Origin of the sequence: Bifidobacterium sp. SKU, from assembly GCF_026016405.1 — a bacterium.
GTDB lineage: Bacteria > Actinomycetota > Actinomycetes > Actinomycetales > Bifidobacteriaceae > Bifidobacterium > Bifidobacterium bifidum.
The window spans coordinates 57,672-115,342 of sequence record NZ_CP092890.1 but is presented as its reverse complement, the minus strand read 5'-3'; the positions used below and the strand labels follow the sequence as shown (position 1 = coordinate 115,342).

Genomic DNA, 57,671 nt, shown 5'->3' with positions numbered 1-57,671 from the left:
ACGCCGCGCAGCCAATCCTCCGCATCGCCGTTGATCACATCCATGTGCGGGAGCCCCAGCGCCCGGAAATTATGAGCCGCGAGCTCGCACAGGTGAGGCTGGCGCTCCACATAGACCGCCCGGCTGAATCCACGCGCGATATACGAGCAATCGACGCCGAATCCGCCGGTCAGATCGACCATCGCACCGCCGGCGCCCGCTACGCGCCTTGCGATGCCGGCCTTGTACTGCGCGGCGAACTGGGAAGAGCACTGTTCCATGGAGATGTGCGGCGGATAGACGATGCCGTCGGTCTCGGCCCATTGCGGCAGCTTGCGGCACGCAGTCTGCCAGCCGGCGATCTGGTCGAGCGCGAATGGCAGGTCAAGCCCGTCCACGCGTTTGGCGCTGAGCGCCAGGTCGCGCACATCCTGATTGCGGTGCGCCGCAATGAACCGACTGGTCTGAGACGAAATATCCATAGTGTCATGGTATCCCGGCAGCGTCATCGCGCCCCGGCTTCGAGATCCGTAACGGATGCTCCGCAAATCAAGTTGTGCACTGTCTATCCACCGGTTTTCCCCATGTTATCCACATTATTCACATACTTATACACAATTGTGGATAACTCTTATTCGCATTGTGCACATTGTCCACAATGTGTCAAAACCCAGTATTTCCAACATTGTTAGAGCTCACACGGACTTATTCACCATAGTTATCCACGAGTTATACCCAACTTATACCCAAGTTGTCCACAAAGTTCTCCACATCATGTGGAAAACTACACGCATGTAATTCACATTGGTGCGACGCTTCCACCCCGAGCCATTCTCCAGTGCCCCGCCACCCCACAAAAGTCCCATCACAAGCTCGGGGGTGGTGACGTTTTGTTGGACTTCGTTGTCTGTATGGTTGTCTGGCAGGTTATCACATGTGTTCAGCCGACGAGCCCCAGCTTGATGCGCCTGTCCATGATGCTCATCCCGTACTCGGTCTTGATGCGTTCGTCGCGCTACCATGTCATGTACTCGTCGAGCATCGTCGGCGAACCCGTCGACCGTGACGCCCGTGAAGTCGCGCTTGTGGAAGAACTCCTGCTTGAGACGGCCGAAGAACCCCTCCGCGGACGCGTTGTCCGGGCTGCAGCCCTTCGCGCTCATCGAGCGGATCAGCCCGTGGCCCTTGCAGATGCGTATCCATTCCGGCCACTGGTAGTGGCAGCCGCGGTCCGAGTGGGTGACAGGCGCCTCGCCGATCTCACCCCTGTACGAGGAGTAGCGCCTCGCGCTCCTGGACACGGGCACGAGCCCGTGCCGGGTCATCAGGCGCATGACCCGTTTGGCGGGCACGACGACGCCCGCGCCCCTCAATTCCAGGTGGACGCGCCTGTACCCGTAACGGCGCCTGCTGTTCTCGAACACGTCGCGCCAGGTGGGACTTTCACCGGGTAAGAGGCCAATCACATGATGTACGTCAGAGCCGGATTGCTCAGATTACAGACCAGCACGCCTGCGACGATCAGCGCCAACACCACCGCCCCGTACACCATCGTCCGGAACGTCAGGCTCTTGCCGCGCAACGCGTGCACGCCGGAAATCAGCAGCCACGTGAACACGCCGCCGACGATGAATCCGCCTACATGAGCCTGCCATGCGATGCCGCCCACCAGGAACGGCATCAGGAAGTTGACCGCCATCCAGACCAGCATCGAACGGATATCCTCTCCGATGCGCCGGTACACAACCAGCATCGCCGCGAACAGGCCGAACAACGCGCCGGACGCGCCATAGGCACCACAAAGCCACCCGGTGCCACCCGGCCACAGCGCGGCCCAGGACATCAGCCCAAGACCGCCGCCCAAACCGGAAAGCACGTACAGCGCGAGAAACGGCCAATGCCCCATCATCTTCTCCAGCACCGGCCCCACGCTCCACAACGCCAGCATGTTGAACAGGATATGCAGCACCGACTTCGGCGAATGCAGAAACATCGACGTGAGGAACATCCACGGTTGTGCGACCGCCGTCAGCGGGTCGAACCGGCCGTAATAGATCATGGTTGCGAGTCCAAGAGGCCAGAACAGGCTGAACACCATCTCGACAACCCACACGGCGACGCACGCGATGATGATCGCGCTGGTGAACACAGGGCCGTTCGACCGCCACTGATATTGAATCGCCCGCTTGGAGAACAGGTTGTGCGCCGACGGCGCACCGGGAAACAAACTGAATCGGCCATTACTCATGTCATCTACTGTAGCGGAATCGCATCTCCTCGCCGGACGGTGAAACAACACGCTCCCGGCTCGTCGTGCGCACCGCCGGCAAAGCAAAAGCATTCCCGCACGCAATCGCCACATTTTTGGAATTAAGATGGAACCCAGAGTTGGTTTTGAACGGGCAAGCCAACCAGGATTGGGAAAGGAGCCGTCATGGAGAACAAGTCTTCAAACGGTTGGAAGTTCTTTGCGTTGTTCTTTGGTGCGCTGCTGGCCGCCGTGGTTGGTCTGTACATCTACAAGCAGCAGAACCCGGATTATGATCCGTGGGAGGAGCCTTGGGAGAACAGCTCGTCCCCGGTCGACCTTGGCCTGACCAAAGACGCCGACAAGGGCGACGCCGATGAGGCCGAAGCAGCCCCGGAAGCCGCCTGAGTTCATTTAACAGTCAATCGTTGTAGGCACACATGTGTCCGCGAAAAGAGCCTGCCTGCATTTCGCAGACAGGCTCTTTTCGCATGTTGTGCCGCATTGGGGCTCTCAAAACTCGCAGTTATAGACCATTTTCAGCAAGTATTGCGGTGTATCTGCGAGTTTTGAGAGCCCCAATGCGGCAGACAAGGGTTCTGGATGGCTCACTGCATGGCGATTCCAACTTTGCCCCTCTTCGTCGAGACATGCCCCACCGCCGCCACGATCGAAAAACGGCAGCAACGTATGCGGTGCCGGCAAGCTCGAAGCGTCGTATTCGCAAGGCAAGACGCCGGTTTCGAACCTATGCGATGGCAATACCGACACCGCGTGGGGCGACTGGCAGTCCAAGGGCAGTGTGAAGCCCGAGCCTTGGGTGAGCTGGACGTTCGATGAGGCGAAGACGTTGGATTACGATCTTTCCGGATCGTTGAACATCGAGACTCAGGCGTATCCGCGTCGTTCGCGGTCGCGATCGCGTCGAATGGTGACCAGCAGCCGACCACGCCGAGCAAGCCCGGTGATGGCGATGCTTGCAAGCGGCTTCCTGCTGCTAATCGCCGCAGTCGCCGTGTTCGCCATTCGCCGCGCTGCGCAGTGATGTAAAACAAAATTCGCCCCCGCCAGCGGGGGCGAATCACGTTACACGCCGTCAGTCGGCAAGCGGGCGCAGCCCGTTGGACTGATTACGCGCGCGTCCTCTAGGTGCACCGAAGGAAACGGTACAAAGGTACCGCGACTGAGGAGCAACGACGAGGACGCTCCGCAATCAGGCCAACGGGGAGGTGTGCCAGATGTTGTCGAGATAATCCTGGATCGACCTGTCGGAGCTGAAGTAGCCCGAGTTCGCGACGTTGAGGACGGCCTTGCGGTTCCACTCGAGGGGGTCGCGGTAGAGGGCTTCGATCTCACTTTGGATGCTGGAGTAGGCGGTGAAGTCCGCGAGGGTCATGAACCAGTCCTTGGTGAGCCAGTCGGCGACGAGGGGGGCGTAGGTGTTGCGGTCACCGTTGGAGAAGGTACCGTCGGAGACCATGTCGATGGCGGCCTTCAGGCGGGGGTCGGCCTCGTAGTACTTGGCCGGCGAGTAGCCATCTTCGTAGAGCTTGTCGACCTCGTCGACGGTCATGCCGAAGAGGAAGAAGTTCTCGGCGCCGACACGCTCACGGATTTCGACGTTCGCACCGTCCAACGTACCGACGGTGAGGGCGCCGTTGAGGGCGAACTTCATGTTGCCGGTGCCGGACGCCTCCTTGCCGGCCTGGGAGATTTGCTCGTCGAGGTCGGTGGCTGGGATGAGGTGCTGGGCGAGGCGGACGTTGTAGTTCCAGGGGAAGAAGACGTGCAGCTTGCCCTTGACGTCGGGGTCGTTGTTGACGACGCGGGCGACGTTGTTGATGAGCTGGATGGTCATCTTGGCGAGGTAGTAGCCCGGGGCGGACTTGGCGCCGAAGATGACGGTGCGGGGAAGCACGTCGTCGGCGGAGACGCGGCCGGACTTGATGTCGGCGTACTTGGCGATCAGCGCGAGGATCTTGAGGGACTGGCGCTTGTACTCGTGCAGGCGCTTGACCATGGTGTTGAACATGGTGTTGGGGTCGAGGTCGAAGCCGTATTCGCGCTTGGCGTAGGCGGTGAAGTCCTCCTTGTTGGCCTGCTTGACGGCGGCGAACTTCTTGACGAATTCGTCGTCCTTGGCGAGGGGTTCGAGGCCCTTGAGCAGTTCGAGGTCGCTCAGCCACTTGTCGGTGCCGAGGCCTTCGGTGATGAGGGCGGACAGGCGCGGGTTGGCGAGGCGGATGAAGCGACGGGGGGTGACGCCGTTGGTGACGTTGGTGAACTTGTCGCCGTAGAGGTCGGAGAAGTCACGAAGGGTGACGTCCTTGAGCAGTTCGGAGTGCAGTTCGGCGACGCCGTTGACGTGGGAGCCACCGGCGGTGGCGAGGTATGCCATGCGGACCTTGGGGTTCTCCTCGTCGGTGACGATGCGCATGCGCTCGATCTTGGCCTTGTCACGGGTCTTGGTCTTGAGTTCGGCGAGGAAGTGCTCGTTGATCTCGTTGATGATTTCCATGTGGCGGGGCAGCAGTTCGGAGATCAGCTTGGCCGGCCAGACTTCCAGCGCCTCGGGCAGCAGGGTGTGGCAGGTGTAGTTGAAGGTCTTGGTGGTGATGGACCAGGCGGTGTCCCAGTCGTAGCCGTACTCGTCGATGAGGATGCGCATGAGCTCGGGGATGCCGATGACGGGGTGGGTGTCGTTGAGCTGGAAGGTGATCTTGCTCGGGAAGGTGGTCAGGTCGGGCTTGCTCTGGCCGGGGTAGAACACGCGGATGGCGTCGTGCAGGGACGCGGCCACGAAGAAGTACTGCTGTTCGAGACGCAGCGCCTTGCCCTGCGGGGTGGAATCCTCCGGGTAGAGAATCTTGGAGATGTTCTCGGCCTTGACCTGCGGCTTGACGGCGTCGAGGTATTCGGACTTGTTGAAGGTGAGCAGGTCGAATTCGTCGTAGCTCTTGGCGCTCCACAGGCGCAGCGTGTTGACGCGGCCGGATGCGTAGCCGGGGACCATGTAGTCGACGGGCACGGCGCGCACGGACCAGGCCGGCTTCCAGACCTTCTTGCCGTTCTCTTCGACGACTTCGCCGCCGAAGGAGACCTTCTGGGAACGGTTGTAGTCGATGTGGCCCCAGGGCTCTTCGTTGGTCAGCCAGTAGTCAGGCTTCTCGATCTGCTTGCCGTCCTTGTCGAAGGCCTGCTCGAAGATGCCGTACTTGTACTGGATGCCGTAGCCGAACGCGGGCACGCCGAGGGACGCGAGCGAGTCGATGAAGCAGGCGGCGAGACGGCCGAGGCCGCCGTTGCCGAGGCCCGGCTCGCGTTCGACGTCGATGACGTCCTGCGGCTCGAAGCCCAGGTCCTTGACGGCTTCGTCGAACTGGTCGATCATGCCGGCGTTGAGCAGTGCGTTACGCAGCTGCTTGCCCATGAGGAACTCGGCGGACAGGTATCCGACGGCCTTGGTGTTGCCATTGACCATGTCCTGCTGGGTCTTGAACCATGCGTCCTGCAGGTAGCGGCGGACCACCAGCGAGGAGGCGACGTACACGTCGGCGGGGGTGGCCTGCTCGACGGTGACGCCTTGGCTGTACTTCAGCTGTTCGCGGATGCCGTCCGCGAACTCGGCGGTCGTGACAGGTGACTTGGGTGCAGTGATTTCAGTCATGTCTGACTCTCTTTCCGGATTATGCTTCCTGTGTTATTATGCGACGGCTTGGTGACCACGCCAATAAGTTCCGGTGACGCTGCGTAACGTTATGCAATCGTTTGCAGAAACATGAAATATCATACAGGATTTGCCATAAATACGCCAAATCGGCTATATATCAACTACATTTTGAGACGACAGAAAACGTTGCCACGTTGGAAAACAACGTATTGCAACACCTGATGCAAGCCCGATGAAACACTTTTGCAAAGATGCAAAGCATCCGAAACCGCACCGAGAACCGCCGGCCGATGCGAAAAGGCAATCGTCACCCCTAGAGGCACAATGGAGTCATGGCCGCAATTCGAGAACGAGACATACCCGCGGGCGAGCGCGCGTGGCAGCAGTGGAACGACGCAGCGCAGCGACTGCGCGAGGACGGGGCGGACTCGGAGTCCCTGATGCCGGCGTTGCCCCGACCGACATGGGCGATGGCGGTGCGATACACCTTATATCTGCTGGAGCGCAAGGCGCCCGGCCCCGGCGTGGAAGTGCGAGTCGCACCCTGGGGAGCCGTGAAGATCCTGGATGGCCCGGCGTCCGACCCGCACAATCTCACACCGCCCGATGTCATCGAGCTCGACCCCGAGGTGTGGCTCCGTCTCGCCGCCGGCATCACCACATGGTCCCAAGAGAAGGACGCGGGGCGCATCACCGCCGTCGGCGAGCGCGACGACCTGAGCGACCTGCTGCCGCTCTGACCGGCCGCGGGCGCCCGTACTTACCGGCCTTCCGGCATGGGCGGCACCGTCGGGCTGCCGCCCATGCCGACGCACGACAATGCATCCGCCACCCGCGGCGCCTACTCCTTGACGTAATACTGCGCCTGCGCATGCCACAACTCGTAGTACTTGCCGTTTTCGTCGGCCACGAGCTGGTCGCGCGTGCCATACTGGACGATCGCGCCATGGTCGGACACGGCGATGTCGTCGCAGAACTTGCACGACGACAACCGGTGGCTGATATACGCGGCCGTCTTGTCGCCGACATGCCGCGGGTGGATTGCCCGAAGTGCGGGGTCGTGGTCGCGATGGTGTCGTGGGCCGAGCCGGGCAGCCGGTTCACGCGCGACTTCGAGTCGGAGTGCGCGTGGCCGGTGAGCGTCGCGAACCAGAAGACGGTCGGCGGTTTCCCGCATATCGTATGGAGGACCGCGGGAGACATCGCCCGCCGGGTCGCCGAACGGCTCGGAACGGCGATGCCCTCGCCGTTCGACGGCCTCGCCGCGATCGGCGTGGCTACAATGTGTTAGACAGTCCGATGAGGGACGAATGACATGAGATTGGAGGCCGACGATGGCCGACCCGAAACATCCCCCGCCACTACGACGAGGCGTTCAAACGGCAGATCGTGCAGTCGTGCGAGAGCGGCAAGCCATCCCGGGAGATCAGAGCCGAGTACGACATCGCGCGATCGACCCCGCGGTGCTGGTATTCGCACGAAGGCAGGCATGATACGGGCCAACTCCGCCCGCTACCCGATATCAGCGCGATGCAGGATGCCGGGCGTTCCCCGCTCCACCTACTACTGGATGACCGGGCATCCCGGGACGGAGCGTGCGGATTGTGTTTCTGCAAGTTGGTGTCCACAGTATGGGCACTTTTTCAGCGGCGTAGGCGGCTGGTTTCCAACAGAAACCGCGCCGTCGGAACCCGCCGCCCTTTTCTTCCCGGCTATCTGGTCATGAGGGCGTGCTCGCTGCGGTAGGAGCCTCCCCCCGAATCCGGTGAGCCTTCCGTGGCGCACGGTGCGGTCGATCGGCATGTAGCCGAACTCGTCGATGACCGGGAGCCTCGCCCTGGCGATCTGCCGGAGCTCCGCGTCGAGCCGCCCCCGTTTCGCGCGGCGCAGCCGCATGAGCAGCCCGGTCGCGGTGAAGAACCCGACCGGTATCGCGCGCATGCACGCGAGCCTGCCCGACGCGACCGCGAGATGCGTCTTGCCGGTGCCGACGGGCCCGTAGAGCACGAGATTGAATTGACACGCCATTCTGGACTACTTCAATTTGGCAAAACACACATCAGCACGGTGTACACCACCCAGGTCAGGGAACACGGCATGCTTCCCTCGACCGGCACGGTCGGCGACTCGTACGACAACGCCATGGCCGAAAGCGTCAACGGCGCGTACAAGACCGAGCTGGTGTGGCGGCGCAAGCCATTCGCAGACCTGGCCGAGCCAGAATTGGCGACGTTCCGGTGGGTCTCGTGGTGGAACTCGAAGCGTCTCCACCAGTCGCTGGGCTGCAGGACACCGGAACAGATCGAAACCGAGTATCATGCAAACCAAGCGGCACAAGCTGTCTCACAATAAAAGGGGAACAGAAATCAGGCCACTTCAGGCAGCCTCATCGCGCTCGTCATGCTCCGCTGCGGCGGACTCGACATACACCTACCACAACCAAGAACCTAACCCACGAAAACAGCAGAAGCCCCTCAACTCTTCAATTCCACCACAAAGGTCACATCACGGCATACGCACGCCGACGCGCGTATGCGTGCACGACTCCAGCAACGAGCCGTACCCGCCGTTAGATGGCAGGCTTCAGTATCGTGACGCCATGCGTTAGCGTCACCATGCAACGATAGGAACACACTATTCAATAGTGCATCATGAAAGCGTGACGTTGCCCTTGCGCAGGTGCCGTAAGACTCCACGGACAAAGCAATGAGGCTTCCCCCCCCCCGTGAGAAGGGAAGCCTCATATTCCATTCATTCTATTCAGCGATGATGACGCCGAATCACCGATCATCCTTTGGGAACAGCGCGTCGAAGGCATGTTCCATCACGGACTTACGGCGGATCACACCGACGAGTCTGCCATCACCATCCACCACCGGCAGTTTCTTGAACTGCTTCTTGGCGAGGATTCGGGCCACCTCTCCAACATGCTGGTCGGGCGTGGCGGCAACGACCTTACGCGTGGCGATGTCCATCACCTTCTTGCCGGAGAGCGCCTGCACCTTGGAGGCCACGGTTTCGTCGTCGAACACCACCATCGTCGAACCGGTGCCGGTGGGAACCGTACGGGATTCATAGGTGGCAATCGATTTCATGACATCGCCGTCGCTGACGAAGCCGACGAGCCTGCCATCGCCGTTCACCACGGGAAGGCTGGAGACGTTGAGGCGGATGAACTCGCGCACCACATGCGTGATGTCATCGCTGTCCAGGCAGCTGTAGGGCTGATCGTCCATGATCCCGCCGATGGACTGTTCCTGGGCCTGCTTGAACAGGGAGGCAGCGGGGGCCACGTATGCGCCGGCGTAGTGATGCTCGGCGGGCTGGCCTTCAGTGGTTTCGGCTGCGACTTCGGCGGAGGCTTGCGCCTCGTAGGCCTTGGCGTTGCGTGCGGCCTTCTCCTTGGCACGGCTGGTGACGGTGAAGATGCAGATGATCAGGGCGGCCAGCGAGATGGCGGCGCACAGCAGGTAGGAGAACGCAATGCCGCTGGCCGTGGCGGACTTCACACCCTGGGACATGTGCGAGGCGGTCACGGATGTTTCTGCGGTGACCAGAAGCGAAGTCGCAATGGCTGCCGCGATCTGGCGGCCGGTGTTGGCGATGGCGTTGCCATGGGCGATCATGTCGTTCGGCAAAGCGTTGACGCCCCAAGTGTTGATCGGCATGTTGGCGATAGCCTGACCAGATGCCTGCAATGCGCAGAACACGGCGACAAACAGCACTGGTGTCTTGGTGTTGATGGTGCCGAGAAGACCAAGAGAGATGGTCATGAGCGCAAGGCCGCCGATGCCCACGCCGCGCGGGCCGAATTTGTCGAATGCGGCACCGGCGACCGGACTCAGGATGATGCCGACCGCCGCGGCGGGCAGCATGACCATGCCGGTGACGGTGGCGGATTGGCCGAGCACATTCTGGATGAAGATAGGCAACGTCACGTTGGTTGCGGCGACTGCGGCGTTGATCAGAGTGACCAGAATCGCGGAGTTGCGGAAGTTGCGGGTGGCAAGGGTGTCAACGCGCAACAATGGCTCATCGAGCTTGACTTGCTTGTATACGAATGCGACGAAGGCCACAAGACCAACGACGATTGAGGTAATGACGACCGGACTGGCCCATCCCATCGTGGAAGCGGACGAGAAGCCATAGAGCAGGCCACCGAACGCGATGGTCGAAAGGATCACGGACAGGACGTTGAGCTTTGGGTTCTTCAACTCGCTGACGTTCTTGAGCATCATCGTGCCTCCGACAAGGATGACCAGTGCCACGACTGCAATGCCAATGAACATCAGGCGCCATCCGAAACTGTCAATCACCAGACCACCGACAACCGGGCCGATAGCCGGGCCGGCGGCCATGACGATACCGGCCATGCCCATGGCGGTGCCGCGCTTATCCGGCGGATAGACGAGCATCGGCACTACGGCGACCAATGGCAACAGCACGCCGGAGCCGGCGGATTGCAATACGCGTCCGATGAGCAACAGCACGAAATTCGGCGCAACGGCACACAGCAGTGTGCCGACCATGAAAGTGGCAAGGGCTCCGGCGAAGAGCTTTCGGGTGGAGAATTTATCAATCAGATAGCCTGAAATCGGCACCATGATGCCCGAGACCAGCATGTAGACGCTGGTCACCCACTGCACGGTGCCGGTGGTGATATTGAAATCACGCATCAGTGCCGGCAAGGCCGGTGACATGACGGTCTGGTTGAGCAGCGCGATGAACGAGCCGACGACGATCACGCCCACGACGATGAATCGGGCGTGCGAATCAATAGGCTTTACGGAACTGGCGGCGGACCCGGATTCCGCGGTTTTCTGTGAGGTCACAGCATTTCCTTCTGTTGGTAACGGCATGTGTGGGCGATCCGGCCCCATACTTGTGTCAAGACGCAGGGACACCGATGAGTCCGGGGTAAAGGAAAAGCCGCCATCCGTTCCGCATTCATATACGGCAAACGATTCGCGGCTTTGCGTAAGTTGATGGCTATGGTGAGCGATTCATGCGACGTCGACTGCGGATGGGCCATCGGTACATCCCGGCATAAGGCGTGTCCCCGCTACACCAGCATCGAGAATAGGGCCATTTGTGGATTGGCAAACAGAACATTGCCGACGAACGACCCACGGCAGGCGTGTGCGATGAACATCGCGTAGCGATACAGGTTCATGGCATCTCCTTGATGGGTCTTCGTACGGCAGACATCGAGAAGCCTATCATCATTCAGATCGACGGTGAAACCCACGCATGCCCGACAATACACAAAATCTTTACAAAAGGATTGGGCTTACCGCATACGCTCCGCCTGAATAGCGGTCCGAGGATGAATCAGGGGCGAGCCAAGGGTTGCGTCTCGTGTTTCCGTCATGATGTCTGGCGAAGACTCATAATAGAACACACATTATGCTGCTGCAGCAGCCAGTCCTTGCAGAACAATGTCATGACAAAGGCCTGAGAAGACGACTTCTCAGGCCTTATCCGTACCGCTCCCCCAGTCGCTTGTAGCGACAGCTCCCCTCAAAGAGGGGAGCCAGAGAAACACTTACTTCGAGATGTTGAACTTGAACTCCACGATGAAAACGAAAACCCAATGATTCCAACGGTTCACGGACGCCGCGAACGGCCCGGGCACTCTAAGGGCACTCTATACTGTTGTCGCGAATCATCATACAGCACCCCGGAAACGCGAAAAGCGCCCCGCTCCCCCGCGGCGCAGGCGGGTGGAGCGGGGCGCTGTGATGCGATGATGCAGGCTATTCCTGCGTCATGCGTCGGGCTTTAATCGTGCTGGCGCCGATGAGTGCGCCGACGAGGGTGCCCAGTGCGGTCAGGATGGTGACGGTCAGGTCGGTGCCAGTCCATCCCGCGGCGGTGCCGATGGTCTGCACGCACACGGCCAACGCCGGCAGCGCGATAAGGCCCACCCATTTCAGCACGTCGTACACGCGGTCGGGAATGAGATAGCCCGCGGTCTCTTCGTCGTCCATGAATTGCTCTCCTTACGAATATGGGGCCCACACCCGTGGCGGATGCGGGCCATGATGGGCTAGTAGTAGAGGACCTCGCCCGGATAGATGAGCGACGGGTTGCCGGAACGGTATCCGGTGAGCTGTGTCCAGCTGATGCCGAGCCGCGCGGCGATGCCGGACAGGGTGTCGCCCGAGCGCACGGTGTAGGCGCGCCCGCCGGCGGACTGGTACTGGTAGGAGCCTGCGTAGGTCACGACCTGACCGGGGTAGATCAGGTTCAGGTTCCCGCTGGGCACGCTCCACGAGGACAGCGGCCACGCGTCGTATCGCGCGGCGATGCCGCTCATGGTGTCGCCGCTTTGCACAGTGACCTGCAGCGACCCCGTGCCGGACGGACGCTGGCCGCCCGTGGCGGTCTGCTGCGTGGCGCCGCGGCAGACGGTCTCGCCGGCGTAGATCAGTCCGGGGTCGCCGGACGCGTAGCCGGTCCACTCGCCCCATGTGCCGCCGTATCGGGCCGCGATCGCGCTGAGCGAGTCGCCCGGCTGTACCACGACGCACTGGCGTCCGGTGTTCGCGGTCTGCTGGCCCGTGGCGCCGGCCGTGGTTTCCGGCAGCGGAGTGGACGGGCGTTTCGCGCCGTCGCCCTGCGCGTATGCGTCCCACTGCCAGCGTTCGCCGCGGAACACGTTCAGGTCGAGATTCCCCGAATATCCAGGGAGTCGGCCGGTGGACGAATACTGTCGCATGGCCTCGCCGTAGGCTCCGTAGTTCCACGGGTTCGACTGGTAGCCGGTCGGCAGCATGTTCGCGTACTGGGCGACCCACAGGCCGCACTTGTCCCACACCTGCTGCGGGATCTGCCCGATGGCGGACGCCTGCACGTACACGAGCGGCCACACGCGGGTGCGGTCGTGGATGCGCTGCACGAACTGCAGCACTCAACCGCCGTTGCCCCACGCGCTGTTCTGGTTCGACTCCCAGTCGAGCACGAGCACCGCCCGGCCCACGTAATCGCCGATCTGCGCGAGGAACCAGTCGGCCTCCCTGGTGGCGTTGTATCCGCCGGCGTAATGGTACAGGCCCAGCGCCTTGCCGGTGTCCACCGCGCCCTGCGCCTGCGCACGCCACGACGGGTTGACGTAGCCGGTGGCCTGCGTGACCTTGACCACGGCCAGATCCGCGTCCACCAGCCTGGTGATGTTCGACGGCTGCCAGCTCGACACATCAATGCCCTGCATATCCGCCACGGCGGTCGCCGGTGATACGCCGAGCAGTACGGCGATGACGACCGCGAGGACCCGCGTCACCAGGTTCGGCTTGCTTTTGTTCTTGATGCTCATCCCTCTCCTTTACTGTCGGTTGATATGGAAAAGCCCCATCCGATCCGGATGGGGCAAACCTTGAAGACGGTCACCGGTGCCGTCGGAGCTCCCTGATGTCCTCGCGCAGCTGCAGATGCTCGCGTTCAGCGTTGGAGACCCTTTCGTTGACGGTCTTGAACTCGCCGTTCATGTCGTCGCGCAGCGCGTCGATCGCGGCCATGACCCTCTCGTGCTTCTCGTCCATGTCCGCGCGAAGCGGCGCGGTATGGTCGTTGGTGATCTCCCACTTGGTCGCGGTCTGCTGGTCGCGCAGTCCTCGAATCTGCCTGGACTGGATGACCGCCACGACGATCGTGGCCAGGCTCGGCACGATTGCGATGAGGATGACCGCCCACAACGGGGTACCGGCCGGAGGGGTCATAAATCGTTCCTTTCGGCGTATGCTCTGAGGTATGAGTGATGACGTGTTGACGCCGGGTGGTCAGGTGAAGGCCATCGGCGAAGGTGTGGAATCGGCCGGCAAGGGTGTGGAGCGTGCGACGACGGGCATTTCGAAACTGGTCACGTCGATCAGCGAGGCTGTTCGGTCCGGGGACGGAACGCGCGGCAAGCGGGCGATATTCCGCAAGTCCGTCGGGGACACGCGCCGCTTGTTCGGCGACGATGTGCTGTCCGATGAGGAGGAGCACGCGCTGGCCTGGGAGTACTTGCGCACGGTCAACGGTTTCGAGAACCTGAACACGGTGGGACGCATGGCCGAGGACGCGTGCCGCGCCGGGAACGTGGACACGTCCGAGGTCGACCGGCTCCAGCCGGACTGGTGGGACGCGTTCGAGGACGGCGCCTCGCACGCGTACGACGACGAGGTGCGGGCCATATGGGCCCAGCTGCTGGCCGGTGAGATCAACCGTCCTGGAACGTTCTCGAAACGGACATTGACGACGTTGAACAACATGTCACCGCTTGAGGCCCAGCGTTTCCGGGAACTGTGCTCCTGGTGCTTCGACGTGTGCTGCGAAGGCGAACCTCCCTATGCCGTGCCCCTGCTGGCTCAGGTCGACGGCAAAGGAAGGACTTATGGCGGATTCCCGTTGCCGCGCGGGACGGTCCTTGAGGACGCGGGGCTCGTCACCCAGTCGACCGGGCGGAAAATCGTGTTCCGACCTGGCCCAAACGCCATCATCGTCAACGGCGACGTACGACAGGTATGGAACAGCGAGAGGCACACCGTCTGCTTCATGTCCGGATACTCATTGACCTCGACGGGACGCGAGTTGGCGTTGCTGTGCGCCCACGGGACCGCGGAAGATGATATCCCGCGCCTCATCAGCGAACGGTTCGAGAACGATATGCCCACGATAGGACCATGGATTGCGCTGAACCCACCGTCCGGATCGTCCGAAGTCGTCCCATCAGCCGTCCGTGAAGCGGAACGGGCTCACCTGTATCGGTGAGGCCCGGAACATCCAGTCGAATCAGGGATCGGCCTGTCGGCCGGCGGGTTGGCGATCTCGCCGGCCGCGGCGCTGAAGTAACGGACGCCGCGTGACGGGACGTGCACGCCCGTCGTCCTGGTTCGTCGTCAGACGGGTGTTCCGTGCTACGGTCAGGCGAGCACCGTGTCCATGGAGATGTAGATGTCGAGTTTCATCCCGGTCTCCATCTGTCTTGCTCCGCTGGCCTGTCGGATGACCATGCTGGCGGAGCCGTTGCCGATCGACCAGTAGTGCTGGTTCAGCGTGTTGTATTCGCCGTCGAAGCCGATGACGGCTCCGGTCCGGTATCCGGGGAGCTCGAGCCAGTTCGGCATCCGGCACATGACGAATCCGACGCCGCCCAAGGATTCGTCGAAGTCGGCGTCCGTGAGGATGTGCCACAGGTGCAGGTACAGTCCGCACGGACCGGCCCGTCACGTGGAGCCTGGCGTCCAGAGTGTCCTGGTCGGCCGTCTTCGAGATCTGGCCCGACGCGTCGGTCACGGCCGTCGGGCCGGCGAGCCCGGCGAGGATGCCGGACAGGTGCGCGCCGATGATTCGGTGGCCGGAAGCGTTCGGGTGCAGGCCGTCGGCCAGGAGCGCGTCGTCCGTCCCGACCCAGGTGAAGGCGTCCGGCGCGATCATGGCGCCGCGGGCCATGGCCTCGGAGACGAGGGCGTCGTAATAGCCGACGTTCCTGCGGTCGAGCCTCCCGTAGACCGGGTCGAACGCGCCTCCCAATCCGGAGGCAAGCAGGATCGTCGCGTTCGGATACTCGCCGCGGATCGCCTCCATCACGCGGCGCACGCCGTCGCGCCCCCTCGTGACGTCGCGGTCGACGTCGTTCACGCCGCCGCACACCACGGCCAGCCTGACGCGGGAGTGGTCGTACGCGTCGTCGGACTTGCTGTTGGCGACCTCGTGGGCGATGTCGCCGCCGGACTGGCCGGCACGGTAGAACCCCTCGCCGCCGGCCGCGTAGTTGTGGTCCTCGAACCCGAACGTGGACGACAGGACATCCCTGAACGTCACGCCGCCGGACAGGTAACCCGCGGTGATGCTGTCGCCGAAGAACGGCACATGGCTCCCCCACCGCCCCTTCAAACCGGCCAACGCCTGCTGGGTGGCCGAATCACCCAAAACGTACGCGGCCACGGCCTCGTCAGCCGGCACCGCGTCCACACCCGGCAGACCCTGCGGACCCTGCGGCCCCATCAATCCGCGAGGTCCCGGCATCACCGCCTCGATCAGGTCGACGATCTGCTCGCTCACCTCGCGCCTCCCCTCGGGAGGATGCGGATGATGCTAGGGAGGATTACCCCCCCCCGGTTGGTTCCCGTGATGGGCGCGTTCCAGTGATCGTTGCAACATCTGATCGACCGGTAGGAGGATCGGATGGGCAGGTGGGCGTTCGAGGGTGTGGAGTACGCGACGCGTGGTGAGATGTGCGCGGCGAGGCGGCGCCGCTACGCCGAGCTGCTGGAGGCGGGCGTGAACTTCACGCAGGCCGCCCGCGCGGTGGGCGTGTCCAAACGCACCGGCAAGGTGTGGCGCAACGGAAGGACACGATCGAACGGCAGGAACGAGAAACCGTCGGTGGACCGGTATCGTTCCACCGTGGACATTCCTCAGAAGATCAGTTCGAGGTATCTGGACCAGGACGAGTGCATCAGCATCGCCGACTGGCGGAAGGCCGGCATGAGCGTGCGCGGGATCGCGCGCAGGCTCAATCGTCCCGCGTCGACCGTCAGCCGCGAGCTGGCGCGCAACGCGAATCCCGCGACCGGCATGTACGAGCCGTACCGGGCCCAGCAGATGAGCGCGGACCGGCTCAAACGGCCCAAGCCCGCGAAGATCCATACGGTGCCCGGCCTGCTCGCATACATTCGCGCAGGACTGCGGGCGCATTGGAGTCCCGAGCAGATCGCGGGGCGCCTGCGCGCCGATTTCCCGGATAATGATGCTATGCATGTGTGCGCGGAGACGATCTACCAGGCCATCTACGTCCAGGCCAAAGGCGAACTGAAAAAGGACGTCATCAAGGCCCTGAGGAGCGGGCGCGCCCAACGCCGGCCGCACGGGCAGACGGACTCGCGCAAGCCCCGTTTCCGCGAACCCATGATCATGATCAGCGAGCGGCCCGCCGAAGTCGAGGACCGGGCAATACCCGGTCATTGAGAAGGCGACCTGATCTGCGGCGCGGCCAACAAAAGCGCGATCGGCACGCTCGTGGAACGCTCGACACGGTTCACGATCCTCCTGCACCTGCCCGACGGGCACGACGCCGAACACGTCCAGCAGGCCGTCATCCGGAAAATGCAATACCTGCCCAAGCTCCTGAGGAACTCGCTGACCTGGGACCAGGGAAGCGAGCTCGCCCTGCACAAACGCATCTCGACCACGTTGGACATGCAGGTGTATTTCTGCGACCCGCATTCACCCTGGCAGCGCGGCACCAACGAGAACACCAACGGGCTCCTGCGCCAATACTTCCCCAAGGGCACCGACCTGAGCGCATACCCCGAGGACTACCTCGACGCGGTCGCCGAGGAACTCAACGACCGGCCCCGCAAAACACTCGGCTACAGGAAACCATCCGAGAAAATACTCGAACTCATCAACACAGCATGATGCAATCGCACCAATCCAAGACCGCCATCAAGAGCGGCAAAACACACAGGTGTTGCAACCACCACTAAAATCCGCCCGACACGATACGCATGTGAAAACGCCACGGCCTCTCCCGCGAGCGCCAGGGCGTGTGTGGCGTATCATCCGTCCGTTGCTTCGCTGGTTCTGTTCCATGGGCAGAATCCGCCGGCGTAATGCACGTTTTTCTGGAACAGTGCGACCGCGTCCGGTGACAGCGATTCCAGATAGTTGTAGTTGACTATCCTGGCGACGCAGTATATCGATACTTGCTCGGCTCCGGCGGTTTTCAGGCATGCGGCGACCGATTGGACGTTCGCCCCGGTCACCCATGAGTCGTCGAGGAGCAGGACGTTCCCATTCAAGTCGGGTGCGGATTCGATGTGGAACCTCTCCGGGTCGAAGCGTCTTTTCTCACCTTCCGACGCGGTGATTTCCACCTCGGGCAGACCTCCCATGACCGATGTGGCTATCTCATGGAACGGGTGCGGTTTCCCGTATCGCGGTGATTGCCTGGTCGATGGTACCATCGCCCAGGCAACTGGCGATCCTCCGGCGACCGCGTTCAGGCAATCCCCGTGTCCGACTATGCCCAATGCCAGAATCGCCCTGACGAGCGTGCGGTAGTCGGGTGACGCCGGATGCTCGTCCTTGTACCCGTACATCATCTTCAACGACTGGCTTCTTGGTTCCGGGGCGTAGACGCCGAATGCGAGCCGGTCGGCGAGGAGATGCCCGGCACCAATGGCGGATGCACTGCCGTGGATGAGTGAGCAGCCGCGGCACATCCAATAACCGGCGCCTTTGAACCCTCCGCATTCGGGGCACAGGTATCCGTGGACCGACTTGTACCTCACGGTTTTCAGGTAGCTGCCGGCCATGCTGTCTATGGCGCGGTCAAGCGCTAATCCGTATCTACTGATCATTCGACCTCGATGCGCCTGCCGACAACAGCATGTCCACGGATTCCTCGAGCGCACGTCCCATTCCCAGAAGGTCATGTAATCTCGCCTTTACGTCGTCGACAGTGGACGCCACACACACGCCCGGCCTGGACGCCAGCTTCCTTCCCCATTCAGTCCCGTCGGCGACGGTGTCCCTGAGTATCACGGGACGACCATGCTGCTGGGCCTGACGGGCCTGGATCCTGGTCCCGGAATGCTCGGACGCCTGCACGACGACGGTGGCCACACCGTATCCGCTCATCGACGCGTTCCGCATCGGGAACGTGTACTTGGTCGGCCCCTGGTCCGGCCAGAACTGCGAAAGCACAAGCCCGTCGCGTCTGATGCGGTCCTGCAGCGTTCCGTTCTCTCTGGGATACCGTTTGGTGATCCCGGTGCCGATGAACGCGACCGTGCGCCCGCCTTCCTCCAAAGCCCTGACATGAGCCGCAGTGTCTATGCCGGAGGCGAGTCCGGCGATGACGGCGAACCCACATGACACCAGCATGGAAGCCGTGTCCTGCGCGAATTTCAGCGATTCGGCGTCGGCCTTCCGGGAACCGACCACACTGACGCCAAGCTCGTCCTGTACCATGCGGCCTTCCGCGAAAAGGAACGGTGGCATGTCCACGACCTGGCGGAGCCTGTTCGGATACCGGTCATCGAGGACGGAAACGAAGTCGAGACCACGACGCTCCCACGAGTCCACTTCGTCCAGCGCCGCGTCGAAGGCGGACTCAAGTTCCGCAGCCCTTGCCCGCGAAACAGGTATGTCCCGGTCATCGAACAGGGTCGGCTCCCCGTTCTCGAAATCATCCGGATCCTCGTCGTCATATAACGGGTTGTTACGCGGGTCGATCTCGTGCATGAGCACCTTCAGGGCGCTTCCGTTGCGCTCGACGGTCTCGGCTACGGACGACCACGAATCGCGCTTCCGGTCGATCGTGTTAAGCAACGCCACCAGTGCGGCGTTCTCCCGCATCAAACCCTCATCGTCAGACATCTGCCACGCTCCCATGCATCTCACCGGTCTCCCCATTCTAATATCGGAACGTTACATCCCGCGTCATGAGGCATCCGTCCGCGAACACGGCTGTCTTCTATCCGCGTGCCGGCGTCGCGTCGATGATCTCGATCCCGTCGTGCAGGTCGGGTATCGCGGCGGCCATCAGCCGCCCCAACGATGCGGCGTCCCTGTGGGTGTAGTGCATGGTCATCTGCAGGCTGACGTGGCCCATGATGCTGACGCGCGCGTCCTCGGGCATGCCGGCGCGCGCGGTCATCGACGCCATCCAGTGCCGGGCGGAGTGGATCCGCACCTGCGGCAGGCCCGCGGCCTCCAACGCCTTCAGCCAATGGTGTCGTTCCGTGGCCTCGCGGACCGGATGGCCCAGCTGGTTCGTGAACACGAGCTCACGCGGGCCGACATGCAGGCGTCGGATGCGCGCCCACAGCCGGTCCCACAATCCCTGCGGGATGGGCACGAACCGCGTGGCGGCGCGTGTCTTGGGCGTGGTCAGCCACAGAATCCCGTACAGGTGCTCCGCGTCGAGCCATTTGGGGATCACCGCATCGCCGGGACGACCGTACTCCTGGATCTGCTGCTGCACGAATATGCCGGGCATGCCGTCGCGCAGTTCCAGCTCGTATGGCATGAGCGCGTACCGTTCGCCGGCGCGCATGCCGGACGTGAACGCCAGTTCGAACAGGAGCGCCCACACCTCCACGCTGTCGTCCATGTCCACCGGCCCGCGCCTTGATTCCGGCATCGACCCGACGGCGGCTATCATCCTTTTCGGCTGGTCGGGCGCGAGGATCCGCACCGGTGTCGGCTCCACGCGCGGCGGCCGCACCTTCCTGCACGGGTCCACCGGTATCAGCTCCTCCAGTTCGGCGTCGTCCAGCACCATCTTCAGGCTGACGAAATGATCCTTCAGCGTGGAGGGGGCGAGCCGCTTCCCCAGCACGCGCATGCACCGGCGGACATGCTCCGGAGCCAGATCCGCGAGGCGCACGTGGCCGATGACCTGACAGCAGGCGCGCAGGCGGCCGGCCCGCGTCCGATAGGTGGTGGGCTTGACGCGAAGCCGGTAGTCCTCCAGCCAGCGTTCCACGTAATCGTTGAGGTACGGGGATTTGGCGCCGGGCATGAGGCCGGCGCGTTCGAGCTCGGCGATTTTGGCGTCGAACCGTTCTCTGGCCTCGGCCTTGGTGCGTCCCTTGGCTTCGACGTAGCGGCGTTTGCCGGTGGCGGGGTCGGCCCCGAGGTCCTTGCGGAACCTCCATGTGCCGTCCTTGCCGTGGATGATGCTGCCGGCTCCCTTGGTGCGGCGTTTCCGTGTGGCCATGATGGTCTCCCTTTCCGTGTGTTTATGTTCAATGGTTTTAAGACCGGTTGAGCGTTTGGTTTTTAGTCCGAAAGAGCGGTAGGAATTAGTCCATTTCATCGTTGATGGAAAACAAGTGACACCGGTCTGTCGTTATCGATTAGTTTCCCGAGTTGAAAAAACAACCATTGACGGTTCTCGGGAAAGGAAAGGAATGACCATACCGGTGTCGGTTCAACAACGTATCAGGCTCCTTGACCAGCAGGGAACGCCATGGCGAGCCATCGCCCGTGATTTGAACGTGTCCAGGGACACGGTCAGGAAATACGCCTTGATGGAGGATTGCTCGCCCAAACCCAAACCATCGACCACGCGGCCGAGGAAACTCGACGGGTTCACGCCCGTGATCGACGAGTGGTTGCAAGCGGACCGGTTCATGCCCCGCAAGCAGCGCCATACCGCCAAACGCGTGTACGACAGACTCGTCACGGAGAAAGGGTTCACCGGCTCGTATTCCGCGGTGCAGCGTTACGTGAAGCAATGGCGTCAAGAACATCGTCCCGCCTGTGACGGGTTCATGGAGCTGGAATGGCGGCCCGGGGTCATGCAGGTCGATTTCGGCGAGGCCGTGGTGGTGCTGGCGGGCGTGAAAACCAAGGTGCATTGCCTGGTGGCGTCGTTTCCGTATTCGAACAAGCGTTACGTGGTCGCGTTGCCTGGCGAGAACGCGCAATGCGTGTGCGAGGGATTGGTCGAGATCTTCGAGCATATCGGCCTGGTTCCGATGGTGTTGGTGATGGATAACGCCACAGGGGCCGCGCACCGGACCGCTTGGGACAAGATCACGATCGTCGGGCTCTTCCAGTTGTTCCTGGAGCATTACCGGATCGAGGCCAGGTTCTGCAATCCCAGGAGCGGTTGGGAGAAAGGCAGCGTGGAGAACGCGGTCGGGTTCCTGCGCCGCAACCTCATGGTCCCGTTGTTGAACGTCGAGTCCTATGCGCAGTTAAGCAAGCATCTGCTGTCGCGGTGTGACGAACTCGGCAACGACAAGCATTACCGGGCTGATGAAAGCGTGAACGACTTGTTCGAAGAGGACCGGGCGGGCATGCGGCCATTGCCGCGCGTGCGCTTCGACGCGGTCGATTGGCAGGAACGGCGCGCCGACAAGGAAGGTGTCATACAGGTCGGTTCGTATCGTTACCTCGCGGGCCCGGCCTGGCGTAGCTGGCCGCTATTGGTGGGATTGCGCGCGTTCGACGTGGAGATCCGTACCCGCGACGGCCGCAAGGTGGCCTCGCTGCCCAGGGCTTATGGCGAGCAGGCCGGTACGGTGCGTAGCCCGTCGTCGCTGCTGCCGGCATTGGCGCGCAAGCCACGCGCGTGGGGCGAATCACCCGTGCGCGGTGATTTTCCCGAGGGCCTGAGAACCCTGATCGACGCGCAGGACTCCGCCCGGCGCAAGGCCACGTTCCGCTTGTTGGAGCGCGTGGGTGCCGCTTGCGGTTTCGACGTGGCCTGCAAAGCCGCGGAACACATCATCGGCCAGGGCAGACCGATCGACGAGGCAGCCCTGAGCATCATGGCCAGACGGATAGCGTCCGGCGAGGCGCCGGCCGATGTTCCCGCGCCCGACCTGAGCGTGTACGACGACTTCATGAAAACAGGCGATGGCGATACGCTCAAGGAGCGGGAAGGAGGGAAGGACCGATGAGCCGGATCCAGAACCCCGCGCCGGACGCCACCCGACGCCGCGCGTCCACGAACAGGAAAATGGAAACGATCATGCGATTGGCGCGCCGACTGCCGTTGACCAGGCAAGTGCTCGCCGACCAGCTCGAAACCGCGACCCCGTCGCAAATGGAGTTCATGGACCAATGGATGAACGCGGAGATCGAGTCCAGGGAACGATCGAAACGATCCCGGCTGCTCAAGCAGGCCGGTTTCCCGGCCGTCAAGACATTGGACGGCTATGACTGGGAGAACATTCGTTTTCCGGTGGATTGGGGCAGGCGGTCGCTTGAATCATTGGAGTTCGCGAGCCGTCCGGAGGATGTGGTCATGTTCGGACCTCCCGGCACGGGCAAAACCCATCTGGCGATGGCGTTGGGAAGGAAGGCCTGCCTGGAAGGCATGACGGTACGGTTCTTCACCGCCGCTGGCCTGGTCATGCGCTTGTTGCACGCCAGCACGGAAGGCAAACTCGACAGGGAAATCGCGTCCATCGGCAAGGCCCGCCTGTTGATCATCGACGAGTTGGGCTACGTGCCGATCGACGAGGAAGGCAGCCGGTTGTTGTTCCAGGTCATCACCAACGCGTACGAGATGCAATCCATCGTTTACACCACGAACATCGAGTTCAGCGGGTGGGGCCGGGTGTTCGGGGATCCGAACATGGCCGCGGCGATCATCGACCGGACCGTGCATCACGGCAGGATGCTCAGGTTCGAGGGCGAGTCCTATCGCAGGACTCATGCTCTTATGCAATGAAACAATAAAACACGAGCAATGACAGGCCAGTTCCGAACTGGACTAAAACCTACCGCTTTTTCGGAAGGAAAACTCACGCCACACTGGCCTATAACAACTTGACAAAACACATCCGTGTTCGGGAGAGCACCCTAAGCGTGTCCACGCGTGGTCTCGGAGCCGTTGTGATCGTTGCCCTCCGAGGTCTCCCAAAGGGCACACTATCCGCACACTATCGGTGTCACAAACGGCCCGATACGTGGCAGAAACCGCCATTTTCTCCGCATTCAAAAACGGCGCGATTCCAACGTTCCGCATCCGGAAACCGTTGGAATCACGCCGTTTTCGCCATGCTCAACAAGCTCAGTGGCTTATATTGAACTTGAACTCGGCGTCTTACCGGCCTTCTTCGTCCTGCCTTGCCGCGGATATTCAATCGCATCGCAGGGGTGTCTTCCTCGATTATTTGACAGACCGACCGACGGTCTGTATGCTTGACGGGGACATGAACGAAAGGCAGGCCATCCGCATGGCGCACGATATGCATTCCGGAGACACCGAACGACGAATCCTCGATTCCGCCCGCAGGCTCTTCGCTGAAAAGGGCTACGAGAAGACGTCCATCCAGGACATCCTGAACGACCTGGGACTGTCCAAGGGCGGGCTCTACCACCACTTCAAATCGAAGGAGGCGATTCTCGACCGGCTGAACGCCGACGAGTGGGCCGCAACCGCGCGTCTTCTCGACAAACTCATCGAGCGCAAGGACATGAGTGCGCTTGAGAAGCTGCGCGCGCTCATCGTTTCCGCTGTGGACACCCCCGATCATCTGGACCTGGTCCGTTCCCAGCTGGCGCTGCTCAAGGATCCTGCGTTCTTTACGGCGAACATGCGCGTCTGGTCGACGAGACTGCCGGAGTCCTTCCGCTCGCTCATCGATATGGGCGTGCAGGACGGCTCCATTCCCACGGCATACCCCGAGGAGGCGGCGCAACTGCTCTCGCTCCTCGGCAACTACTGGCTCATGCCCTGCTTCTACCCCGCCGATCGTGCCGGCATGGAACACCGCATCCGCTGCCTCGCCACGATGCTCGACGCCATCGGCGTGCCAGTGTTCGACGAGACGCTCATCCTGCGGATGACCGAAGGGCTCACGGCCCTGACGCCGGAAGAGGATACAGCGTCCGCATAGGAGACGCACCCGGGTGCGCCGCATCTTGCACATCCTGACGTCACAGATGTCGAAGCGCTTCCGCGCCTTTTCCCTTGGGCGTATTGTTATCACCATAACAGACCGACGGTCGGTTTGTATAAATGGCCGTGGCCAATCACAAGAAAGGAATCCACGATGACGAACGCATACGAATGCACGACCCAACCACAAAGAAGCCAAGCCGCTGCTCCTCTTCGCACACGCGACTTCCGCCTGCTCGTCGCGGGTCTCGGCATATCGCTCTTCGCCAACCTTATGCTGCGGTTTGCCATGTCCATGTGGGTGCTTGACGAGACCGGCTCGGCGGCGGCGTTCGCCTCCATTCTTACTGCAAGCATCCTGCCCACGATTCTGCTCTCGCCCCTTGGCGGCGTGATGGCGGATCGTACGAACCGTCGGACCGTCATGGTGGCGCTTGACGCGCTTTCCGCCGTGACGGTGCTCGTCTGCGCGGCGATCTTTTCGGCCGCCGGTTTCAATCTGGCGGCGATAGCCGTGATGCAGGTGGTGCTCGCCGTGCTTGACGCGATGGAGACGCCTACGGTGCAGGCGGCGCTGCCGCAGATGTTCCGCTCCCATGGCGAGGATGTGATGCGTCGCGCGATGGCCGTGGTGAACGTAGTGAACCAGACGAGCACGCTCGTTCCCGCCGTGCTCGGCGGCGTGCTGTACGCGGCGGTTGGTGCGATGCCCATGATGGGAATCACGATCGTGGGGTTCGGTGCGGCCGCCGTCGTGGAGTGTTTCATCCGGCTCGGCGCTCCCGACCGCGGCGACGCCGGCCGCGTCACCGCGGTCGACGACCTGCGCGCGGCCGGACGTTTCCTCACCCGCGAACATCCTCATGTGCTGCATCTGGTGTTGATCTGCGCCGCGCTCAACTTCCTGGTGACGGGGTATGCGGAGGTCGGCTTCCCTTACATGGTGCGGACCGTACTGGGGTTCGGCTCCACGGCGTACGGCCTTGCATATGGTCTCGTGGGAGCATCCGGACTGCTCGGCGCGCTCGTCGGTGGGCGGGTCGCGAGGTCGCTGTCCATGCGGCGATTCCCGATGGCGATCGCCGCCTTCTCGCTCACCATCCTGCCCCAAGCGCTCGCCATGACGATTCCCGCAGGTGGAGTGATGCGACTCGCGGTGCTCACGGCGAGCACCTGCGGAGCCATGATCGTCATCACCCTCGCGAACCTCATCGCCGTGCCGGCGATCCAGATGGGCTGCCCCGAGAACATGACCGGCAAGGTAATGTCGCTCACGCTCTCCGCGAGCATGTGCGCCCAGCCCCTCGGACAGATCGCATACGGCTGGGCGTACAGCGTCTACCCGGCGGGCGCGGTCCTGGCGGTGACGTTCGTCCTGGCCACCGCGATGCTGCCGCCAGCCGCGCACGTAACGCGGCGGTTCTAGGACGGGATTCCATCACCTTCGCTCTGGACAGCTGAGACATCAAAGCCATGTGTGGATATGCAAACGGCCGCCATCAATCATGGTGATGTTGGCCGTTCACGTCACCCCGTTAAATATACTTTCGCACCGTATTTGGCTTATATACGGCAGATTCGGGAAACTTGGATTCACAGCTGGGTCATTAGGCCAGAACGTACATCCGGCTCTCGCAGCCATTTCCTGACGAAGCCGACTACTTGCAGCACGCTATTTCCCAATCGCCACTTACCGAACCTAATTGCCAGGCTGCGCCGCATCCACCATGACGCACCATCGCAAACACTCCCGTCCGACGCGCTTTACTGGCCTTGTGCACGGTAGCGGGCTTCGGTGGCGGCTTTGGCGGGCTCCCACCAGGCGCGGTTGGCAGCATACCAAGCGATGGTCGCTTGCAAACCGGCTTCGAAATCGGTGTGCACAGGCTTCCAGCCGAGTTCGGTACGCAGCTTGCTGGAGTCGATCGCATAGCGTCGATCATGTCCGGGACGGTCACGCACCCAGTCGAACGCATCCTCGGCACACCCCATAAGTCGCAGAATCATACGCATCACGGCAATATTGCTCATTTCGCCATCTGCGCCGATCAGATATGTTTCACCGATCCGCCCGCGCGTAAGAATCTCCCACACCGCAGAAGAGTGGTCTTCCGTATGGATCCAGTCACGCACGTTCTCGCCTGTGCCATATAGTTTCGGTCGCACGCCCTCCATGATGGAAGTGATCTGCCGCGGAATAAATTTTTCCACATGCTGGTACGGCCCGTAATTGTTGGAACAGTTGGAGATCGTGGCACGAAGCCCGTACGTGCGAACCCATGCGCGCACCAGCTGGTCGGACGCCGCTTTCGACGCACTGTATGGGCTTGACGGCTTATACGGCGTACTTTCGGTGAATTTGCATGGATCGTCGAGCGCGAGGTCGCCGTACACTTCGTCGGTGCTGATGTGGTGGAATCGCACGTCATACTTGCGGGCGGCTTCAAGCAGATGGAACGTGCCTTCCACGTTTGTTGTGATGAAGGGTTCAGGATTGGCGATGGAATTGTCGTTGTGCGATTCGGCTGCGAAATGCACGATCGCGTCATGACCAGGCACGATACGTTCCAGTAATGCAACATCGCAAATATCGCCTTGCACGAGTTCGACTTGCGATTGCGGAAGACCGGCGATATTCTGCGGATTTCCGGCATAGGTCAGTTTGTCGAGCACGGTTATGCGCACGTCAGGATGGTTACGTGCCACATAGCGCACGAGATTGGCTCCGATAAACCCACATCCGCCGGTCACGATGATGTTGCGCGGCTTGAAAATATCACTACTCACGATTTCAGGGTACCGGCAGGGTTGCATAGTTAAACAGCATTATGATTACGCACCGATATTCTTCCGTGTTCGTTCACTGATTCGAACGCCGAAGGCACTCATCTACCAAACACGTCGGTACAATCGAAATTGTGAGCTTTTTATCTCAGAAAGAACCAGTCATCATGGACCAGCGCCCTTATGCCACCATGGTGACGAACTTCGATTCAACGGAACAGAAACGCAGCTGGGAACGGCTTCTCCAGAAAGCCCAAAGCCAGGAAGATGAACAGTCATCAGCTCAAAACATCTCCAGTGCCACGCTTCCATCTATCGAAGAGCTATGGCTCAAGAACAGCAATACACGAACCTGTGAAAGCCTACTTAACGCCCACACTTCGTTCGCCACGTATTTCGCCGGCATAATTCGCACCGCATATCTGTATTGCCCGCAGATCATGCTGTCTGACGCAGAGGTTTGCGACGGCCTCTTCTTCCTCTCTCTCGGTCCCAATACCGTCAATTCGCTGCTTGGAAAATCATATAAAGATGGCCCGTCCATCATTATCTCTGGCCGATGTGATTCGTTTGAGGAATGCCTGTTCAATTTCACGCTCAGCACAGTTGGGGCTGTTCAAGCGAAGGCTCAGAAGGCGGCAAAACGAGACGATTATTTACATAATGCAATTGAAAGATGTCCCGCAATGCCTGACCAATACACTATTCGTCCGTTGGAGTATTGCGCGCTAGGTTGCACAATCAGTTATACTGACGCGCTTTCGCAGCCCGCGGAGTTTTACCAAAAACTTACCGAGAAAATCAACCTTTGGAAGCAACAACAAATCGGAAACTTACCTGAAATTATCTCTTTTGCTTTTTCTTCTTTTTTCGAAAAGCCCGAAGATACTTACGCTTATCTTGCCCAACGGTGGCGGGACTGGCTGAATGCGGTTGCCTGTGGATTGGTGTTATACGAGAATCAGAATGCTGAAGACGTGCGTAACCGTATCAACAAGGGACGTGAAGAACAGATTAAAAACATGGACTTCGATAAGCTGTTTGCGAGATACTCTCGTCAGAACAACCTGATTTTGGAAACGCACCTGAAAACCAAGAAACCTTTTGGGACAAAAACATCAGATGCGCTCGAAACACTTCATCAAGTTGCTGAGATGCCGCAACGTTCAGAAGCTTTTGCCTATATCGATAAGAAATATCCAGACAAGTTAGGCATAGTCGAAGCTCACACAGGAAAAACACCAACTGAAAAGATTCCCGACGGCACGGACGGTACGGATAGTACGCCGAATCAGTTGCTGAAATCTTGGTATCAGTTCGTTTATCAGCGGACTCTTGCCACTCATCTTGGTGCATGTCTTATCGCTGTCGCAGCCACGCCAAATGCATATGAGCAGATTGCCGGTAGGAGTATGGCAGATTTCATTGAAGAGGAAGCTGGTATATTCCGCAAAATGGTACGTTCTTTCAAACATCTCACCACTGCAAATCCTTCATCTTCCCTCACTTTGTCTGGATCCATAACGAAAATTCTGGGTGGCATGCCATATCATGTTTTCTCTTGCTTCTGCTACGAGGCGCGCACGACCATTGATAATTGGAGGAACTGTTCTCCTACAACTCCGCTAAGAACGCAGAAGCTGCACACCAGGAACACCGCTTATCTTATTCAGAAGGCAAGCGAGGAAGTCAGCCTTCTTGACGACGCCAAGGGTATGCGGAACAAGACAGCACTTACATTTGTGCTTGCTCTTATTTCGGTGTTTTGCGATCAAATTTGGTTTAACGATGGCACAGTCCCACTTTGGCTGGTTGTTATTGTTACTTGGTTTGTTTCTGTGGTGCCCGATTTTGGAGAGTTGTTCGCCTGGATCAGAGGTGTGCATTCGAGCGCCAAGACTGTTGTGTTTATGGGGGATTGATACATGGCTACTGATTCGATCCAACACGTTGTTCCTGTAGAAGATGGAATTCCTCCACTTGATATTCAGTCTGAAACTGAAGTGTTCCGCGAGCAGGGTGGGGCAGGTTTCACTGTAACTAAAAATATTGCGATTGTACGTTCAACTGGAGAGCACCTGCAATTTCATGTCGCTTCGGTTCGAGACGGTAAGACGGGTGCTGTTTGCGTTGCAGAGCAGATTTTGCCAGATGGAACATCCGCTTTCCTTCTTGCACGCCACTGGAGGGTGTCTACCAGACAATGGGCTTGGGAGTTTCCACGAGGCATGGGTGCTGATGATGAGGATTCTCGAGATACTGCTATCCGTGAGTTATCTGAGGAAGCAGGAATCACGGTTTCACGGGATCAGGTTAAGATTCTGCAGCATATTCATGCCGACACAGGCGTTCTTCGTGATGATATTGCCGTTGCGAGGGTCTTGCTTTCGGAAGAAGATTCGCAAGCTTGCAATCCTACCGACTGGGAACTTTCGAATTCACGCTATATTCCTGCCAGCACCGTGTGCCAGATGATTGCAGGTGGAGAAATCACTGATGGAATTACACTTGCTGCCTGGTCCGTGTACTGCGCTCATTTTCTGTTTGGCACAAACGCATGAAGGATTCCTGACATAAGGTGGTGCTAGAGATCCTTCATGCGTGGAAAGCGGGTGCGGCCTACTTCTTGAGGAGTGGTTCGACCTGTTCCTCGTACGCGGTCAACGCGGTGTCGATCACCTGATGCATGTCGTAGTACTTGTACGTGCCCAGACGGCCGCCGAACACCGTGAGCGGTTCGGCCTTCGCGAGCTCCTCGTACCTTGCGTACAGCGCCTTGTCGGCCTCCGTGTTGATCGGATAGTACGGTTCGTCGCCGCGCTCCGCGAAACGGCTGTACTCCTCCCACACCACCGTTTTGTCCGGGTTCTGCGAGTCCCTGCGCTCCGGGTTGAAGTTCTTGAACTCGATCGCGCGCGTGTACGGCACGTCCGCGTCGGAGAAGTTCATCACCGGGCATCCGAAATGGTCGCCCTCGTCGTAGCGCACCTCCTTGAAGTCGACCGTGCGCCACTTGAGCTCGCCCAGCGAATAGTCGAAGTAGCGGTCCACCGGGCCCGTGTACACCACCGGCACGCCCGCCGCGGCCAGCGCGGCCTTGTTGAACGGCTGGGAACCGTCGAAGAAGTCGGTCTTCAGGGTCACGTGGATGCGCGGGTCGTCGATCATGCGCTCCATCCAGGCGGTGTAGCCGTCCGTGGGCAGGCCCTCCCACGTGTCGCGGAAGTAGCGGTTGTCGTAGTTGAAGCGCACCGGCAGACGGCTGATGATGCCCGCCGGCAGGTCCTTCGGATCGGTCTGCCACTGCTTGCCCGTGTAGTTCTTGATGAACGCCTCGTACAGCGGACGGCCGATCAGCGAAATGCCCTTGTCGTTGAGGTTCTGCGGATCCGTGCCCGCCAGCTCGCCGGCCTGCCCGTCGATCAGGGCCTTCGCCTCGGCCGGCGTGTAACGCGCGTGGAAGAACTGGTTGATGGTCCCGAGGTTGATCGGCAGGGGGTACACCTCGCCGTCGTGCGTGGCGTACACGCGGTGCACGTAGCCGGTGAACGAGGTGAACCTGTTCACGTACTCCCACACGCGCCTGTTGGACGTGTGGAACAGGTGGGCGCCGTACTTGTGGATCTCCGCGCCGGTCTCCTCGTCCATGTAGCTGTACGCGTTGCCGCCGATATGGTCGCGCACGTCGATGATCTCCACCCTGACGCCCAAACGCTCGACGGCCTGCTGGGCCACGGTCAGGCCGAACAGGCCCGCGCCCACGACCACCAGATCGGGATACTCCACCGCATCAGTCATAAGAAAACAACCTTCCAAACAGTAATCACACAAAAACAATGTGCATTCACACGATCATATTACCCGCATACGGGCATGTGAGCCAGAAGAACTTACTTGTCTCCGAAGATATGCGCCCAAGTCTCCATGGAAGTAATCCCATAGGACTGGTATTGGGCAGCCAAACGCTTCCAATTCTTTTCAATCCGGCGAGTAAGTCGATAACCTTCCATCATGCTCTTACGGAAACGTTTGTTGTCTCGCTTTAGCCATGCCACACCATTACCGTCTGGCGTGGTCACCAATGCTGAATTGACATGGTCGAAAGCAAGCCAAGTCCAAGCGACATCCCGTGCCGGGATGGATGTATCAGGCCGAACGGCTTTATCTGGATTGGCGTTTTTGATGAAGCTCTTGGCAATCAAACCGACCGCGGCCTTATACCGGCTCTTCATGGTCGAAGGATGGTTCTTCGGCGGCGCGGTCTCACCCGCAGGCTCCGGGAACGCTTCAAAACTGTCCCGAGCCTGAGCATCAGGATATTTCGCACGCACTTCACGAACTTCTCCAAGCTTCGTTGGCAAACAATCCACGAGATACTGAGGACCACGAAGAATATCCCGCAACGCCATATGATGCAATGCCATGGCCGAATACACGAAACGAAGTCCCAAGCTGGCATCGCCATACATGGTCTCCACCAACATGTGAGGCGGCCTATCCGGATACGTCAACAATGCCGCGAGCCAACGGTTACGCTCAGTAAAGTATTCCTCCCACGAACGTGCTGGATCCTTGTCGTGCCATGCCTGATGCCATACGGCAACGCCCGGCAGACAAACCGTCGGGAAACCGGCTTTCTTGGCGCGCAATCCATATTCGATGTCGTCGAACTTGATGAACACCGGCATTGAAAGACCGATTTTCTTGACCACAGCAATAGGGATCAGGCACATCCACCAACCATTGAAGTCTTCATCGATGCGCTGATGACGATCCGGAGAATCACGAAGAGGCTCCATAGAGAAATCGTGATTGTATCCCATGTTCTTAGATGGGTACATCCACATTCGCTGCGGGTTGATGCGCTCGCCCTGCGTGTACAGCATGGTGCGATTATCCAGATGGAACATGCCGCCACCGACGAGAACCGGTCGAACCGTGTAATCAGAGAACTGAATTGCACGCAGAATGGACTCCGGCTCACTTATGGCATCGTCATCCAGAAGCAGCACGAAATCACTGTTGCCAGCCCTGGCCGTTTCGTACATGCCTCTGGAGAAACCGCCTGAACCACCCAGATTCGCCTGCTGAATATATGTGAGCTGCTTCCCTAAATCGGCAGCTATCTCGGCGAAGCCTTCCTGATCTTTTACCAAGTCACTCCCCTGGTCGGTGCAATACACCGTATCCAGACGTTCGCGCAATGCCGGAGCCCCGGCAATGGCACGCAACTGATTCATGCAATACGAAGCACGATTGAATGTTGTGATGGCGATGGACATGGAAGTGTCACGCTTGGAGGTACGCACGCTTTTGAGAACGGACCACGTGGCATCGGAAATAGTCACTAGACCATTAAGCGATTCCGCATCAAACCAGAAATAGCCACCATCCATAAGACCAGTCATCGGCACATCCACGCATATGGAAGTAACGGCATCCGCAGCTTCCACGATTCGTTCTGCGACTGGATAAATCAGACCTCGGCCCGTTGACCGGAAGACATTGATTTTTGCTTTTCCCAAAACGGAGACAGTGAGACGTACCGTTTTCACGGCAGTCCAACGCCTCCAATACGACGCAGGGAACGCGTTGAAAAATGTGCACCCTGACATGTGACCACGATTCTTCAACGTCAACGACATGCGCCCTGTGATTTCAAACGAATCGCATGTGACGCCAGCGGATGTTCCGGCATTACGCAACATGCGCTGCAATGTGGATTGGTTCATGGAGCCAAATTCCAAACGACGCATGTCTATGCGCGAATCCAACGTGGTCTCCGCCACATGCGGACGGGTCCAGTCAATCGCGTACAGAGGGAGAGTCTGCTCGGCATCCTTGACCGGATACACGACACGCATAACCGTTTCCCAAGTATCACTCATCTTTCCGCTCCTTCTTGAATGCTCAATCCGCCCATCACGGTGCAATTCCACGCATGCAGAAACTAGCCAATCTGCTTAATCGTAAGCGCACGGTCGCTCAATAGCGCATATTCACGGTTCCTGTCATCACGAATCACGAAACTGCAAGCATTATCGTCAAGCGCAACGCCAACCGCATCGGTCGCATTGAGATTGTTCGGACTTGGCGTACGAAGCGATGTAATCAGACGAAATTCTCCATTATTAAACAAATTGAGCGGCATCTCGAAATGCACAGTCTGATGACCATGTTTGTCCATCTTCAGCACCTTTGAGCCGGTGTCATAAGTGATTCCGCCACGACGGATATCATGCAATGCAATAGCAAGATAGAAATCCCCTGGCTCATCATACTGATATTCCACGTCGAACTTAAAAGTATCCGCGCTGGTACACACTTTAGGAGAAACCGCAATGGTTTTCAGCAATGGGCACCGTTCATTCAAACCATTTGGATAGCCGCCACGTTTCTCTTGACGTTTTCGTTCAGCCTTTTCCTCAGCTTCAAGATTGGCCAAGGTATACTGTTGCGATACAGTTTCCGGATCACCGATAGCTTCCACTTTGCCATCGGCAATCATCATTGCTCTTGAACAATATTTCTTAACGGAATTCATATCGTGAGTAACGAGAATGACTGTTTTGGTCGGATCTTTCTTGATTTCCGTAAAAAAATCGTCGCATTTGCGTTGGAATGCCTCATCGCCAACAGCAAGGACCTCATCAAGGACCAATATGTCTCCCTGTGCCTTAATCGCCACAGAAAAAGCAAGGCGGACCTGCATACCGGAAGAATAATTCTTCAGTTTCTGATCCATGAACTCTTCGAGTTCAGCGAATTCAACGATGTCGTCGTACATCGCATCGACTTCTTCATGCGTGAATCCCAGAAGAGAGCCATTTAGATACACATTCTCGCGACCAGTGAGTTCAGGATTGAATCCCACTCCCAGTTCGATAAAAGGAACCAGTTTGCCAGAAACAGTGATAGAACCATTTTCCGGATAGTAAATCTGCGAAATAAGTTTCAGCAAGGTGGATTTGCCTCCACCGTTCCGGCCGACGATGCCGAAGAACTCACCTTGATGAACCTCAAAACTGATGTCTTTGAGAACTTCCCGCTTCTTATACCCCTTGATGCCTCTGGCCCAATTGATAAAAGCCTGCTTAAGACCGGTAGCCTGCTCCGTCGGCAACTTAAAGCACTTGGAAACATGGCTCGCAGACAGAACTACCGGATTCTTAGAGTAATCAACCTTTTTGATGGTTTTTTCTTCAGACATTACATAACCTCCGCGAATTTGCGGCTATTACGACGAAATAGCGTTATGCCAAGCCACAGCAAGACAACGGTCAGAATAAGGGGAAGCAAACGAACACCCCAATTGTTGAATTGATTCCAAATAGTCGGCTGGGTGTCAGGAGCGATGAAATTATGACGAATGTCCTGGATTGCCTGCGCGAACGGATTGATGAGTTCCAGCCTGGCAATATCAGCCAACAATCCACCGCGATTGGTGACATATGTCAATGGGTAAATAATCGGCATACCATAGAAGATCAACTGCTGAAGGACATCCCAGATATGGGCAATATCACGGAAGTACACGTACATCGTTGCCATAAGTAATGTGATGGCAAGCGTCACCGCATAAAGCTCAATAATGCTTAAAGGAAGCAGCACAACTCTCCAAGTGAAATGAACCCTCGCGATAAGAGCAAAAATCAGCACGACGATAAGATTGATGGCGTAACTAATCAGCGCACCAACTGTCGCCGAAACCACCACTATGTAGTTAGGGAAATGAATCTTGCGAAGCAAATCGCCTCGGTCGACCACGGATCGCAATCCAACGTTCGTCGATTCGGTAACAAACTGCCACGAGCTGATTCCCAGCAGCAGAACGACCGGATATGTAGACGTACCATCCGACATCCGCAGGAATTTGCCGAATACCACATACATCACGCAGAACATCATCAAAGGCTTAAGGACCGACCATGCGATGCCCAAGAAAGATCCCTGATAACGGAGCTTAAAATCCGTCTTCACCAAACCTTGCAAGACGGTCCATGCGTACCCGTATCTGTCCCGCATACTCTTCACCAACTGTTTCACAAGTTGTATCTTATCAGTGACTGTTCTTCAATTGTCCACAGCTGCCAAATACCTGAAATTCCATTACATCAGGCATCGCGCATGATGCTCAATGTTCGTTCAATACCTTCCCTGATGGAATATCTCATGTTCCATCCCAGAGATTGCAGCTTTCGGCCATCCATAAGCGCTATGGATGCAGTGGAGTACCCTTTCGTCTCCAGTGAATCGGGAAGTTCATATCTTAATCCAACTCCACACTGCGAAGCAATCAAGGAAGCCAAATCCTTCAGCCGGCAGTCCGAAGCAGGTGCCGCGATATTGTAGGCTTCTCCCGTCTCACCTTCAAGCAGACAGTACAATAGCCCAGCAACGGTATCGGCGACATACGCGTATGAAAACAGTTGCTCACCCTTGCTTTTTAGGACAATATCTTCTTTCGAAAGCCCTTTATGAATGAACTGAGAAAGCGCTTTGCTGTCATCTTTATGCAGAGTCGGACCATATGAACGAGCTATGCGAGGAATAACAAAATCGATTCCATATTGCTCGAAATAAGCACGGCAAAGCGACTCCCCCAAACGCTTAGCTTCCGGATAGCCTGCACGAAGTGTATTCGAATCGATATATCCACAGTATTTTTCGTCAAAACGCTCTGTGTCCCCGCGATTCTGTCCGTAAATCTCCACAGACGAAGCGAAAATAAATCTGCTTCCCCTCTGCCCTAACTGAGACTCACGAGAATATTCAAGAAGATTCTGCAAACCAATCACATTGGACGTAATGGTCGAAACAGGTTCAGCAGCATACGCTCGGGGATGTGTTGTACTAGCAAGATGAATGACGATATCTGACGGATAAGATGGATGGGCCCCTGGCTCAGACACATCCATCTGTACAAAACTAAAATGCGACTCATCGAAATAAGGGAATCTGTTCTGAGCTCGACTCTTGTTACGCCCGATTGCAATGATCCTGCAATCAAAATGCGGATCTTCGTTCTTCTTCATCAGGACATCTATCAGGAAAGTACCGATCATTCCTGTTGCACCAGAAATAGCGATGGTTCTACCCGTCAACTTGTCCCAATGAATCGGAAGATTCGCACAATATGCCAGATCTTCTTGATAAAGAGGGGACTTAAAACGGTCAGGCACGATTGACTCCTCGTTTTATTTCAACCAAGTATCCTCGTCAGCAGTGATATAAGCTTTGAATAGCTCCAGATCGCCCTTGGTTGTCAACTTGATATTCTTATCGGATCCTTTAGCGAAGTGCAAGGTCTCTCCAAGATCCACCATCATCGTATTCGTATAGCTGGAGCCATAGATACCAATATGCTCATCAAAAGCCTTACGATATGCAGCAAGCAATTTCCCATATCGATAAGCCTGCGGAGTAGAAACACGACGCAATTGTTCTCTTGGCACATACTGCTTCGTAGTTGATGTGTTTTCTTGGTTAATCACAAAAATCTGCTCGTTATACGGCAATGAAGTCACGGCATTACCATATTTATTGCAAACCGCTATCACATCAGTCAAAACATCAGCATCTATTAATGGACGAATGCCATCATGAATAATGACATTATCCTTCTCACTGATTTTATCGACGAGATGCTCAACACCATTCCTGATGGATTCCTGTACGCTTGAACCACCACGCACAATCCACTTGAGTTTATCGATATTAAATTGCTTAGCGTACGCTTCCACCATGGTTTCCCATCCTTCAATGCACACCACCTCAATGGCATCGATGTCGGAATGTCGCTGGAAACTTTCCAATGTGTAAATCAGAACGGGCTTATCAAATACATTAATGAACTGTTTTGGTATGTCCTGTCCCATCCTAGTGCCAGATCCACCCGCAACCACAATTGCAACGTTCTTAATGGATTTTACTTGGTCCATCCTATAATTCCTTGAGACTTATCGCTTGATATATTCTTCAATAACCTGCTCATCAAGTTGGGCAAGCATTTTCCGATCCACGTGTTCAAAATGCAAACCGATGTCGTTCGGCAAGGCATATATATTACCGTAGGCCTGCGTCAGCAAGTACATATAATTTGCCGGTACCGGATATCTTCTACTTTCAAATTGCTGAGAATCTAACGGGTAGATTTCATCCAAGCCGCTTATCCACTCGAATCCACTCGGATGATCCATATTGTCATATGCTCGGATAATGCCAGCCGCCTTTTCCTGAGAACACACTATTCCAGTCTTCCGCATCTGATTAAGCTGAGCATCAAAAACATCAGTGATAAGTTTCCCAGCTTCTGTTTCCGCCGAAACATAGACGTTATTATCCCAAGCAGCACGAATATGCGAATTTGATTCAGCTTGTTCGATGGCAGTTTTCCGGTATTCCTGCACTTTGACGAACATATCATGACTGACATCAGCCACCCAATCGAATGGGAACAAATCAATAAAGCCCGGGACACGAGTATCACGTGGGGCAAAACGAATTTGTCTACAATGCACAATACGGTCCCAAACAACGGTGATTCGATACTCTGAATCACCGGCGAGAACTTTTTGCAGTCGTTCCAAATCATCACGCATGATGCCCAAATCAAGGTCATCATCCCATGGGATAAATCCGTGATGTCTTACAGAGCCAAGCAAAGTTCCGCCGACCAGCCAGTACTGATTAATCCCATTTCGTCTACAGATTTCCGCAAAATCGCAAAGCATTCGATTGAGAGCAGTTTGCAGTAGTTTGAGGTCGCCCTCAGGCTCAGGTAATCCAAGGAAAAACCTTTTGCGCGTTTCTAAATCAGTCTCGTTGGGAAGACGATATTGCGCCCAGAAACGGATATCATCCTTCGCACGCTCTGCAATCTGCGCACGCTGCATTTCATTGAGGCTCCTGCAAGAATCCTCGTTGATTCTCTGCATGCCAGATATGGCATCACGAATCTCATGCAAAATCATCTCTTGCGCCTGCAAAGCATCACGTAGATGATTATTCTCATTTTCCAAGGAGTCAATTCGTCCCATCAGCTTCTGCATAGAACGCTCAGACGGCCAGAAAAGCCTTTCACGCAGGCGCCTTACCAGAGATACCATAATCTTCTTCCTTCATTCAGTATTAAAGCAAAATAATACCGCATATGCTCTTATGAGCATATGCGGCTAGGCTTAGCGGATTATCTCAAATTAATCCATCTTGAGATAATTCTTCCAATACTCAATCGATGTCAATTCCGCACGCGCAGCAGTATATTCTTTACGAAGTCGATTAATATTCGCCTTGTAGTATTTGAGATCACGCATATAACGCTTCTTAATCTTCTGATAGCGCTGGACATCCTTAGTTCGAATGGTTCCTTTGCGGTTGTACCAGTCCAGAACCACGAGCTTACGCTTGCCACGAATCGCTCCAGCAGGATATAGCCATCCCTGCAGCGGAATCACCGCGTATCCAGCACCGTCTTTCTTGATGTATCTCTGATTATTATCAGTAATCAGATCTTCAAGACGTTCTGCCAAACTACGCGACTTGTCTCCATCGATAAGCTGCCTGTCAACGTTCTTGATGCTGAAACCAGCGAGTTCAGGATCTTGGTCAGCTCGCGACTGGAGAGTTTCAAAATCAACAAGCTGCTCCTTGTTGCGGTTTGCCGCCATAAAGCTTTGTTCCGACTGCCCTGGCTTCTTGATGAAGGACGGGCCCTTCAAGAAATCCTCAAACGCATCCAAGCACAACTCCGCGTTTTCATAGCCGAATTTCTTCAACTCAAGACGGATATTATTGTGTAGTTCACGCATAAAGTCAGCGTCAGGAGCCATGCCACAAGTCGCTTGGGCAATCATGGTGTTACGGGTAGTCTGGTAACGTTCCACCGCCGCGTTATAACGCTCAAAGAACGACATATGCCACACGCAGAGGCTATTCATAGTAATGAAGCCAGTCTTGCAACGAATGCCATACTCAGCATCATCGCAACGGACAAACACCGGCAGAGGCAATCCGTTCTTCTCAATAACGGAAATCGGAATGCAGCAGTACCACCATGCGGCATACATGTTGTTCCGCTGCCACTTGGTCGGCGTGTACATCTCGTTGTATACCAGATCCTCGAACAGGGTCAGACGCAGTGGCGGCTTGCAACCGGCAAAGGTGCCCTGCTGAGTCATGTTGCCGATGTCTTCCCACTGGTCCTCGCCGACCTCATAGTTCAGCATCGCACCGCTAATCATGTCATTACGATGCTCGGGCTTGAGAATGCGCAGCAGATTATAGGTACGCTTGATGCTTTCCGGGGAGACCGCTACATCGTCATCCATCAGCAGAATATTCGTGGCCTTTGGAATCTGTTCCATTGCGGTAATCATGCCACGGGTAAAGCCGCCTGCACCACCAACGTTGTCGTTCGGCACGATCTGGACGCGGTTTCCGCTCAGCTTCTCGACGTCGAGAGTACGACCATTATCAATCACATACATATGAAAATGATCGGCAATCGAATCACCAGAATTGATGATCTTATCCTTGACCAGGCCGATGTTGCGTTCAATGAACGCTTCCTTCTTGAAGGTGGTGGTGGACAGCACCAGCTCAACGTCGTTCAACTCGCCATCGACGCCAAGCTCGTAGTAGCTGTTACGAATGGCAACCGCGCCCTCCGTCTTGATGAGGAAACCGACAATCACCATGTCATCGGTGATTGTAAGAGGCAAATCGACAACCTGCCAGCCATCAGAAGCGCTCAGTACCTTCGAGACCCCCTTGACAGGCAGCGGATCATGTGCGAAAGCATCACCCATGGTCTGTTGCACCTCACAAGCAGCGCCTTTAAGCTCAAGATGCAGCATGAAGCTTGTTGCACGCGTGTACTTCCGCAGCTTCATTACGGACAAGGAATTGAAATACGTGCTGAAGTCGAAGATCCCCGCATTAAACATCTTCCACTCGCCAAATTGTTCGTCGAAAACAACAGGCTGATCGGAACGGCAGTACAGCGCCGGGTAAGCGACAGAGCGAGGGTTCGTTTCCAGAAGGATATTTGCGAATTTCATCGAAACCATATTCCATAGACTAGCGTAAACCCTTGAAGAAAAGGCGTACACTTCTCAAACGGATATTTCAGACTATTCCGTTACACTAACCATATTTGTCTTATGCTTCTTCTTCGTCAGCTGAGGATAAAACCATTCATTGATCACCGGAATGTGATACAGCAGCGCGGCACCGATAAGATCAATCGGCAGTCGACCAATGAAACTCAGCATAACCAGTGGAACTTGAGGAAGCACCGTACGCAACACTCCTAGATATATCTGCCAGGACAATACGTCATCTTCAATCAAGTGCACGCACAGAATGGCAAGACTCGCTTGGCCAATGTTGCTCAACGCGCTTCCCAACGCCGGAACCCGATCGATCAACTGTGAGATGCCAACAACGCACAATGTCCCCGCAATGCTGCCGATTACAGCCAGGACAGGGCGCGAACCATAGTTATTGACGGCCATGCTCATACCGCCAAAAAGCACGATGTCGACCACCCAAATAACAAACGCGATAGCCCATACACAGGGAAACCTCTTCACCATGCCGAGCACATCGTATTTCTTGGCAAGATACCCCAAATAAAGGAACGCGACCGCACACATTCCGGATTGAATGCTCCACGGCAGCAGTACATATCGCGAGGAAACATAGCCGACAGCGAAGCACAGCACCACCCAGACAGGGATAATAGGGAGCCTTGCAAGGCAATGCAGCAGCAGACGAGCCCAAAACAGTGCGAGCAGGAACCAGATCGCGCCGATTCTCAGGTCTACTCGCCAGAGCGTCAGATTCGAGATATCGCCGCTTCCATATATCGCGGCCATACCCCACTGTCGAAGGGCAATCGCACGGCTTTCATGGTCGAGCGTCGCCATGCAGGTCACGCCGACAAGCACGCACAATGCCGTCACCACGTAGGTGAACAGCAGCTGTTTTGCCTCCTTCATCCAGCGGAATCGTCTTTCCGGATGCATGAAATACCCGGAAAGAATGAAGAAAAGCGGCATATGGAATGAAAAACAGATGGACAGAACAACCTGGGCCGTGCGATGGGGTACAAATAGGTTCGTTTCAATGGCACTGTGTCCCAGTATCACAGCCAGAATGGCTATGCCCTTGGCAATATCGAAAAATCTAATACGTTGCATACTCTCTCAAGTCTCTTGTTGGCGCGTTCTCTCTACCGCTTGTCAGACGTTTTATCGGACGCTATAGGCCAAGCAATTGCTGCAATGCACGCCACACCACAACCTGGCCCATACGATTTGAACTGCCTCACATTTTTTGGACAACAGAAGTGGGAGGCAATTCAATTCGGGTGGATGCTGTCCTTACTATAACGCCTGCTTGGTATTCCCGTCGAATGCTCTATTGTACGGAATGCCGAATACATTAAAGCGAAGTGCCAACCATGCTGCCAGCAGATATCCTGCAATACCGTATTTTCCTGCCCCATGGTGAGGGATCTGGGATCGGATAACGATCGATGTTCGCAAACACATATACGCTATCGGACCCATATCGTGTGGCAACGCGATTCAGCTAACTCTCCGCTTCGCGCTTGGAATCACCGCTATTCGACAGCCTCAATCGGTCATTCGCTCCAAGCAGCACGGTAGCGACACCCTCATGCCCGAGGGTCGCATCGCCGATGGAGTTATAGCCCGAGTAGGAGCCCTTGCCCGGCGCACTGGCATTGGTCATGGGTACACCGCGCGACTCCAGATAACGCCTTAGGCTGTTGATGGCCATATCCGTCTGATGGGACAGCTCATAATAGACGACTCCCTCAAGCTGGAACAGTTCACGAGACGTATATGGATACGTGTTCGCTGCACCTACTCATGCGGCGATGCTGTCTCCAAGAACGTGAACGGAACGATATCGCCCAGATTTGTTTTGTTATCAAACGCTCCTGCAGCGAATCCGACGTGATCACTAGGTATGGCACGCCGCGTATCGAGAGCACCGGTGCGGTTGTCGAAGTAATATCAAGCACCGTAGCGGTAATCCTCGCCCTTGACCATATATGACCGGCAGCATCATAGCGAACCCACCTACCGCCGCTAGACTGAAGATATACGTCCTTGTTACGAGCCACTGAACCGTATCCGACTTATTCACTCAGTAATAGTCCTATCTTTCCCGAAAAAGACAAACTGCCTGCTCAGAGCGTCGTCTCGACAATATAACGTTGTCGAGCCTTGACCTCCATATAATTTTTCGCAATATATTCACCGGTAATCCCAAGAGCCAGTAATATAAAGCCGCCTAGAATCCACAGGGAACACATCATTGACCACAACCAACAACGGCATGCCCTGAGAAAACGGAAATAAGGGTGTAGACCAACATGACGATTCCAACAAACACCGAGAACAGACCCAAGCCGGTGATCATAGTCAGCGGCTTTGTCGAGAAGAAAGTCACACCTTCATCGGAAGAGCCATCGTCAACAACAAAACTATTCTCAGCGACTGCATGCGAGTTCTCTAGCTGGTGTACCTTCTTTTTCAGTACGTCGGCCGTTACATACAACGCTGCTTCCTCGTTATAACAAGGAAGCACGAATGCTATCACCGGCTCACACTTTGCTTGAGTATTCAGTCCGCTCTTCTTCACATCATTCGTCATGCTTGCAATGCATGTCACACCGGCAACCCGGTAAAAGAGGCTTTGTCAGGCTCTACAAGACATTACATACGCTCCGCATAACCCAGTAAGGAGCCAATTAGAGCGATCACTCTCCATACCACTATCAAAATGTCACTTGTATTTGTCAGTAACACACGACACAATTACCCCTGTAACATACCGATAGGGGTACCTATGAGAAGAAAGACCTTAAATCACCGCAGGCTTCATTATCACTACCGTTTTACAGGAAATATCTTATCCTGCAATTGCATTAACGGATAATAAAGCCAACACCACTGAGCAGGAATCAGTTCACTTCATCCCATCATCTCCCATCAAGTTAGGGAAAATGCGGAACGCTGATAATGGTCAAGCCGGTTCAAAAATCAGTTCATATCAGTCTATGCCGGTATCGGCAGCGAGTTGTGTTGATATTTGCTCATGCTTACCTGTGATAATGCGAGAGAACTTACCCATGAGGAGTACAGCTCTGTTCGCAATATCGAGAAGCCCTTGTCCAGAATATGCCAGCAGCACCACATAGGCAGGCATAGCATATTGAGCTTTAGCTTCCCACAGCAAATAGATGCAGAAAATGCCAAGACATACGGTGATGGGAAGCAGCTGCTCAATGCGGAAGCGTTTACGCAGTCCTATGAGTACGGTAACAGCAGCTGCGAGAGTGAGGAACTGGAAAGCGTCACTGGCGCGTAGGATAATCGTATTGGTTTTGCCATAATACACAGAGTGAACTAAGTGAGTCATAGGACGGTCAGACATGGGAGCAGAGCCATAGTTATTTGGTACTGCAGACCAATTACTATTGACCAGTGATTCATAAGTGGGATCAAACCAAATAGTTGCCTGTTTTTGTGTAAAGAATCGAATGGCAAATGTTGGGTTTTGAACAAATCTTGTTAAGGACCGTTTGATAGATTCCTCTGAATCAGCTGCTGCCACTTCAGGATTGTAGTCAGTTGTCCACCCCCAAGGGTAGCCATTGTACCATCCCGGATTGGCTGATCCTGTAACCCATGAAGGTGCATCGGGTAGACGGTTGCCATACTCGTCTCCCTGTAATCCCATGGCGATCCATGTGGTTTTGCCTAGCCCGTTGTCCGTTACCACATCGTATTTCTTTTCCATCACGGTGAAGAAACCATGGGAGCAGGCAGCGTACACTACGATCGGCACGATAATGCCTGCAATGCTATGCCAGTTACGCTTGACCATCGCATGGATAAGCAAGATAAGACACATGGCCATGAGCACGACAATCATCGTGGATTTCAGCAGGATACTGACGGTGATAGCCATGGCCGCAAAGATTACGTGACGCCAAGTATTTGTTTCCATGAACTTCGATTGCCATAGGATTGCCGCAAGGGCGAATGGCAATGAAGGGACGTTGCCATATGCAAAGGTAGAGTACAGGAACAGCGGCAGAAAGAAGAACGAGAACAGACCGGTCATGACTGCTGCCTTGTCGGAAAAAAGCTGACGCGACAGACGCACCAGCAACAATGCCGTGGCCCCAGCGCATATGGCGTTGAGGAACTCCAAAGCAATGTATAGCTGACTATCCCCCACCATTCCCAATAGCAGTCGGATGACCATGACAAATGGCATTTGATAGGGGTATCGTTCCATGTACCAGCCGTTCCACATGGGCATATCATCAGTGCCGAGTTCTTTGGCGGCATTGATAAGATCCAATGAGTCGTATGCGGGGAAGGTGTTGCTGGCTATGGCCCATACGGTGCTCGCAACAATCATGTAGCAACAAACAATCCAAGACAGGACATTGACATTAATTCGTTCCAGAATATTGCATCGGTTCAACAGCGCAACTACTGCAATGGCGGCTGTGGATAATACGATAACAGGCCACGCCGCATTGGTGAGATATTCAGCTTTCTCTGTGTATGAGGGGTAGAACGTTGTGAACATTAATGCGCCCAGTCCGATGCAGGAAAAGACGATGATTCCCGTCCAGAGAATGATTCGAGACAGAACATTTCCTACGACTGGTATGATGTACTGCCGCTGTTGCGATTTGGCTTTGGAACTGCTCGGCTTGGCCTGTGTTTCTGCCGATGAAGTAATAGATGACATATCGTTTCTCTCGTTTGACTGTTCTGATAGTCGATGATAACAAGAATTATGCCATTTAATGGTGGCTGTATCCTGCTTCTTCAGCAATTCTGGGAAGAAAATGGTATTGTTCCTCGGCACATGGTATGTCCCCCTGCAAGCAGACAATCGATGATGGCACGGATGAGGAACCGTGCAATGCCGCTAGTATGTCCGCCAGAGAGGCCCACAGCAGCGACAACATCAGATTCCAAGGCGTGATGTCATCCTTTCAGAATATCGAGAATCGGATACTTGCCAAATCCGCTCATCGCTATGCTAAAGCCACTGAATTGACAGATGCATGCCCCAGCCAATCACTGGTACTGCCCAATCCCTGGATGAGCAATTGATTGCCCAATCACGTTGTGTTGCCACACGAGGTAGCCTATAGATGAAGAGCAAAGATGCCAGGGGCGGATTCTAGCGGTGGTTGCAACACCTGGTGTTTTTGGTGTTGTTGTCTTGGTTTTCTAGGTTAGCTTGCGGTGTCGAGGAGTTCGAGGATTTTCTCGCTTGGTTTCATGTAGCCGAGGGTCTTGCGGGCCGGTCGTTGAGTTCCTCGGCGACCGCGTCGAGGTAGTCCTCGGGGTATTTGGATAGGTCGGTGCCCTTGGGGAAGTATTGGCGCAACAGGCCGTTGGTGTTCTCGTTGGTGCCGCGCTGCCACGGGGAGTGCGGGTCGCAGAAACAGACCCGCATGTCCAGGCTCGCGCCGATCTGCTTGTGCAGGGCGAGTTCCGAACCCTGGTCCCAGGTCGGCGAGTTGCGCAGGAGCCTGGGCAGGTTCCGCATCTTGCGGACGATGGCCTGCTGGACCTGGCCTGCGTCGTGCCCGTCGGGCAGGTGCAGCAGGATCGTGAACCTGGTGGCGCGTTCGACCAGGGTGCCGATGGCGCTCCTGTTCGCCGAACCGGTGATCAGATCACCCTCCCAATGGCCGGGGACGGCCCGGTCCTCGACCTCGGCGGGCCGGTCCGAGATCATGACCATGGGATCCCGGAACCGGGGTCTGCGACCCGCGCCGCCACGGGGTTTGCGTTGGGCGCGGCCCTGGCGCATGGCCCGTTTCAGCTCGGCTTTCAGCTCGCCCTTGCCCTGGACGTAGATGGCCTGGTAGATCGTCTCGACGCTTGCGTGCATGTCCTCATTATCGGGGAAGTCATGCCTGAGCCGGTTGCCGATCTGCTCGGGACTCCAATGCCGTCCAAGGCCGGCGAGTATCTCCCGCCACAGGCGCGTGCCCGGCCCGGCTTTCCTGGGCCTGGGGCGTTTGATGTTTATGGTCAAATAAACGTGTACGGCGTCACCACCAAATCTGAACGGTATAAGCGTTCATATTGGACACGGACGGCGGCCGGAAATGGCATCGGCGGAAGAAAAGCGCCGGTGCCGTACGGTTCCTGATAGATTCCCGAGTGCCAGCAACCACACATGGTCCTCGGGAGGAAAGGAATGACGACACCGGTGCGTATTCAACAGAGTATCAGGCAGCTCGAGACGAAAGGCCTGACGCATACGCAGATAGCCAGGGAACTGGGCGTTTCGCGGACGACCGTGGTCAAGTACGCGACCCGCGATTATTCGCCCGTTCCGCCGACCGGGGGAACTGCGAGCCGTTCCCTGGTCGCGGGCGAGTACGCGCGCAAGGCCGACGAATGGCTCGAGGCCGACCGGCGCATGCCGCGCAAACAGCGGCACACCGCCCGGCGCGTGCACGAGCGGCTCGTGGAGGAATGCGGCTTCGAGGGCAGTTATTCGTCGGTGCAGCGATGGGTCAAGCGCTGGCGCCAACGCCACCGCGGCGAGGCCGAGGGGTTCAGTGAGCTGGAATGGGCGCCGGGCAGCGCGCAGGTCGATTTCGGCCAGGCCCTGGCCGTGGTCGCCGGCGTGGAACGGACCGTGCATTTCCTGGTGGTCTCGTTCCCGTACTCGAACATGAGATACGTGGCCGCGCTGCCCGGCGAGACCGCGGAATGCGTGTGCCATGGCCTGAACAAGGTGCTCTCCCATGCCGGCATGGTCCCCCGCGTGCTGGTGCTCGACAACGCCACCGGGGTCGGCCACCGCAGGGCCGACGGGACCGTCACCCAGACGAGTCTGTTCTCGCTGTTCTGCGCGCACTACGGCTTCGAGACGAGGTTCCGCGACCCGTATTCCGGGCACGAGAAGGGCAGTACCGAGAACGCGGTCGGTTTCCTGCGCCGCAACCTGATGGTGCCGACGCCGTCCGCGGAGGGATGGGACCGGCTCACGGACGCGTGGCTGGAACGCTGCGACGAGATCGCGCGCGGCGTCCACTACCGCGAGGACGTGCCGATCCGGGACCTGTTCGAGACGGACCTCGACCACATGCTCCCGCTGCCGCCGTCCATGTTCGACGCGTGCGACTGGCGCGGGGTGAAGGCCGACAGGACCGGAACGGTCACGATCGACTCGAACCGCTACCTCGCGGGCCCGAAATGGCATTCCATGCGTCTCATGGCCGGTGTGCGGGCCCTGCGGGTCGAGCTGCGTTCCATGGACGGCGATCCGATCGTCACGCTGGAGCGCAGGTGGGGCCGCAGTCCCGACACCGCGATGGACCCGCTGTCGCTGCTCGCCATCATCGCGCGCAAGCCGCGTTCGTGGGGCGAGAGTCCCATACGCTCCGATTTCCCGGAGGAGACGCGCGTGCTGCTCGACCGGATGGAGCCGCGCGAACGTGGCCTGCTGGTCGACGGCATCCGCCGCGCGGCCGTGGCGAGTGGCTTCCGTGCGGCCGCCATGGCCGTCGTCGAGATCGTCGCCGCGGGCAGGAGGCCCGACAGGGCCGCGATCGACCAGACGGCCAGGCGGATCGCGCAGGGCTGTTTATGTTCAATGGTTTTAAGACCGGTTGAGCGTTTGGTTTTTAGTCCGAAAGAGCGGTAGGAATTAGTCCATTTCATCGTTGATGGAAAACAAGTGACACCGGTCTGTCGTTATCGATTAGTTTCCCGAGTTGAAAAAACAACCATTGACGGTTCTCGGGAAAGGAAAGGAATGACCATACCGGTGTCGGTTCAACAACGTATCAGGCTCCTTGACCAGCAGGGAACGCCATGGCGAGCCATCGCCCGTGATTTGAACGTGTCCAGGGACACGGTCAGGAAATACGCCTTGATGGAGGATTGCTCGCCCAAACCCAAACCATCGACCACGCGGCCGAGGAAACTCGACGGGTTCACGCCCGTGATCGACGAGTGGTTGCAAGCGGACCGGTTCATGCCCCGCAAGCAGCGCCATACCGCCAAACGCGTGTACGACAGACTCGTCACGGAGAAAGGGTTCACCGGCTCGTATTCCGCGGTGCAGCGTTACGTGAAGCAATGGCGTCAAGAACATCGTCCCGCCTGTGACGGGTTCATGGAGCTGGAATGGCGGCCCGGGGTCATGCAGGTCGATTTCGGCGAGGCCGTGGTGGTGCTGGCGGGCGTGAAAACCAAGGTGCATTGCCTGGTGGCGTCGTTTCCGTATTCGAACAAGCGTTACGTGGTCGCGTTGCCTGGCGAGAACGCGCAATGCGTGTGCGAGGGATTGGTCGAGATCTTCGAGCATATCGGCCTGGTTCCGATGGTGTTGGTGATGGATAACGCCACAGGGGCCGCGCACCGGACCGCTTGGGACAAGATCACGATCGTCGGGCTCTTCCAGTTGTTCCTGGAGCATTACCGGATCGAGGCCAGGTTCTGCAATCCCAGGAGCGGTTGGGAGAAAGGCAGCGTGGAGAACGCGGTCGGGTTCCTGCGCCGCAACCTCATGGTCCCGTTGTTGAACGTCGAGTCCTATGCGCAGTTAAGCAAGCATCTGCTGTCGCGGTGTGACGAACTCGGCAACGACAAGCATTACCGGGCTGATGAAAGCGTGAACGACTTGTTCGAAGAGGACCGGGCGGGCATGCGGCCATTGCCGCGCGTGCGCTTCGACGCGGTCGATTGGCAGGAACGGCGCGCCGACAAGGAAGGTGTCATACAGGTCGGTTCGTATCGTTACCTCGCGGGCCCGGCCTGGCGTAGCTGGCCGCTATTGGTGGGATTGCGCGCGTTCGACGTGGAGATCCGTACCCGCGACGGCCGCAAGGTGGCCTCGCTGCCCAGGGCTTATGGCGAGCAGGCCGGTACGGTGCGTAGCCCGTCGTCGCTGCTGCCGGCATTGGCGCGCAAGCCACGCGCGTGGGGCGAATCACCCGTGCGCGGTGATTTTCCCGAGGGCCTGAGAACCCTGATCGACGCGCAGGACTCCGCCCGGCGCAAGGCCACGTTCCGCTTGTTGGAGCGCGTGGGTGCCGCTTGCGGTTTCGACGTGGCCTGCAAAGCCGCGGAACACATCATCGGCCAGGGCAGACCGATCGACGAGGCAGCCCTGAGCATCATGGCCAGACGGATAGCGTCCGGCGAGGCGCCGGCCGATGTTCCCGCGCCCGACCTGAGCGTGTACGACGACTTCATGAAAACAGGCGATGGCGATACGCTCAAGGAGCGGGAAGGAGGGAAGGACCGATGAGCCGGATCCAGAACCCCGCGCCGGACGCCACCCGACGCCGCGCGTCCACGAACAGGAAAATGGAAACGATCATGCGATTGGCGCGCCGACTGCCGTTGACCAGGCAAGTGCTCGCCGACCAGCTCGAAACCGCGACCCCGTCGCAAATGGAGTTCATGGACCAATGGATGAACGCGGAGATCGAGTCCAGGGAACGATCGAAACGATCCCGGCTGCTCAAGCAGGCCGGTTTCCCGGCCGTCAAGACATTGGACGGCTATGACTGGGAGAACATTCGTTTTCCGGTGGATTGGGGCAGGCGGTCGCTTGAATCATTGGAGTTCGCGAGCCGTCCGGAGGATGTGGTCATGTTCGGACCTCCCGGCACGGGCAAAACCCATCTGGCGATGGCGTTGGGAAGGAAGGCCTGCCTGGAAGGCATGACGGTACGGTTCTTCACCGCCGCTGGCCTGGTCATGCGCTTGTTGCACGCCAGCACGGAAGGCAAACTCGACAGGGAAATCGCGTCCATCGGCAAGGCCCGCCTGTTGATCATCGACGAGTTGGGCTACGTGCCGATCGACGAGGAAGGCAGCCGGTTGTTGTTCCAGGTCATCACCAACGCGTACGAGATGCAATCCATCGTTTACACCACGAACATCGAGTTCAGCGGGTGGGGCCGGGTGTTCGGGGATCCGAACATGGCCGCGGCGATCATCGACCGGACCGTGCATCACGGCAGGATGCTCAGGTTCGAGGGCGAGTCCTATCGCAGGACTCATGCTCTTATGCAATGAAACAATAAAACACGAGCAATGACAGGCCAGTTCCGAACTGGACTAAAACCTACCGCTTTTTCGGAAGGAAAACTCACGCCACACTGGCCTATAACAACTTGACAAAACACACAGGGCGACGGTCCCGAATCGAGGGCCAGGCTCGACACGTACAGCAGGTTCATGAGGGAGGACGGCGATGAGTGAGTCGACGGACGCCGCGGCGGGCGGACGCAGGGGCGGGCGGACCGTGAGCAAGTCCACCCCGGACGAGGTCATGGAGCTCGCATGCGGGCTGCCGTTGACCAGGAGCGTGCTGCGTTCCGTGGTCGCGGACGCCACGCCCGGCCAGCTCGGCGTGCTGGCCGACCTGTTCAGGGCCGAGAACGCCAGCCGGACGGAATCCAGGCGCGCCAGGCTGATCAGGAACGCGGGATTCCCGTGCGTCAAGGGCTTCGACGGATACGACTGGGGCATGGCGTCGTTCCCCGCCGACTGGGGGCGCGAGCAGCTCATGGACCTCGGTTTCGTGGACCGGGCCGAGGACCTCGTGCTCTACGGCGACGTTGGATGCGGCAAGACGCACATGGCGATCGCCACGGGCATGCTGGCGTGCGAGAGGGGCATGCCGGTGAGGTTCTTCACCGCGTCGTCGCTGGTGATGCGTTTGCGGCGGGCGAGGGACGAGAACCGGCTCGACGCGGAACTGCGCGCGATAGGCCGCGCCAGGCTGCTGGTCATCGACGAGCTGGGCTACCTGCCGATCGACATCGACGGGGCCAGGCTCCTGTTCCAGGTCGTCGCGGATTCCTACGAGAAGCGGAGCGTGGTGTTCACCACGAACCTGGAGTTCGGACGGTGGGGCGAGGTGTTCGGCGACGGCGACATGGCCGCCGCGGTCATCGACCGCATCGTGCACCACGGAAGGATCGTCAGGTTCCGTGGCGAGTCGTACCGCAACAGCCACTCCCTGATGAGATAAACGAAAAGAGGGGAACCAGCCGGACCACCGGTGACGGTGTCCATTTTGAACGCCGATGGTGTTCAGATTAACTGGTGACGACACGCAGATTTATTTGACGAAAGACAGTTTGAGCCGGTCGGCGCTCGATTGCCGGGCGCGGTACGGCTCGTGGCATCCGGTCAGGGGGTTCGTGTCGCGTCGTATCTCGCGGCTCACGGTGGCCGGGTTCCGGTCAAGGAGGCGGGCGATGGCGCGTATGCCGTCGCCCAGGCGCAGCCGGTCGGCGATCAGGATGCGTTCCTCCTGGCCCAGATAGCGGGCGTGTATCTTCCTGGGCTTGTCCATGGTGGAACGATACCAGTCCACCGATGGTCTCTCGTTCCTGCCGGTGGCCCGGGCGCGTCCGTTCCTCCAGGCCTTGCCGGTGCGTTTCGACACCCCGACCGCATGGGCGGCCTGGGTGAAGTTCACGCCCTCCTCGGCCAGCAGGCGCACGTACTCGGCCCGCCTGGCCTCGCACATCGCCTTCCTCGTCGGATAACCGTGCCCCTGGAACACCCAGCGGCCGGTCCCTGTCCCGTCGTCATGGTGGCTCGCGGTCACCTGATCCTCCCTGCGGTAGGCCAGGTGTTGCAACGATCACTAGAACTCGCCAGGCCAGATTACAGGCTGGGGGGGGCAGAACACCTTGGCACTAAAAAATCCGAGGCCTTTCGCTGTCCGCCGCGAAGCTCCCAACAACCCCAGCACAGCACTTCTCAAAAATTTTAAGAAGTTCCGGCAAGCATGCAGAAGTTAAAGAATGTCCATGTGCATTATATAAGGCAATACGGAAGCGATACATCGGGCCCGAGTTCTAAATAGATGCGCAACACCTGTCTATGGTTGGAAGTGTTCAGGTTCATGACCGGAGAAAGTGTCGCGCTCGATATGAAAGCGTATTCCCACCTGTCGGCAGAGGAACGTGTCCGGATCGACGAATTGTGGAACCGGGAGGGACTTGGCGTGCGTCAGATAGCTCCAAGGATCGGCCGTGACAAGTCGACCGTCAGTCGCGAGCTGAAACGCGGCCTGTGGTCCGTGTCCAACGAGAACGACTCGTATCGTCCCTGCCGGCCGCGCCGCTCGAAGACGGACGCATGGACGTCGAGGCCGTTCCATTCGGCCATGGCCGCGCGAAGGAAGGCCGAACAACGGGCCCGCTGGCCGCGCAGGCCCACGCGCATGGCGTACCCGCCGCCGCTCTTTCGGGTCATGGACGCGCTCAGGAGGGGATGGACGCCCAAGAGGATTGAGGGGCGGCTGAAGGTCGAACGGCCGGCCGACCCGCGCATGCGAGGATCGAACGGACTTGAGACGACGGCCCGGAGGCCTCCTGCCACGTGCTCGTGGACGAGTCATTGGACATGCCCACCTATTTCGCGGACCCGTACTCCCCGTACCAACGAGGGTCGAACGAAAACCGCAACGGGCGCATCCGCCGTTACCTACCCAAGAGGACCGGCTTCGACGACCTGTCGGACGCGGACCTGCAGGCCATCGTCGACGAGATCAACGACACCCCCATGAAGGTCCTGGGCCAGGAAACGTCCAACGAGGTTTGGCGCCGCGAACTCGGCAAGGTACCCTCGAAGACAAGCCGCCTAAAGACGAACGTTGCACTTATAAATTGAGTTCGGGCTATAACACCCATCGCACCTTTACATGTATCATGTACATGTAAAATAAAAGATTGTCTTCATTAAGCGCAAAAGGATACACCCCAATGCTCGTCAGTTTCGTCGTTCCATGCTACAACGAAGAAGAGTCGCTACCTCTTTTCTACGATGAGACTTGCCGTGTCGCCAATGTTCTGCGTCAACAGTCTCATGCTGAAGCAGAGTTCATCTTCGTTGACGATGGTTCTGGCGATAAAACTCTCGAAAAGCTTCGAGCATTGCATGCGAAAGATGAACGAGTCCATTACATTTCTTTCTCCCGAAATTTCGGCAAAGAAGCTGGTTTATATGCGGGATTAAAAGCCGCGAAAGGCGATTATGTAGCCACCTTAGACGCCGATCTTCAAGACCCTCCATCTCTGATACCAGAGATGCTTCAATTCCTTCTTGAGAACAAGGACTATGATTGTGTCGCAACACGCAGGAAAACCCGTAAAGGCGAACCACCAATTCGCAGTTTTTTCGCAAAGATGTTCTATCGAATCATCAACAAAATGTCTGGAACGGAAATCGTAGACGGAGCACGCGATTTCCGCTTCATGACAAGAAAGTTTGTTGACGCGGTCTTATCATTAAGTGAATATAATCGCTTTTCTAAAGGCATTTTTTCGTGGGTTGGATTTAAGACCCATTGGATTTCATATGAAAATATTGAACGAGCAGCCGGAAAAACAAAATGGAATTTCTGGTCATTGTTTAAATATTCCATTGAAGGAATCGCCGGTTTCTCTACAGTCCCGCTTGCACTTTCTTCTTTCCTAGGCGTCTTCTGCTGTCTCATCGCATTCATAGGCATCATCGTTGTTGTAGTCCGTGCCTTGCTTTTTGGTGATCCAGTTGCAGGATGGCCAAGCATGATTAGCATTATGCTACTCATCGGCGGCCTTCAGCTATTTTGCATAGGCATCGTAGGAGAATACCTATCCAAGACCTATACCGAGGTCAAGCATCGTCCACTTTATCTCACTAAAGAAACGGACGGAGAAGATCGTCGATTCACACCGTCCGCAAACGCATAACGCATATCGCGCAGTTTGATCGTCTGGATCAAACTGCGCGATACAGACACAAACTACTTCACCCACTTTTGAGCATTTGTTCCGTTGGAAGTATACAACTGCACGTTAGTGCCGTTTGCGCTGGAACCACCATTCACATCCAGCACCGCATTTTCCGCGAGCGCCGACTGGAACGTGTATGAGCCATCGGAATTCTTGACTGCTATCCACTTCTGAGCGTATGTTCCATTGGAATCGTACTGTTGCACGTTGGTTCCGCTGGCAGATACGCCGCCATTCACATCCAACACTTTGCCGGAGTTCACACTGGTCAAGGTCGCATACCCGTTGGAATCATGCGTTACTTTCCACTTCTGAGCATTGGTTCCATTATTGGCCCAGATCTGCACGTTTCCATAATTTGAACGGGAAGCGCCGCTTACATCCATCTTCATGGACGTACTAAGCTTCGATCCGAACGTGTAGGTGCCATCCGGCAGATCTTGCCTATGCTTGGCTGCGGTTTCATTCAAACGTTCGCGCAACGTCAACGGCGCCTTTGCGACCAACCACTGCTGAGCAACAGTGCCATTCGGCGAATAAAGCTGCAACTGAGCCTGCTGCACGGCATTGCCACCTGGAATATCGACAGCTTTGTTGGCGTTCACCGACACCAGCGCAATCCTGCCACTGCCGTAATTCCGCACCGTCCACTGCTGAGCAACAGTATTGTTACTCGTATATTGCTGCAACGCCGCTCCATCAGCAGTGGATCCGCCAGCCACATCCAGCACCTTGCCCGAATTAGCATTGATAATCTTGTAAGTTCCGTTGCCGATTGATTCAAATCGATATTTCTGGGCGTTCGTATTATTACTTGAATCAAGCTGGACTCGCGCCCCGTTCGCCGTTGACGCACCCGTCACATCCGTGACAAGTTTTTTATTCGCAACCGAAGTGATAATCATCGACACTCCAGTAGCTATATTGACATCGCTTGACGAAACAACAAACAGCTGTGAAGCAGTGCCATTTGGCGTATACAGCCGAATCGCAGCACCATTCGCAGTATTTCCGCCACTCAAATCCAGAACCCAATTACCGAGAGCGGACTGCAAATAATATCCCGCTCCGGAATCACGAATAAACCATCGTTGAGCCTGGGAATTATTTCGAGAATACTGTTGCGCTATAGCGTTATTCTCAGCAACACCATTACGCACGTCTAAAGCCTTGCCGGAATTCACATTGACGATCTCATAGCTCCCATCAGACTGCCTAGTAAAAGCGAACTGCTGAGCCTTGGAACTGTTGCCGGAATACAACTGAATGGCGGTGGAATCTGCGGCACTTCCACCAGGAATATCAACACTGGACGCGACTTTGGAACGAACATTGATGTAATAATTGCCATTCGGAATGGTAACTGCAGTCATTTTGCGTACATCAATGGCCGCTTGTAAATCATTGCTACTCCCGCCATTCACATACTCCTTATTCCCAAACGCATTCATATCCACATTGCCCCTGATGCCGCCCACTTTGCCGGAGCTGGTGTATTGCCATCCGCGACTGTTGGTCGGGAACGAGTCGAATCCCATGCGAGCGCCATACTGCGCCACCCACGTGGTTTTGGCGTAAATGTCGGCATGTTTCAGCGGGCCTTGCAGGTAGCTGGTGTACGAGTAGACGCCCAGGTTCTTGTATCCGGCGGACTGCAGCGCGCCGTACCAATTGTTGACGATATCGTTGTACACGTTCGGATCGGTGGGCGGCTGGTGCCCCTTCCACGTCCACTTTTCCAGGTCGTAGTACACGGGGTACGCCAAGTCGCTCGCGCGCACACCGAATCGCTTGAGTTTGGCGACCACGCCGGCACCTTCTTCTTTGGCAATCGACGGAGTGTCCGCGTAGGAATACCAGTAGATGCCGAACGGGATGCCAAATCGCTTGCATTCGGAAATGTTACGTTGTGCTTTCCTGTCAGCATTGTTGCCCCAACCGTAGCCGAGGCGGATGATCACGCCTTCCACGCCGTCGGCTTTCGCTTTGGCCCAGTCGATGTCGCCTTGCCATTCGGAAACGTCAATCACGCCTTTGGCTTGCTGCACGAACAGGTTGTTCTGGTAGTCGAAGAAGGCTTTCGTATTGTTGTAAGTGCCCCAGTGCGCGCCGTATTCATTGCCTTCGAATTTGGAGAGCTGTACGTTCGCGTCGGCTACAGCATTTTTGACATCTTCCGCACTTACCGGAATGAAGGATTCGCCATTGGTTTTGGCGAGCGGATCCGGCTGCTGATCCTGCGTACCGACCAGTGTCGCATCGGTCACGGTTTCGCCGGTTTCAATATTCTTGACCTCACCTTCAGGGGTGACGGCCAGGTCTTCCGAAACCACGGTGGCATCGTCGGAAATCTCGTCACTGACGGTGCCTGGAAGTTTCGCATTCGGATTGTCAGGCATGCTGTCTTGCGATTGCTGGTCGCCTGTCTGATCATCCGGCTGATCGTCAGACTGCACAACAACGCCATTATCTGCAGTAACGGGACCGCTCTGTGCAACAGCATCCTCAATCGCAATATCCTGCAATGCGTAAGCCGGCGTAACCGCGACGGAAGCCGTCAACGCAACCGCAGACAGCGCAGTCGCAATCTTCAAAAGATGATGCGGCGAAACCATTCGTCAGCCTCTCTCGAATAAAGTCATCAAACCCAAATAATTCGGCGCGAACGCCCTAATCGCCAACTCTAACCACACCCTGCTACCCACCTGGCTGGCGGGATACTCCTACACGATGTATCTGGTGCATTCGCCGCTGTCCAAGGTGCTGATCGGCCCGCGGATTCCCGCGCCCACGGACGGATGGTCGTACGCGGGCATCAGCGTGCTGATGTTCGCCGCCACGCTGCTCGCGGCGTTGGCGTTCGCGGTGGTCGCCGACACCGTGGTGCTCAAGCCCGTGCAACGGCTGCTGCGCAACGTTGACCTGCCGCGGAAAGGCCGCCTGTAGAGGCGGTCGCTTCACTGCCCCTGCGCGCGGTAGCGGGCCTCGGTGGCTTCCTTGGCCGGCGCCCACCAGTCGCTGTGTTCCGCATACCAGTCGATGACGTTGCGCAATCCGCTGGCGAAGTCGGTGTGCATCGGCGACCAGCCCAGTTCGGCGCGCAGTTTGGATGCGTCGATCGCGTATCGTCTGTCGTGCCCGGGCCTGTCGCGCACCCAGTCGAACGCATCTTCCGGCTGGCCCATCAGCTGCAGGATCATGCGCAGCACGGCGATGTTGCTCATCTCGCCGTCCGCCCCGATCAGATACGTTTCGCCGATGCGCCCGCGGGTGAGGATCGCCCACACTGCGCGGGAGTGGTCTTCCGTATGTATCCAGTCGCGCACGTTCTCGCCGGTGCCGTACAGTTTCGGCCGCGCGCCCTCCATGATGGAGGTGATCTGCCGTGGAATGAACTTTTCCACATGCTGGTACGGGCCGTAGTTGTTGGAGCAGTTGGAGATGGTGGCGCGCAGACCGTATGTGCGCACCCATGCGCGCACCAGATGGTCGGACGACGCCTTCGAGGCGCTGTACGGGCTTGAGGGACGGTACGGCGTGTCTTCCGTGAAACGCGCCGGATCGTCCAGCGCCAGATCGCCGTATACCTCGTCAGTGCTGATGTGGTGGAAGCGCACGTCGTGTTGCCGGGCGGCCTCCAACAGCCGCATCGTGCCTTCCACGTTCGTGCGGATGAACGGTTCGGGATTGGCGATGGAATTGTCGTTGTGCGATTCCGCGGCGAAGTGGACGATGGCGTCGTGACCGGGCACGATACGCTCCAATAGCGCGACGTCGCAGATGTCCC

General features: G+C 57.4%; 45 protein-coding genes and 8 pseudogenes (2 of these 53 cut by a window edge). 21 read left to right on the top strand and 32 right to left on the bottom strand.

The features are described from left to right. The 3 genes from MMB49_RS00510 to MMB49_RS00495 all read right to left on the bottom strand — a co-directional run. Positions 1-461, bottom strand: partial view of a class I SAM-dependent methyltransferase gene (locus MMB49_RS00510; RefSeq protein WP_229029079.1) — the start only. It extends 841 nt beyond the left edge of the window; 461 of the gene's 1,302 nt are visible here — the first part of the coding sequence; it begins with the start codon at positions 459-461; its stop codon lies off the left edge, out of view. 258 nt (positions 462-719) lie between these two features. Continuing rightward, on the bottom strand, positions 720-1,403 hold the full coding sequence (locus MMB49_RS09585) for an IS3 family transposase (RefSeq protein ID WP_373159141.1): 684 nt from the start codon (positions 1,401-1,403) through the stop codon (positions 720-722). A 38-nt stretch (positions 1,404-1,441) separates the two neighbouring features. Then, complete coding sequence (locus MMB49_RS00495; RefSeq protein ID WP_047271262.1) at positions 1,442-2,227, bottom strand: rhomboid family intramembrane serine protease; 786 nt, start codon at positions 2,225-2,227, stop codon at positions 1,442-1,444. A gap of 186 nt (positions 2,228-2,413) precedes the next feature. On the opposite strand from MMB49_RS00495, the gene MMB49_RS00490 reads away from it, so the two are divergent. Further along, positions 2,414-2,635 carry a hypothetical protein gene (locus MMB49_RS00490; RefSeq protein WP_003811385.1) on the top strand — a complete coding sequence of 74 codons (222 nt, stop codon included), beginning with the start codon at positions 2,414-2,416 and terminating at the stop codon, positions 2,633-2,635. Between the two features lie 394 nt (positions 2,636-3,029). Next, positions 3,030-3,272 (top strand): hypothetical protein, encoded by a 243-nt coding sequence (locus MMB49_RS00485; RefSeq protein ID WP_082247838.1) that lies wholly within the window; start codon positions 3,030-3,032, stop codon positions 3,270-3,272. A gap of 168 nt (positions 3,273-3,440) precedes the next feature. Here MMB49_RS00485 and MMB49_RS00480 read toward each other — a convergent pair whose 3' ends face one another. Further along, the gene (locus tag MMB49_RS00480) at positions 3,441-5,894 is read right to left on the bottom strand and encodes a glycogen/starch/alpha-glucan phosphorylase (protein WP_047271260.1); all 2,454 of its coding nucleotides are present in this window, start codon (positions 5,892-5,894) and stop codon (positions 3,441-3,443) included. 335 nt (positions 5,895-6,229) lie between these two features. Between MMB49_RS00480 and MMB49_RS00475 the strand changes: the two genes are divergently transcribed. Continuing rightward, positions 6,230-6,637 carry a sterol carrier family protein gene (locus MMB49_RS00475; RefSeq protein ID WP_003811373.1) on the top strand — a complete coding sequence of 136 codons (408 nt, stop codon included), beginning with the start codon at positions 6,230-6,232 and terminating at the stop codon, positions 6,635-6,637. Between the two features lie 101 nt (positions 6,638-6,738). Here the strand turns inward: MMB49_RS00475 and MMB49_RS00470 are convergent, their stop codons facing one another. Next, positions 6,739-6,888, bottom strand: coding sequence for a hypothetical protein (locus tag MMB49_RS00470; protein ID WP_229940906.1), 150 nt, complete (start codon positions 6,886-6,888; stop codon positions 6,739-6,741). A 3-nt stretch (positions 6,889-6,891) separates the two neighbouring features. Here MMB49_RS00470 and MMB49_RS00465 point away from each other — a divergent pair, with 3 nt between their 5' ends. Both MMB49_RS00465 and MMB49_RS09580 read left to right on the top strand, forming a co-directional pair. Beyond that, positions 6,892-7,188, top strand: coding sequence for a hypothetical protein (locus MMB49_RS00465; RefSeq protein ID WP_229940905.1), 297 nt, complete (start codon positions 6,892-6,894; stop codon positions 7,186-7,188). A 43-nt stretch (positions 7,189-7,231) separates the two neighbouring features. Further along, positions 7,232-7,356 (top strand): annotated as a pseudogene (locus MMB49_RS09580) (IS3 family transposase); the annotation flags it as partial. A gap of 253 nt (positions 7,357-7,609) precedes the next feature. Here the strand turns inward: MMB49_RS09580 and MMB49_RS00455 are convergent. Further along, positions 7,610-7,910, bottom strand: a pseudogene (locus MMB49_RS00455) (ATP-binding protein); the annotation flags it as partial. On the opposite strand from MMB49_RS00455, the pseudogene MMB49_RS00450 reads away from it, so the two are divergent. Continuing rightward, positions 7,881-8,272 (top strand): annotated as a pseudogene (locus tag MMB49_RS00450) (IS3 family transposase); the annotation flags it as partial. The pseudogenes MMB49_RS00455 and MMB49_RS00450 overlap by 30 nt on opposite strands. A gap of 405 nt (positions 8,273-8,677) precedes the next feature. On the opposite strand, the gene MMB49_RS00445 reads toward MMB49_RS00450, so the two are convergent. The 5 genes from MMB49_RS00445 to MMB49_RS00425 form a co-directional block, all read right to left on the bottom strand. Beyond that, a complete protein-coding gene (locus MMB49_RS00445; RefSeq protein ID WP_047271257.1) occupies positions 8,678-10,729 on the bottom strand; it encodes an MDR family MFS transporter in 2,052 nt (683 codons plus the stop codon). Positions 10,730-11,653: 924 nt separating this feature from the next. Continuing rightward, positions 11,654-11,887, bottom strand: a complete 234-nt coding sequence (locus MMB49_RS00440; protein WP_016463178.1) for a phage holin — start codon at positions 11,885-11,887, stop codon at positions 11,654-11,656. 59 nt (positions 11,888-11,946) lie between these two features. Next, positions 11,947-12,810: a LysM peptidoglycan-binding domain-containing protein gene (locus MMB49_RS00435; RefSeq protein WP_229940904.1), complete on the bottom strand. Its 864-nt coding sequence runs from the start codon at positions 12,808-12,810 to the stop codon at positions 11,947-11,949. Next, positions 12,811-13,212 (bottom strand): GH25 family lysozyme, encoded by a 402-nt coding sequence (locus MMB49_RS00430; protein ID WP_054828721.1) that lies wholly within the window; start codon positions 13,210-13,212, stop codon positions 12,811-12,813. A gap of 70 nt (positions 13,213-13,282) precedes the next feature. After that, a complete protein-coding gene (locus tag MMB49_RS00425) occupies positions 13,283-13,615 on the bottom strand; it encodes a hypothetical protein (RefSeq protein ID WP_016463176.1) in 333 nt (110 codons plus the stop codon). Between the two features lie 31 nt (positions 13,616-13,646). Here MMB49_RS00425 and MMB49_RS00420 point away from each other — a divergent pair, with 31 nt between their 5' ends. After that, a complete protein-coding gene (locus MMB49_RS00420) occupies positions 13,647-14,648 on the top strand; it encodes a DUF2806 domain-containing protein (RefSeq protein ID WP_047271253.1) in 1,002 nt (333 codons plus the stop codon). A gap of 21 nt (positions 14,649-14,669) precedes the next feature. On the opposite strand, the gene MMB49_RS00415 is transcribed toward MMB49_RS00420, so the two are convergent. After that, positions 14,670-15,941 (bottom strand): SGNH/GDSL hydrolase family protein, encoded by a 1,272-nt coding sequence (locus tag MMB49_RS00415; protein WP_047271251.1) that lies wholly within the window; start codon positions 15,939-15,941, stop codon positions 14,670-14,672. 123 nt (positions 15,942-16,064) lie between these two features. Here MMB49_RS00415 and MMB49_RS00410 point away from each other — a divergent pair. Beyond that, positions 16,065-17,300: pseudogene (locus tag MMB49_RS00410) on the top strand (IS30 family transposase). Between the two features lie 140 nt (positions 17,301-17,440). On the opposite strand, the gene MMB49_RS00405 reads toward MMB49_RS00410, so the two are convergent. The 3 genes from MMB49_RS00405 to MMB49_RS00395 form a co-directional block, all read right to left on the bottom strand. Beyond that, positions 17,441-18,244, bottom strand: a complete 804-nt coding sequence (locus MMB49_RS00405) for a hypothetical protein (RefSeq protein ID WP_016463171.1) — start codon at positions 18,242-18,244, stop codon at positions 17,441-17,443. Beyond that, positions 18,234-19,265, bottom strand: coding sequence for a DNA-processing protein DprA (locus MMB49_RS00400; RefSeq protein ID WP_047271248.1), 1,032 nt, complete (start codon positions 19,263-19,265; stop codon positions 18,234-18,236). The genes MMB49_RS00405 and MMB49_RS00400 overlap by 11 nt, the downstream gene beginning before the upstream one ends. Before the next feature lie 97 nt (positions 19,266-19,362). Beyond that, positions 19,363-20,610, bottom strand: coding sequence for a tyrosine-type recombinase/integrase (locus tag MMB49_RS00395; protein WP_047271246.1), 1,248 nt, complete (start codon positions 20,608-20,610; stop codon positions 19,363-19,365). Between the two features lie 193 nt (positions 20,611-20,803). Between MMB49_RS00395 and istA (MMB49_RS00390) the strand changes: the two genes are divergently transcribed. The 4 genes from istA (MMB49_RS00390) (at position 20,804) to MMB49_RS00375 (ending at position 25,678) form a co-directional block, all read left to right on the top strand. Continuing rightward, positions 20,804-22,303: an IS21 family transposase gene (istA, locus tag MMB49_RS00390; protein ID WP_047271245.1), complete on the top strand. Its 1,500-nt coding sequence runs from the start codon at positions 20,804-20,806 to the stop codon at positions 22,301-22,303. Then, positions 22,300-23,079: an IS21-like element helper ATPase IstB gene (gene istB, locus MMB49_RS00385; protein WP_015439062.1), complete on the top strand. Its 780-nt coding sequence runs from the start codon at positions 22,300-22,302 to the stop codon at positions 23,077-23,079. The genes istA (MMB49_RS00390) and istB (MMB49_RS00385) overlap by 4 nt, the downstream gene beginning before the upstream one ends. Before the next feature lie 508 nt (positions 23,080-23,587). Next, positions 23,588-24,250, top strand: coding sequence for a TetR/AcrR family transcriptional regulator (locus MMB49_RS00380; RefSeq protein ID WP_047271933.1), 663 nt, complete (start codon positions 23,588-23,590; stop codon positions 24,248-24,250). Between the two features lie 156 nt (positions 24,251-24,406). Beyond that, positions 24,407-25,678 (top strand): MFS transporter, encoded by a 1,272-nt coding sequence (locus MMB49_RS00375; protein WP_047271241.1) that lies wholly within the window; start codon positions 24,407-24,409, stop codon positions 25,676-25,678. Between the two features lie 338 nt (positions 25,679-26,016). Here MMB49_RS00375 and rfbB (MMB49_RS00370) read toward each other — a convergent pair whose 3' ends face one another. Further along, on the bottom strand, positions 26,017-27,066 hold the full coding sequence (rfbB, locus tag MMB49_RS00370; RefSeq protein WP_082247911.1) for a dTDP-glucose 4,6-dehydratase: 1,050 nt from the start codon (positions 27,064-27,066) through the stop codon (positions 26,017-26,019). A gap of 137 nt (positions 27,067-27,203) precedes the next feature. Between rfbB (MMB49_RS00370) and MMB49_RS00365 the strand changes: the two genes are divergently transcribed. Then, on the top strand, positions 27,204-28,958 hold the full coding sequence (locus MMB49_RS00365) for a hypothetical protein (protein WP_047271237.1): 1,755 nt from the start codon (positions 27,204-27,206) through the stop codon (positions 28,956-28,958). 3 nt (positions 28,959-28,961) lie between these two features. Continuing rightward, the gene (locus tag MMB49_RS00360) at positions 28,962-29,597 is read left to right on the top strand and encodes an NUDIX hydrolase (protein WP_082247910.1); all 636 of its coding nucleotides are present in this window, start codon (positions 28,962-28,964) and stop codon (positions 29,595-29,597) included. 58 nt (positions 29,598-29,655) lie between these two features. Here the strand turns inward: MMB49_RS00360 and glf are convergent, their stop codons facing one another. From glf to MMB49_RS00295, 13 genes and pseudogenes are all read right to left on the bottom strand, one after another. Further along, positions 29,656-30,834, bottom strand: coding sequence for a UDP-galactopyranose mutase (gene glf, locus MMB49_RS00355; protein WP_047271235.1), 1,179 nt, complete (start codon positions 30,832-30,834; stop codon positions 29,656-29,658). Between the two features lie 92 nt (positions 30,835-30,926). Beyond that, a complete protein-coding gene (locus MMB49_RS00350) occupies positions 30,927-32,924 on the bottom strand; it encodes a glycosyltransferase (RefSeq protein WP_047271234.1) in 1,998 nt (665 codons plus the stop codon). 62 nt (positions 32,925-32,986) lie between these two features. After that, positions 32,987-34,246 carry an ABC transporter ATP-binding protein gene (locus tag MMB49_RS00345; RefSeq protein ID WP_047297697.1) on the bottom strand — a complete coding sequence of 420 codons (1,260 nt, stop codon included), beginning with the start codon at positions 34,244-34,246 and terminating at the stop codon, positions 32,987-32,989. Next, on the bottom strand, positions 34,246-35,082 hold the full coding sequence (locus MMB49_RS00340) for an ABC transporter permease (RefSeq protein ID WP_047271230.1): 837 nt from the start codon (positions 35,080-35,082) through the stop codon (positions 34,246-34,248). The genes MMB49_RS00345 and MMB49_RS00340 overlap by 1 nt, the downstream gene beginning before the upstream one ends. Positions 35,083-35,150: 68 nt before the next feature. Continuing rightward, on the bottom strand, positions 35,151-36,218 hold the full coding sequence (locus tag MMB49_RS00335) for an NAD-dependent epimerase/dehydratase family protein (protein ID WP_082247909.1): 1,068 nt from the start codon (positions 36,216-36,218) through the stop codon (positions 35,151-35,153). A gap of 15 nt (positions 36,219-36,233) precedes the next feature. After that, on the bottom strand, positions 36,234-36,977 hold the full coding sequence (locus MMB49_RS00330; RefSeq protein ID WP_082247908.1) for an IspD/TarI family cytidylyltransferase: 744 nt from the start codon (positions 36,975-36,977) through the stop codon (positions 36,234-36,236). Positions 36,978-36,995: 18 nt separating this feature from the next. Continuing rightward, entirely contained in the window at positions 36,996-38,144 is a 1,149-nt protein-coding gene (locus MMB49_RS00325) for a LicD family protein (RefSeq protein ID WP_229941028.1), read from the bottom strand. A gap of 90 nt (positions 38,145-38,234) precedes the next feature. Beyond that, positions 38,235-40,106 carry a glycosyltransferase gene (locus MMB49_RS00320; RefSeq protein WP_047271228.1) on the bottom strand — a complete coding sequence of 624 codons (1,872 nt, stop codon included), beginning with the start codon at positions 40,104-40,106 and terminating at the stop codon, positions 38,235-38,237. A gap of 63 nt (positions 40,107-40,169) precedes the next feature. Then, positions 40,170-41,240, bottom strand: a complete 1,071-nt coding sequence (locus MMB49_RS00315; protein ID WP_047271226.1) for an acyltransferase family protein — start codon at positions 41,238-41,240, stop codon at positions 40,170-40,172. Positions 41,241-41,634: 394 nt separating this feature from the next. Continuing rightward, positions 41,635-41,796: a hypothetical protein gene (locus MMB49_RS09575; protein ID WP_373159312.1), complete on the bottom strand. Its 162-nt coding sequence runs from the start codon at positions 41,794-41,796 to the stop codon at positions 41,635-41,637. A 588-nt stretch (positions 41,797-42,384) separates the two neighbouring features. Further along, the gene (locus MMB49_RS00305) at positions 42,385-42,726 is read right to left on the bottom strand and encodes a hypothetical protein (RefSeq protein ID WP_047271224.1); all 342 of its coding nucleotides are present in this window, start codon (positions 42,724-42,726) and stop codon (positions 42,385-42,387) included. A gap of 399 nt (positions 42,727-43,125) precedes the next feature. After that, positions 43,126-44,844, bottom strand: coding sequence for a glycosyltransferase family 39 protein (locus tag MMB49_RS00300; protein WP_082247907.1), 1,719 nt, complete (start codon positions 44,842-44,844; stop codon positions 43,126-43,128). Between the two features lie 496 nt (positions 44,845-45,340). After that, positions 45,341-46,140 (bottom strand): annotated as a pseudogene (locus MMB49_RS00295) (IS30 family transposase); the annotation flags it as partial. A gap of 177 nt (positions 46,141-46,317) precedes the next feature. Between MMB49_RS00295 and istA (MMB49_RS00290) the strand changes: the two are divergent. From istA (MMB49_RS00290) to istB (MMB49_RS00275), 4 genes are all read left to right on the top strand, one after another. Next, the gene (gene istA / locus MMB49_RS00290; protein WP_047270957.1) at positions 46,318-47,775 is read left to right on the top strand and encodes an IS21 family transposase; all 1,458 of its coding nucleotides are present in this window, start codon (positions 46,318-46,320) and stop codon (positions 47,773-47,775) included. Between the two features lie 111 nt (positions 47,776-47,886). Further along, complete coding sequence (gene istA / locus MMB49_RS00285) at positions 47,887-49,386, top strand: IS21 family transposase (protein ID WP_047271245.1); 1,500 nt, start codon at positions 47,887-47,889, stop codon at positions 49,384-49,386. Continuing rightward, positions 49,383-50,162 (top strand): IS21-like element helper ATPase IstB, encoded by a 780-nt coding sequence (istB, locus tag MMB49_RS00280; protein ID WP_015439062.1) that lies wholly within the window; start codon positions 49,383-49,385, stop codon positions 50,160-50,162. The genes istA (MMB49_RS00285) and istB (MMB49_RS00280) overlap by 4 nt, the downstream gene beginning before the upstream one ends. A gap of 178 nt (positions 50,163-50,340) precedes the next feature. Beyond that, a complete protein-coding gene (istB, locus tag MMB49_RS00275) occupies positions 50,341-51,123 on the top strand; it encodes an IS21-like element ISBad1 family helper ATPase IstB (protein WP_003818588.1) in 783 nt (260 codons plus the stop codon). A gap of 108 nt (positions 51,124-51,231) precedes the next feature. On the opposite strand, the pseudogene MMB49_RS00270 reads toward istB (MMB49_RS00275), so the two are convergent. Then, positions 51,232-51,708 (bottom strand): annotated as a pseudogene (locus MMB49_RS00270) (helix-turn-helix domain-containing protein); the annotation flags it as partial. Positions 51,709-52,035: 327 nt separating this feature from the next. Between MMB49_RS00270 and MMB49_RS09570 the strand changes: the two are divergent. Both MMB49_RS09570 and MMB49_RS00250 read left to right on the top strand, forming a co-directional pair. Further along, positions 52,036-52,778: pseudogene (locus MMB49_RS09570) on the top strand (IS30 family transposase). A 92-nt stretch (positions 52,779-52,870) separates the two neighbouring features. Then, a complete protein-coding gene (locus MMB49_RS00250) occupies positions 52,871-53,842 on the top strand; it encodes a glycosyltransferase family 2 protein (protein WP_047297650.1) in 972 nt (323 codons plus the stop codon). 53 nt (positions 53,843-53,895) lie between these two features. Here MMB49_RS00250 and MMB49_RS00245 read toward each other — a convergent pair whose 3' ends face one another. After that, the gene (locus tag MMB49_RS00245) at positions 53,896-56,499 is read right to left on the bottom strand and encodes an RICIN domain-containing protein (protein ID WP_047271218.1); all 2,604 of its coding nucleotides are present in this window, start codon (positions 56,497-56,499) and stop codon (positions 53,896-53,898) included. A 91-nt stretch (positions 56,500-56,590) separates the two neighbouring features. Here MMB49_RS00245 and MMB49_RS00240 point away from each other — a divergent pair. Then, positions 56,591-56,830, top strand: a pseudogene (locus MMB49_RS00240) (acyltransferase); the annotation flags it as partial. Positions 56,831-56,841: 11 nt separating this feature from the next. Here MMB49_RS00240 and rfbB (MMB49_RS00235) read toward each other — a convergent pair. After that, on the bottom strand, positions 56,842-57,671 hold the 3' portion of the coding sequence (gene rfbB / locus MMB49_RS00235) for a dTDP-glucose 4,6-dehydratase (RefSeq protein ID WP_047271923.1). Its footprint extends 196 nt past the window's final position; 830 of the gene's 1,026 nt are visible here — the last part of the coding sequence; its start codon lies off the right edge, out of view; the stop codon is at positions 56,842-56,844.

What these genes read in the sequence shown, in the direction of transcription:
- MMB49_RS00495 (WP_047271262.1), bottom strand. Translation starts at nt 2,227, where the DNA reads ATGAGTAATGGCCGATTCAGTTTGTTTCCCGGTGCGCCGTCGGCGCAC.
- MMB49_RS00490 (WP_003811385.1), top strand. Translation starts at nt 2,414, where the DNA reads ATGGAGAACAAGTCTTCAAACGGTTGGAAGTTCTTTGCGTTGTTCTTT.
- MMB49_RS00480 (WP_047271260.1), bottom strand. Translation starts at nt 5,894, where the DNA reads ATGACTGAAATCACTGCACCCAAGTCACCTGTCACGACCGCCGAGTTC.
- MMB49_RS00475 (WP_003811373.1), top strand. Translation starts at nt 6,230, where the DNA reads ATGGCCGCAATTCGAGAACGAGACATACCCGCGGGCGAGCGCGCGTGG.
- MMB49_RS00440 (WP_016463178.1), bottom strand. Translation starts at nt 11,887, where the DNA reads ATGGACGACGAAGAGACCGCGGGCTATCTCATTCCCGACCGCGTGTAC.
- MMB49_RS00430 (WP_054828721.1), bottom strand. Translation starts at nt 13,212, where the DNA reads ATGAGCATCAAGAACAAAAGCAAGCCGAACCTGGTGACGCGGGTCCTC.
- MMB49_RS00425 (WP_016463176.1), bottom strand. Translation starts at nt 13,615, where the DNA reads ATGACCCCTCCGGCCGGTACCCCGTTGTGGGCGGTCATCCTCATCGCA.
- MMB49_RS00420 (WP_047271253.1), top strand. Translation starts at nt 13,647, where the DNA reads ATGAGTGATGACGTGTTGACGCCGGGTGGTCAGGTGAAGGCCATCGGC.
- MMB49_RS00405 (WP_016463171.1), bottom strand. Translation starts at nt 18,244, where the DNA reads ATGATCAGTAGATACGGATTAGCGCTTGACCGCGCCATAGACAGCATG.
- MMB49_RS00400 (WP_047271248.1), bottom strand. Translation starts at nt 19,265, where the DNA reads ATGTCTGACGATGAGGGTTTGATGCGGGAGAACGCCGCACTGGTGGCG.
- MMB49_RS00395 (WP_047271246.1), bottom strand. Translation starts at nt 20,610, where the DNA reads ATGGCCACACGGAAACGCCGCACCAAGGGAGCCGGCAGCATCATCCAC.
- istA (WP_047271245.1), top strand. Translation starts at nt 20,804, where the DNA reads ATGACCATACCGGTGTCGGTTCAACAACGTATCAGGCTCCTTGACCAG.
- istB (WP_015439062.1), top strand. Translation starts at nt 22,300, where the DNA reads ATGAGCCGGATCCAGAACCCCGCGCCGGACGCCACCCGACGCCGCGCG.
- MMB49_RS00380 (WP_047271933.1), top strand. Translation starts at nt 23,588, where the DNA reads ATGGCGCACGATATGCATTCCGGAGACACCGAACGACGAATCCTCGAT.
- MMB49_RS00375 (WP_047271241.1), top strand. Translation starts at nt 24,407, where the DNA reads ATGACGAACGCATACGAATGCACGACCCAACCACAAAGAAGCCAAGCC.
- rfbB (WP_082247911.1), bottom strand. Translation starts at nt 27,066, where the DNA reads ATGCAACCCTGCCGGTACCCTGAAATCGTGAGTAGTGATATTTTCAAG.
- MMB49_RS00365 (WP_047271237.1), top strand. Translation starts at nt 27,204, where the DNA reads ATGGACCAGCGCCCTTATGCCACCATGGTGACGAACTTCGATTCAACG.
- MMB49_RS00360 (WP_082247910.1), top strand. Translation starts at nt 28,962, where the DNA reads ATGGCTACTGATTCGATCCAACACGTTGTTCCTGTAGAAGATGGAATT.
- glf (WP_047271235.1), bottom strand. Translation starts at nt 30,834, where the DNA reads ATGACTGATGCGGTGGAGTATCCCGATCTGGTGGTCGTGGGCGCGGGC.
- MMB49_RS00350 (WP_047271234.1), bottom strand. Translation starts at nt 32,924, where the DNA reads ATGAGTGATACTTGGGAAACGGTTATGCGTGTCGTGTATCCGGTCAAG.
- MMB49_RS00345 (WP_047297697.1), bottom strand. Translation starts at nt 34,246, where the DNA reads ATGTCTGAAGAAAAAACCATCAAAAAGGTTGATTACTCTAAGAATCCG.
- MMB49_RS00330 (WP_082247908.1), bottom strand. Translation starts at nt 36,977, where the DNA reads ATGGACCAAGTAAAATCCATTAAGAACGTTGCAATTGTGGTTGCGGGT.
- MMB49_RS00325 (WP_229941028.1), bottom strand. Translation starts at nt 38,144, where the DNA reads ATGGTATCTCTGGTAAGGCGCCTGCGTGAAAGGCTTTTCTGGCCGTCT.
- MMB49_RS00320 (WP_047271228.1), bottom strand. Translation starts at nt 40,106, where the DNA reads ATGGTTTCGATGAAATTCGCAAATATCCTTCTGGAAACGAACCCTCGC.
- MMB49_RS00315 (WP_047271226.1), bottom strand. Translation starts at nt 41,240, where the DNA reads ATGCAACGTATTAGATTTTTCGATATTGCCAAGGGCATAGCCATTCTG.
- MMB49_RS09575 (WP_373159312.1), bottom strand. Translation starts at nt 41,796, where the DNA reads ATGACCAATGCCAGTGCGCCGGGCAAGGGCTCCTACTCGGGCTATAAC.
- MMB49_RS00305 (WP_047271224.1), bottom strand. Translation starts at nt 42,726, where the DNA reads ATGACGAATGATGTGAAGAAGAGCGGACTGAATACTCAAGCAAAGTGT.
- MMB49_RS00300 (WP_082247907.1), bottom strand. Translation starts at nt 44,844, where the DNA reads ATGTCATCTATTACTTCATCGGCAGAAACACAGGCCAAGCCGAGCAGT.
- istA (WP_047270957.1), top strand. Translation starts at nt 46,318, where the DNA reads ATGACGACACCGGTGCGTATTCAACAGAGTATCAGGCAGCTCGAGACG.
- istA (WP_047271245.1), top strand. Translation starts at nt 47,887, where the DNA reads ATGACCATACCGGTGTCGGTTCAACAACGTATCAGGCTCCTTGACCAG.
- istB (WP_015439062.1), top strand. Translation starts at nt 49,383, where the DNA reads ATGAGCCGGATCCAGAACCCCGCGCCGGACGCCACCCGACGCCGCGCG.
- istB (WP_003818588.1), top strand. Translation starts at nt 50,341, where the DNA reads ATGAGTGAGTCGACGGACGCCGCGGCGGGCGGACGCAGGGGCGGGCGG.
- MMB49_RS00250 (WP_047297650.1), top strand. Translation starts at nt 52,871, where the DNA reads ATGCTCGTCAGTTTCGTCGTTCCATGCTACAACGAAGAAGAGTCGCTA.
- MMB49_RS00245 (WP_047271218.1), bottom strand. Translation starts at nt 56,499, where the DNA reads ATGGTTTCGCCGCATCATCTTTTGAAGATTGCGACTGCGCTGTCTGCG.